Here is a 49,205-nt window from a genome sequence, read left to right as displayed (position 1 = left end):
GCTGCGCGCGCGGGTAACGAGCGGGGGCGCACGCAGCCGCTGTATCGCTTGCAGGGGATCAAGGCCCTGGCCGCCACGACCTGGTGCCTGCTGGTGTTCGCCTGCGCGTTCGTGATCCCGCTGCTGCAGCTGCTGGCCTGGTTCTGGCAGCGCGGCCGGCACGACCTGGACGAGCGTTACCTGGGCCTGGTGCTGCACACACTGACACTCGGCGGGACGGCTGCGTTGGTCACGGTCAGCGTGGCGCTGTGCCTGGCCTTCGCCCGGCGCCAGGCGCCCACCTCGATGATCCGCAGCGGGGTGGGGCTGGCCAACCTGGGCTATGCCTTGCCGGGCTCGGTGCTGGCCGTGTCGCTGATGCTCGCCTTCAGCTACCTCGACAACCGCCTGGTCATCCCGCTGTCGCAGTGGCTGGGCGGCGCTGGCAAACCGCTGCTGCTGGGCAGCCTGTGGGCCTTGCTGCTGGCCTACCTGGTGCGTTTCATGGCGGTCGCCTACGGCCCGCTGGAAAGCACGCTGGCGCGTATCCGGCCATCGTTGCCCGAGGCGTCGCGCAGCCTGGGGGTCGGCGGCGCAGGGCTGTTCATCAGGGTCTACCTGCCGTTGCTGGTGCCCGGCACCCTGAGCGCGGCGTTGCTGGTGTTCGTCGACGTGATCAAGGAAATGCCGGCAACGCTGCTGATGCGCCCGTTCGGTTGGGACACCCTGGCGGTGCGGGTTTTCGAGATGACCAGTGAAGGTGAATGGGCGCGTGCCTCGCTCCCGGCGCTGACGCTGGTGCTGGTCGGCCTCGTGCCGGTGATCGGCTTGATCCGACGGTCCGCACGGGCGCCAGGGGCAACCCGCTAAGGGTGCCAGCCTGCCCCCATGCGGCTACAATGCGCGGCATTCGCAGCGGCGCGTCCTACAAAAGTGGCTAACGATTCAACGTCACCACGCGCCGTTGCCTCGCCACGCCCGCAAGGAGAAACCCATGGGACAGCGTACACCCCTGTATGACCTGCACTTGGCCCTCGGCGCCAAGATGGTCGACTTCGGTGGCTGGGACATGCCCCTGCACTACGGTTCGCAAGTGGAGGAGCACCATCAGGTTCGCAGTGATTGCGGTGTGTTCGACGTCTCGCACATGACCGTGGTCGATGTCGACGGTGTCGATGCCATGGCCTGCCTGCAGCACCTGATGGCCAACGACGTTGCGCGCCTGGAAGCGCCCGGCAATGCCCTGTACAGCCCCATGCTCAATGAGCAGGGCGCTGTGATCGACGACCTCATCATCTACCGCACTGCCGGCGGCTACCGTCTGGTGGCCAATGCCGCCACCCGCGAAAAGGTCATCGCCTGGCTCAACCGGCACAGCGGAACCTTCGACGTGCAGATCCAGCCACGTCCGGAGCTGGCCATCCTGGCGATTCAGGGGCCACATGCCCGCGACAAGGTCGCCGAATTGCTGAGCACCGCGCGCGCCAACCTGATCCGGCAATTGCGTCCGTTCCAGGGCGTGGCCGATGGCGACTGGTTCATCGCGCGCACCGGCTACACCGGCGAAGACGGGCTCGAGCTGATGTTGCCAGCCGCCCAGGCCCCCGGCTTCTTCTACGATCTGGTCGGCGCGGGCATCGCCCCCAGCGGCCTGGGCGCTCGCGACACGCTGCGCCTGGAAGCCGGCATGAACCTCTATGGCCAGGACATCGACGAGACGCACACGCCGCTTACCTCCAACCTTGACGCCAGCATTGCCTGGGAGCCGGCCAGCCGCGACTTCATCGGCCGCGCCGGGCTGCTGGCGGAAATCGACCGGGGCGTGCAGGAAAAACTCGTCGGTCTGGTGCTCGAAGAGCGCGGCGTACTGCGCGCGCATCAGGTGGTTCGTGTCGCAGGGGTTGGCGAAGGGGAGATCACCAGTGGTAGTTTCTCCCCTACGTTGAGCAAGTCCATTGCCCTGGCTCGGCTGCCCATCGCCACCGGCGAGCGTGCCGAGGTCGAAATCCGCGGCAAGTGGTACCCGGTACGCGTGGTCAAGCCGACCTTCGTGCGCCATGGCAAGATCCTGATCTGAACACAACCACGGCGGACCCACCGCCGAGCCTAATCGAGGAACACACACGATGAGCAATATCCCTGCTGATTTACGTTTTGCCGAAAGTCACGAGTGGGCACGTCTGGAGGCCGATGGCACGGTCACCGTGGGTATCAGTGACCACGCTCAGGAAGCGCTGGGGGATGTGGTGTTCGTGGAGCTGGCCGAGGTAGGCAAAGTGTTCGCGGCGGGCGATGCGGCAGGTGTGGTCGAATCGGTGAAGGCGGCTTCGGATATCTACTCGCCGGTTGCCGGGGAAGTCATTGCGGTCAACGAAACGCTGGCCGACAGCCCTGAGCAGCTCAACGAAACCCCTTACGAGGCCTGGATCTTCAAGCTCAAGCCGAGCGGTAGCGTGGATCTCGGCACGCTGCTCGATGCCGAGGGCTACAAGGCGGCAATCGGGGAATAAGACAGGCCGCGTTCTTTTTTCTGAACAGGCTATTGTCCTATACCCCGGCAGCCGCTTAGCATTCGTTTGAGATTTCAAACGCCCGATGCTCCGCATTGGGCGTTTTTTCCACAATCAACAATCCGGGAAGTCGACATGCAGCTCAAAGACGCTCAGTTGTTCCGTCAGCAGGCCTTCATCAATGGTCAGTGGCTGGATGCGGACAATGGCCAGACCCTCAACGTGACCAACCCGGCGACCGGTGAAGTCATCGGCACCGTGCCGAAGATGGGCACCGCCGAAACCCGCCGCGCCATCGAGGCCGCCGACAAGGCGCTGCCCGCCTGGCGTGCACTGACGGCCAAAGAGCGTTCCAACAAGCTGCGTCGCTGGTTCGAACTGATGATCGAGAACCAGGACGACCTGGCTCGCCTGATGACCACCGAGCAAGGCAAGCCGCTGGCCGAAGCCAAAGGCGAAATCGCCTACGCCGCTTCGTTCATCGAATGGTTCGCCGAAGAAGCCAAGCGCGTCTACGGCGACACCATTCCGGGCCACCAGCCCGACAAGCGCCTGATCGTCATCAAGCAGCCGATCGGCGTTACTGCGGCCATCACCCCGTGGAACTTCCCGGCCGCGATGATCACCCGTAAAGCCGGTCCGGCCCTGGCCGCCGGTTGCACCATGGTGCTCAAGCCTGCCTCGCAAACCCCGTTCTCGGCGTTGGCGCTGGTTGAACTGGCCACCCGTGCCGGCATCCCTGAGGGTGTGCTGAGCGTGGTCACCGGCAGTGCGGGCGAAGTCGGCGGCGAGCTGACCAGCAACAGCCTGGTGCGCAAGCTGTCCTTCACCGGCTCGACCGAAATCGGTCGTCAGCTGATGCAGGAATGCGCCAAGGACATCAAGAAGGTTTCCCTGGAGCTGGGCGGCAACGCGCCGTTCATCGTGTTCGACGACGCCGACCTGGATAAGGCCGTCGAAGGCGCGATCATCTCCAAGTACCGCAACAATGGTCAGACCTGCGTCTGCGCCAACCGTATCTACGTGCAGGATGGCGTCTACGACGCCTTCGCCGAGAAGCTCAAGGTTGCCGTGGGCAAGCTGAAGATCGGCAACGGTCTGGAAGAAGGCACCACCACCGGCCCGTTGATCGACCACAAAGCCGTGGCCAAGGTCCAGGAACACATCGAAGATGCGGTCTCCAAGGGCGCCAAGGTGCTGTCGGGCGGCAAGCTGATCGAAGGCAACTTCTTCGAGCCGACCATTCTGGTCGACGTGCCGAAAACAGCAGCCGTGGCCAAGGAAGAAACCTTCGGCCCACTGGCGCCGCTGTTCCGCTTCAAAGACGAAGCCGAAGTCATCGCCATGTCCAACGACACCGAGTTCGGTCTGGCCTCGTACTTCTACGCCCGTGACATGAGCCGTGTGTTCCGTGTCGCCGAGGCGCTGGAATACGGCATGGTGGGTATCAACACCGGTCTGATTTCCAACGAAGTGGCGCCGTTCGGCGGCATCAAGGCCTCGGGCCTGGGCCGCGAAGGCTCCAAGTACGGCATCGAGGACTACCTCGAAATCAAGTACCTGTGCCTCAGCATCTGATGCACTGAAAGCATTACCTCTGCCAGCGGGGCGCGAGAGCGACGCCTCGCTGGCTTTTTTGACCGTGCAGTACCTGGTGGCCAGGGCGCATGCGACAGTCGATCAACGAATACTGTTCGCCGCTGCCTGAGCCTCCCCCGATACGCGCCCCCTGAATTGGGCGCCAAAGAGGGCATTATGAGCAAGACCAACGAATCCTTGATGCAACGTCGTGTCGCCGCCGTCCCACGTGGCGTTGGCCAGATTCACCCGATCTTCGTGGAAAGCGCGAAGAACGCTACCGTGATCGACGTTGAAGGCCGCGAACTGATCGACTTCGCTGGCGGCATCGCCGTACTCAACACCGGCCACCTGCACCCTAAAGTTGTTGCCGCCGTTCAGGAACAGCTGACCAAGGTCAGTCACACCTGCTTCCAGGTCCTGGCCTACGAGCCCTACGTGGAAGTGTGCGAGAAGATCAACGCGCTGGTTCCGGGTGACTTCGCCAAGAAGACCCTGCTGGTTTCCACCGGCTCCGAAGCCGTCGAAAACGCCGTGAAGATCGCCCGTGCCGCCACTGGCCGCGCTGGCGTGATTGCCTTCACCGGCGCCTACCACGGTCGCACCATGATGACCCTGGGCCTGACCGGCAAAGTCGTGCCGTACTCCGCAGGCATGGGCCTGATGCCAGGCGGCGTGTTCCGCGCGCTGTTCCCCAACGAGCTGCACGGCGTGAGCGTCGATGAAGCCATCGCGTCGGTCGAGCGCATCTTCAAGAACGATGCCGAGCCTAAAGACATCGCTGCCATCATCCTGGAGCCGGTCCAAGGCGAAGGCGGCTTCCTGCCAGCGCCTGTCGAGCTGATGAAGCGCCTGCGCGCGCTGTGCGACCAGCACGGCATCCTGCTGATCGCTGACGAAGTGCAGACCGGCGCTGGCCGTACCGGCACCTTCTTCGCCATGGAACAGATGGGCGTCGCGCCTGACCTGACCACCTTCGCCAAATCCATCGCCGGCGGCTTCCCGCTGGCCGGTGTGTGCGGCAAGGCCGAGTACATGGACGCCATCGCCCCAGGTGGCCTGGGCGGCACCTACGCCGGCTCGCCAATCGCCTGTGCCGCGGCCCTGGCCGTGATCGAAGTGTTCGAGGAAGAGAAGTTGCTGGAGCGCAGCAAGGCTGTGGGCGAGCACCTGACCACTGCCCTGCGCGCCATGCAGCAGAAGCACCCGATCATCGGTGATGTCCGTGGTCTGGGTTCGATGATCGCCGTGGAAGTGTTCGAGAAAGGCACTCACACGCCGAACGCTGCTGCGGTCGCCCAAGTGGTCGCCAAGGCGCGTGACAAGGGCCTGATCCTGCTGTCGTGCGGCACCTACGGCAACGTCCTGCGGATCCTGGTTCCGCTGACCGCCGAAGATGCGCTGCTGGACAAAGGCCTGGCCATCATCGAAGAGTGCTTCGCTGAACTCGCCTGAACCCGGTAACGCGTAACGAACGAAAACCCGCCTCGGCGGGTTTTTGTTTGGGCGCACTGTGGGTGAGCAAGCCGCACGCGGCGCTTCGAACGCGGCTGGCGATCTGGCTGTAGCCATGGCAAATGGGCTGGGATGATAACTGTCTGAGCCGCTGACGGGGCGGGGCGCTAGCCCTGCACGATCTGGTTCTTGCCCTGACGCTTTGCCTGATACATCGCCTCGTCGGCGCGGGCGAACAAGGTGTCCAGCACCTCATCACTCTCGACCCGGCCAGTGAGCCCCTGGCTGACGGTCACCCGATACATCTTCTGGCCATGGTTGAAGCTCAGGCGCTGGATTTCCCGTTGCAGACGCTCGGCGATCTGTTCGGCGACCTCGGCAGTGCAGCCAGGAAACACGGCCGCAAACTCTTCGCCACCAATGCGCCCGAACAGGTCCCCGCGGCGCAGCGCGTTCTTGCCGCTGTCGGCGATGCGTTGCAGCACCTGGTCGCCTTCCTGGTGCCCGTAGCTGTCGTTGATCTGCTTGAAGTCGTCGATGTCGAGCAGCAGGAATGACAGCGGTGTGTCATCGGCGCAGGCCTCTTCAAAGGCCTGGTGAGCACACTCGAAGAAGTGCCGGCGGTTGCTGCTCTGGGTCAGCACATCGATGGTTGCCAAACGCTGCAGCTCGCTTTCGAGCTGCTTCTTCTCGGTGATGTCTTCGGCAATGCCGACGATGATGACCCGCTGATCGCCTTCGCTCGGTTGCTTGAGGAAGCACTTGTCGCTGAGCCAGCGCACCTCGCCTGCGGCGTTGATGATGCGGTACTCGCGGTCTTCCACGGCGCCGGTCAGCAACACGTCGCCCAGGCTGCGTTCGGCGTAGGCCAGGTCATCGGGGTAGACGGCGTCGCGCCACTCGCTGAAGTCCGCCATGACCAGGGCTGGCGAACGACCGAAGATGCGTTCGTAAGCCGGGCTCACATAGAGCACCCGACGGGTCTCCCAGTCGAACGCCCAGAGTGCGGCATTGACGCTTTCGAGCAGTGTGCTGAACAGTTGATCGCGCTCGCTCAGCCGGGCAACTTCGGCTTGGGCATGGAGCAAGGCGAGCAGGGTTTGGGCAGTGTCTGGCGAGGAGGTATCGAACGGCGGCGAGTCGGAATTCTTGGTCATCGGTACGGATCGTCGGGTTGCGATGAGCGTGCGGCGCAACCCGGCCCGCCACTGAAGCGATGTGAATATGTGAGTAATTTGCTTGGAATTAGTTCAAGTATGCAAAGAACGTTCGCCTGTTAAAAAAAGCGGCCGGCGCTTCCCTGCAAGCAGCCATGAAAGCGTTGTGCCTTTATACTGCCGCTTCATTCAATTTGGTCTGACTCACCCGTTATGTCTGTTTCTGCTCGCGACGCCTTGCGCATGGCTGCGCTGTATGTGGTGCTCTCGATTCTCTGGCTGGTCGTGGCCGGGCGGGTGCTGGAGCACCTGTTCGATGATCCGGTGGCCATGGCCATGGGTCGCCAACTGAGTGCGCTGGTCTGGGTCCTGGCAAGCGCTGTGCTGATCTTCGTCACCCGGGCCCGGTTGCTCGGTTTCATCGGGGTGGGCACGCGCCGGCGCCAGCAGGACCGCGAGCGTCTGCGCATGGCCGAGGCGGTCTTCGACACCACCCTGGAAGGGGTGCTGGTCACCGATCGCCATGGCCTGATCGTGCACGTCAACCGGGCCTTCATGCGCATCACCGGTTATCGGCAGGACGAAGTGCTCGGCCAGCGGCCCAGCAAGTTCAAGTCTGGCCATCACGGGCCGGATTTCTATCGGCAGATCTACACCTCGCTGTCGCAGACCGGCGAGTGGAGCGGCGAAATCTGGAACCGGCGCAAGCGCGGCGAAATCTATCCGCAGTGGCAGACCATCCGCGCCATCCAGGATGACCAGGGCGAGGTCAGCCACTATGTGGCGGTGTTCAGTGACATCAGCGCCATCAAGCACTCCGAGCAGGAACTGGCCTACCTGGCCCACCACGATCCGCTCACCGGGCTGCCCAATCGCCTGCTGTTCAATGACCGTGTCGAACAGGCGCTGAGCACCGCGCAATCTCACAAGCGCGGTTGCGCACTGCTGTTGATGGACCTCGATCATTTCCAGAGTATCAACGACGGCCTGGGGCATACCCTCGGCGATCAGTTGCTCAAGCGCGTCGCTGAACGCCTGAGCCACTGGCTGGGTGCCGGGGTGACCCTGGCGCGCCTGGGCGGCGATGAGTTCGGCGTGTTGCTCGAACGCTGCCCGCACGTCGGCGAGGCTGCCAGCCTGGCCCGAGACGTCATCGAGCACATGAAGGAGCCCTTCACCTTCGAAGGCCACCGCCTGTTCATCAGTGTCAGCATCGGCATCAGCCTGTTCCCCAACGACGCGCAGACCGGCGAGCAATTGCTGCGCAATGCCGATTCGGCGCTGTTCAAGGCCAAGGCCAATGGCCGTGCCGACTACGCGCTGTATACCGAAGAGCTCACGGCGCATGCCCAGCACCGGGTGGAAACGGCGGGCGAGCTGCGCAGGGCGCTTGAGCAGAATGAACTGCGCGTGTACTTCCAGCCGGTGCACGACCTGGCCAGCGGCATGATGGTGGGGGTGGAAACCCTGGTCCGCTGGGAGCATCCCGAGCGCGGCCTGGTGCCGCCGGGCGAGTTCATTCCCATTGCCGAACGCACGGGCCTGATCGGTGAAATCGACCTCTGGGTGCTGCGCCAGGCCTGCAGTCAGATGATGCGCTGGCAGGCTGAAGGCCGCGCGCTGGCGTTCGTGGCGGTGAACATCTCCAGCCGACTGTTCAGCCAGCGCGGCCTGTACCTGGACGTCGCCCAGGTGCTGGCCGAGACCGGCATGGACCCGGCCTTGCTTGAAGTGGAAGTCACGGAAAGCGCGGTGATGGACGACCCGGAAGTCTCGCTCGAGCAACTGCACCGGTTGCGCGAGCTGGGCCTGCGCCTGGCGATCGATGATTTCGGCACCGGCTATTCCTCGCTGCTACGGCTCAAGCGGCTGCCGGTGCAGAAGCTGAAAATCGACCAGGGCTTCGTCGCCGGGTTGCCGGATGACGACGATGACATCGCCATCGTTCGCGTGATCATCGCCCTGGCCCGCAGCATGGGCATGCAGGTGCACGCCGAGGGTATCGAGCAGGCCGAGCAAGCTCGGTTCCTGCTGGAGCAAGGCTGCCAGCTGGGCCAGGGCTACTGGTTCGGGCGGCCGGTGCCGGCTGACGCGTTGGCGTGGGGGTGACCGGAGCGCCGGACCGGCCGCTCCGACACCGACCACGCTTTTCTACACTTCGGCAGCCCAACGCACCCCCTGTAGGAGTGGCCGGTCCGGCGCTCCGGTTAGCCGCGATGGGCTGCGCAGCAGCCCCAAGGCTGCAGCCTCCATTTACCTGCTATTGCGCGGCGCCTGGATCGGGCCGGCTTTGCCGGCCATCGCGACTGAAGTCGCTCCTACATCGACCGCGCTTTTCTACACTTCGGCAGCCCAACGCACCCCCTGTGGAGCGGCCCACCTCAGCGCTTGTTCAGCCCCCTCGCCAGGCGATCTCCACCCAGCTGGATCACCGCCACCAATACCACCAGCATGGCGATCACGGTGAGCATGATCTGGCTGTCGAAGCGCTGGTACCCATACCGATAGGCGATGTCGCCCAGCCCCCCGGCGCCAATCGCTCCGGCCATGGCCGAGGAGTTGATCAGCGTCACCAGGGTGATGGTGAAGCCGCCGACGATCCCTGGCAGCGCTTCAGGCAGCAGCACATGCCAGACGATGTGCCAGCGCCGGCAGCCCATGGCCTGCGCCGCCTCCACCAGCCCGTGATCGACCTCGCGCAAGCTGACCTCGGCAATGCGCGCAAAGAACGGTGTGGCAGCGATGGTCAGCGGCACCACGGCCGCCCACACCCCGTAGGTGGTGCCCACCACCAGGCGCGTGAAGGGGATCAGCGCCACCATCAGGATGAGGAACGGTATCGAGCGGAACAGGTTGACGAAGGCGCCCAGCACCCGGTTGAGCAACGGCGCGGCAAAGATCCCGCCCTTGTCACTGGTGACCAGCAGCACGGCCATCGGCACGCCCAGCAGCAACGCGATCAGCGAGGACACACCGACCATCAGCAGGGTGTCGAGCAAGCCTTGCAGCAAGCGATCAAACCACATGGCCAAGCACCTCCACCTGTTCGGCCCAGCGGCCGGCGCGTTCCAGCAGTTGCGCGGTATCGTGTGGCGCGCCTTGCACCGAAAGGATCAACTGCCCCAGCGCGTGCTCGCCGATGGTCTCTACACCGCCCTGCAGCAGCCGTACGCGTCCGCCGAGGTCGGCGAACAGCTCCGACAGCGCCGGTTCACCCAGCACCGTGAGCTTGAGCACCACGGCGCTGTTGCGGCTGATCGGGCTGGCCCGCAGTGTGGCTTGCAGTGCGTCCGGCAGCCGGGCCTGCAACGGTGCCAGCAGGGTCCGGGTCACCGCATGGCGTGGCGTGCCGAACACCCGCCAGACCTCGCCCTGTTCCACGATCTCACCCCGCTCGAGCACCACCACCCGGTGGCAGATATCCCGGATCACTGCCATCTCGTGGGTGATCAGCACCACGGTCAGGCCCAGGCGTCGATTGATGTCGCGCAGCAGTTCGAGGATCGATGCCGTGGTCTCCGGGTCCAGCGCCGAGGTGGCTTCGTCGCACAGCAAGACCTGCGGATCATGCACCAGTGCGCGCGCAATGCCGACCCGCTGCTTCTGCCCGCCCGACAACTGCGCCGGGTACACAGGGTGCTTATCCTCGAGGCCGACCAGTGCGAGCAACTCGCGCACCTTGCGCTGGCGCTCGGCCTTGGCCACGCCGGCGACCTTCAGCGGCAGCTCGACGTTCTGCCAGACGGTCTTGGCGGACATCAGGTTGAAGTGCTGGAAGATCATGCCGATGCGTCGGCGCAGCGCAACCAGCTGGTCTTCATCGAACGGCGCGATGTCGACCTGATCGATGAGCACCCGGCCGTGGCTGGGTTGCTCCAGGCGGTTGATGGTGCGCAGCAGCGACGACTTGCCGGCGCCGCTGCGGCCGATGATGCCGAAGATCTCGCCGCGGCGGATGCTCAGGTCGATGCCGTGCAGCGCCGGGTGTGCCTGGCCGGGGTAGGTCTTGCCCAGGCCGAGGAAATGGATATGCGCGGGGCGGTCGCCTGGGTGCGTGGCCGGCTCGTCGGCCCGCGCAGGAGAAGGAGGTACGAGGGGCGCCTTGAGCGCCGTGGCCTTGCTCATGTCAGCCCTCCCAACCGGCTTGGTACAGGCTGCCGTGGGCCTTGTTCAGCGCGGCGCGCACGGCAGGCGAGTGCTGGTAGATGTCGACGAACCTGGCCAGGCGCGGGTCATCCCTGGTTTGCGGGCGGATGACGAACTGGATCACGTACTCCTTGTTCTCCAGCCCATCGAACAGCAGCGCCGAGGTGGCATCGAAGCTGTTGGCCAGGCGGATGTACGCCGGGTAGCCCTGCACCAGGTCCGCGTCGTCGTAGGCGCGCACCAGTTGCACGGCCTCGACCTGGAGGATTTTCAGCTTTTTCGGGTTGGCGATGATGTCGTCTTCGCTGGCCTTGTAGCCGACGCCCGGCTTGAGAGTGATCAGGCCCGCCCTGGCCAGCAGTTGCAGGCCGCGACCGCTGTTGATCGGGTCGTTGGCAATGGCCACGGTTGCGCCTTCGGGCAGCGCATCGAAGGTGCGGTAGTGCTTGGAGTACAGGCCGACGTTGTTGATGATCCCCGGCGCATAAGGCGTCAGGTCGAAGCCGGCGGCGGCCTTGGCGTTTTCCAGGAACGGCACGTGCTGGAAGTAGTTCACGTCGATGTCGCCGCTGTTGAGGCTGACGTTGGGCGCGATCCAGTCACTGAACTCGATCAGTTTCACTTCAAGGCCCTGCTTGTGCGCCTCTTCAACGGCGGCTTCCAGCGGGATGGCGAAGGCGGCCGTGGTGCCGACCTTCAAGGGTTCTGCACCCAGCGCGTTGGTGGACAGGCCGAGGGCCAGGGCAATGGCCGCGACGGGCCGGATCAGTTTTTCACGCATGGCGCAGGACTCCAGTCGGGGCAGGGGTGTGGCGATAGGCCGAGCCGGGATGGTCGGCGGGCAAGTGCGGGTGCTCGGTGTCGAACAGCTTTTCGCGCAACGTGCCCTCGGCGTAGGCGGTCTTGTAGCGCCCGCGCTGCTGCAGTTGCGGGACGACCAGGTCGATGAAGTCCTCGTAGCTTTCCGGGGTGACCGTGCGGGTCAGGTTGAAACCGTCCAGGCCGGTGTCGTCGATCCAGGCGATCAGTTGCTCGGCAACCTGCTCGGGGTCACCGACCACTGTGACGTAGCGCCCGCCCAGCGCGTGCTGCTGCAACAGGCGACGCCGGGTCCAGGCGTTGTCCTGCAGCTGGCGCGTGGCGGACTGGATCGCATTGCCAGGGCCGGCTGCGATGGGCTGGTCCAGTTCATAGGCAGCGAAGTCGATGCCGGTGGAGGCGGCAAAATGCGCCACGCCCGCTTCCGGGCTGGCATGGCGCAAGTACTCGGCGTGCTTGGCCTGGGCCTGCTGCTCGGTGGCTGCGACGACCACGGTGATGCCGATGAACACCTTCACCGCCTGTGGGTCACGCCCGGCAGCCTGGGCAGCGGCGCGAATGTTGTCGACCTGGGCGCGCACGGCGCTCTTGTCCTGGCCGCCGATGAACACGCACTCGGCATGGCTGCCAGCGAACGCCAGGCCGCGTGAAGACGTGCCGGCCTGGTACAGCACCGGCGTGCGCTGCGGCGAGGGCTCGCACAGGTGATAGCCGTGCACTGTGTAGAACTCGCCTTGATGGTGCACCTTGCGCACCTTGGCGGGGTCGGCATACACCCGCTGCTCCCGGTCGTTGACCACTGCGTCGTCCGCCCAGCTGCCTTCGAGCAGCTTGTACAGCACCTGCAGGTATTCATCGGCCTGGTCATAGCGCCGGTCGTGCGCCGGCTGCTGCGTCAGGCCCATGGCCTGGGCGGCACTGTCGAGGTAGCCGGTGACGATGTTCCAGCCGACCCGACCGTTGCTCAGGTGGTCGAGGGTCGAAAGTCTGCGGGCGAACAGGTACGGCGGCTCGTAGGTGAGGTTGGCGGTGAGGCCGAAGCCCAGGTGGCGGGTCACGGCGGCCATGGCCGAGACCAGCAGCAGCGGGTCGTTGACAGGCAGCTGGATCGCTTCCTTGAGCGGCACGTCCACCGAACGGCCGTAGACGTCGTAGGTGCCGACGATGTCCGCGATGAACAGCCCGTCGAACAATCCGCGCTCCAGCAGGCGAGCGAGGTCGGTCCAGTAGGCGAGGGTCTTGTACTGGGTCGAGGTGTCCCGAGGATGTGTCCACAGGCCGTGGTTGATGTGGCCGATGCAGTTCATGTTGAAGGCGTTGAGCAGGATGTGCCTGGCCATCAGATCGTCCCCCGGCGCGGCGGCAGCTCGTCGTTGAGGTAGTAGTTGCCGATGGCGTGGTATTTCCAGCGCACCGGGTCATGCAGGGTGTGCACGCGGGCGTTGCGCCAGTGGCGGTCGAGGTTGTGCTCGGCCAGGGTGGCCTGGCTGCCGGCCAGCTCGAACAGCGTGGTGCCAGCGGCCAGGGAGATTTCAGTGCTCAGGGCACGGGCTTCGGCAACGGCGATGGAGGCGGCTGCGACGGTTTCGGCCGTGCTCTGCACCTGGGCGCGGTCGAGGGCTTCGCCGGCCCGTTCCAGCAGTGCTTCGGCAGCGTGCAGACGAATCGCCAGGTGGCCGATGCTTTTCAAGGTCAGGGGGTCGTCGCTGGCCTTGTCGACCTGGGAATCGATCCAGGGACGGCTGCGCGTGCGGATGAACTGCCGAGCGTCCTCGAAGGCGGCGCGGGCGATGCCGGTATCGATGGCCGCATGAAGAATCTGCGCCAGCGGGCCGACGGGGGTCGGCCGCTCGAAGGCGCTCTGGAATGGCACCACGTCGTCGGCGTCGATGTAGACGTGCTCGAACTGCACCGAGCCGCTGCCGGTGGTGCGCTGGCCAAAGCCGCTCCAGTCGTCGATCACCTGCAGGCCCAAGCTGTCGGCCGGGACGAAGGCCAGTTGCTGCTGGCCTTGCTCATCGATCACCGAGGTAGGAATACGTTGGGCATACAGCGCGCCGGTGGCGTAGAACTTGCGGCCATCGATGCGGTAGCCGGCGCCGTCGCGGGTGAGGCGGGTGGTACGGTCATGGGCGGTCTTGGTGCCCAGCTCGGCCAGGGCGTTGCCGAAGCGCCGACCGGCCAGGACCTCGGCATACAGGCGCTGTTGCTGCGCTTGGGTGCCGTTGATACGCAGCACCTCCAGGGCATAGAAATGGTTCTGCGGGATCTGCCCGAGCGAGGCATCGGCCTGGGCGATGCGGGCAATGACCTGCGCCAGGGTGACGTTGGACACGCCTGCACCGCCAAAGGCCTTGGGCACGCTGATGGCCCACAGGCCGGAGCGGCTGAACTGCGCCAGCTCGGCATGCGGCAGGCGGCGTTCGCGATCGCGCTCGGCGCTGCCGGTGTGCAGCTGCTGGGCGATGTGTTCAGCGACGTCCAAGGCCTGGCGGTCGCTGGTGATGATCGATGTGGTCATGGTGTTTCTCCAGCGGCTTGGACGCTGCCTATGAATGTGGATTGCGATGAAGCCCATTGCATGCAGGCCTGGGGTGGCCTTTGCGGCTGACTGGAGCGGCGAAGCGGTCGCGCCCTCACTCAACCCGTGCTGTGCGCGACAGCGCGACGCCGTGTGGCAGACGCCTGCCGGGTGTCGTGCTGAGGCATCGGCGAAGCGCTGCGAGCGAGGTTTTGAAAACGGCCCTGATCGCCACCAACGCCACAGCCACGTCCCTCAAATCCAGGAATGTCGGGCAGGTAGTGCGCCGTTCAGGTAATAGGCGCCCACCGCGTGGTACTTCCAGCGCACGGGGTCATGCAGGGTGTGCACCCGGGCATTGCGCCAGTGCCGGTCGAGGTTGAACTCGGCCAGGGTCGCGCGGCTGCCGGCCAGCTCGAACAGCTTCTCGCTGGCCTGCAGGGCGATCTCGGTGGTCAGCACCTTGGCCTCTGCCACGGCAATCGAGGCCCGCGCTGCGGCGGTGGCATCGATGGGGGCACGGTTGACCTCATCGAGCACCCGCGCAGCCTTGCGCAGCAGCGCCTGGGCGGCGTGCAGCTCCAGCTTCAGGCGACCGACGTCGGCGATCACGTAAGGGTCGTCGCTGGCGCGCTGCACATTGGCGTCGATCCACGGTCGGGATTTCTCACGCACGAAGGTGATGGCCTCGTCGATGGCCGCTTCGGCGATACCGGCATCGATGGCGGCCTGAATCAGCTGCGAGGCGGCGCCCTGGATGTTCGGCACCTCGCGCTGGCGACCGGTGTCGATGACCCGTTCGGCGTCCACCGGCACCTCATCCAGCAACACCGTGCCGCTGGCCGTGGTGCGCTGGCCGAAGCCTGACCAGTCATCGACGATGCGCAACCCAGGGCTGCCACGGCGCACAAACGCGAGGCGCGTATGGCCCTGTTCATCCAGCGCCTTCACCGCGACCCAATGGGCGAACAAGGCGCCGGTGGAATAGAACTTTTCACCGCTCAGGCGATAGCTCTCGCCCTGCCGGGTAATGCGCGCCTTGAGCGTAAGGGTGTCCTTGGTGCCGCGCTCTGGGCCGGCGTTACCGATGCGCGCACCGTCCAGCACGCTGCGGAACACCAGTGCCTGCTGGGCGGGCGTGGCGGTCAGGCGAAGCAGTTGAAGGATGCCGAACTGGTTCTGTGGAATCTGCCCCAAGGCAGGGTCAGCCGCGCTGATCACCCGAAACACTTCGGCAATCGCGGCGAAGGAAACGTCCGGACCGCCGTACTGTTTCGGCACGCTGATGCTACCCAGACCGCTGGCCGTGAAGTGCTCGATTTCAGCCCAGGGCAGAGCGCGTTGGCGGTCGCGAGAAGCGGCCTGTACGCGAGCCACCGCAGCGAGCTCGTGCGCTGCCTGCACGGCCTCGGCATCATCTCGCAGTACCTTGGCCGGCAGCAGCGGCGGGGAAACGTCATGTTCCACGTGGAACGAAGTGCTTGCTTGGCTGGACATCAGTGCCGCTCCGTAGCTGCACGCGATGCCCCGGCGGTGTGCGCAGGGAAGACCGGAACCATGGCGTACCTCACAAATTGGATAAGTCGCTTCGAGTGAAGACGACAAACGTTTGCTGGTCCGGTGGTCCGGTCCATATACCTTAATGTGTTGTTAAATGTTTATGAAATAGCTTTTTTGAATATGAATAGAAGCCGGCGCTCAGGCTCGCCGGCGCGTTATTCCGAAGCCGCCGTACCCAGAAACTTGCGCAGAAACTGCCGGGTCCGTTCTTCTTTCGGGTTGGCGAACAGCGCTTTTGCCTCACCCTGTTCGACGATCACGCCCTTGTCGAAAAAGACCACGCGGTTCGCGACATCGCGAGCAAAGCTCATTTCATGCGTCACGATGATCAAGGTGCGCTGCTCCTCGGCAAGGCTGCGAATGGTGGCCAATACCTCACCTACCAGTTCGGGGTCCAGCGCCGAAGTGGGCTCGTCGAACAGCATCACCTGCGGCTCCATCGCCAGCGCCCGGGCTATCGCCACACGTTGTTGCTGCCCCCCTGACAACCGGCGCGGGTAGGCACTTTCCTTACCCGCCAGGCCGACCTTGGCCAACAGCGCCTGGCCCAACTTCAGCGCCTGCTCGCGGGGCATCTTCTTCACCACCAACGGCCCCTCGATGACGTTTTCCAGGGCCGTGCGGTGTGGGAACAGGTTGAAGTTCTGGAACACGAAACCGGCCTGCTGGCGCAACTGACGAATCGCAGCCTGTTGCTTGTTCAGCGGGCGGTCGGCATCGATGCTGATCGAACCGATGCGCACCTTGCCCGCGTCTGGGGTTTCCAGCAGGTTCAGGCAGCGCAGGAAGGTGGTTTTGCCCGAGCCGCTTGGCCCGATGATGGCAACCACTTCGCCAGCGTTGACGTGCAGGTCGATGCCTTCGAGCACCGTCTGGCCGTTGAAACGCTTGGTCAGGCCTTCGACGACGATCATGCTCATGGCTCCAGGTCATGGCGGTTGGCCCGTGCTTCAAGGCGGTTCTGCAGGTGTGCCAGAAGGCTGGCCAGGACCCAGTAGATCAGCGCAGCGGCCAGGTACATCGTGAACACCTCGAAGGTGCGGGCGGTGATGAGTTGGGCCTGGCGAAACAGCTCCGGGACCTGAATGGTGGCCGCCAGGGCGGTGTCCTTGACCAGTGAGATGAAGCTGTTGCCCAGCGGCGGCAGGGCGGTGCGCATGGCCTGCGGCAGGATCGCCCGGCGCAGCGCCTGGGCGCGCGTCATGCCGATGCTGGCGCAGGCTTCCCATTGGCCCTTGTCGATCGAACCGATGGCCGCGCGCAGGATTTCACAGGCATAGGCCGCCATGTTCAGCGAGAAACCGATCAGCGCGGCGGGCACCGGGTCCAGCTCGATGCCGACCTGGGGCAGGCCGTAGTAGATCAAGAACAGCTGCACCAGCAGGGGCGTGCCGCGAAAGAACGACACGTACAGGCGCGCCAGCCAGCTGACCGGCCACAGCCGCGACAGGCGCATCAGTGCCAGCGCAAAACCCAGGATCAGTCCGAAGAACATCCCGCCCACACTGAGGATGACCGTGAAGTACGCGCCCTTGAGCAGGAACGGCAGCGAGTCGAGGGCCAGTTGCAGGCTGCTCTCGATCATTGCGTGACGTCAGCCCCGAAGTATTTCTGTGACAACGCGGTCAAGGTGCCGTCGGCCTTCAGTGCAGCCAGCGCCTTGTTCACGGCTTCGAGCAATTCAGGCTCGCCCTTGCGGATGGCAATGCCCGATTCCAGTCGCGAGAACGCTTCGCCGGCCAGGGCGGTGTCGGGCGCTTTGCGGGTGTATTCCAGCGCGGCCAGGCGATCGATCAGAATGGCGTCGATACGGCCGACTTTCAGGTCCTGAAATTTCACTGGATCGTCGTTGTAGGTGCGCACATCTGCGGTGGGCACTTCCTTGCGCAACCACTGTTCATAGTTGGTGCCCAGACCGACCCCGACCTTTTTCCCGCCCAGGTCAGCAGCGTGGTTGATGGCAAGCTTGTCGAGGTTCTTCTTCAGCACCAGCGCCTGGATGCCGGAAATGGTGTACGGCGTGGAGAAGTCATACTTGTTCCTGCGCTCGTCCGAAATGGTCACCTGATTGACCACCACGTCCAGTCGCCTGGAGTCCAGCGCGGCAAGAATGCCGTCCCAGGGCGTAGGTTGCAGCTTGACCTTCACGCCGAGCTGCTTGGCCAGGGCTTCGGACAGCTCCACCTCGAAGCCGCTCAGCTTGCCGCTCTCGTCGGCGAAGCTGAACGGCGGGTAGGTGCCTTCGAGCCCGACCTTGAGCTCGCCTTTTTCCTGAAGGGTCTTGAGCTGGTCGCCTGCCCAGGCCTGGCCGAGCAAGCCAGCGCCCAGCAGCAGGGCGAGCGAAGCGGTAAGAAACGGTTTGGCGAGTCTGATCATGGGAAGCCCTGCGTGATGGAGGTGAGTATGGCGGGCGACGATACAGCGCTGGGTACGAAAGCCGGAAAAACGCAATGGGTCTTTGCTTATGCCCGAACGAGGCCTGTCCAATCGCCAATGCTGCTTAGCGTAGGCCAGGAAACGCTGCCCCGTGCGTTCGCCAGGTGCTGGCTGAGCCTGTTGGCGATGAAGGTCAGGCTGGGCGCCCCCGGTTAAGCCTTCGCGCCAGGCGCCGCCACCTGTTTTCCAGAGACCGGCTGAACGGGTCGCTCGGCTGTTCAGGCAGAGCCTGATGGCGCATCGCCCACAGGCGCGCACATCAGCGCTTCTGTGACGGTGCAGGATTGCCGTAGAGTAAATGCCAGCATTCGCCCTTTCCCCCGATCCGACCTGTGGCAGGAGACCCCCGTGAGCCAACACCCTTCGACCAGCCAGTGGCAGCTGCCGGCCATCGTCAGTGGCCTGCGCGGCGCCCGCGAGCAATGGCGTACCCAGAACGGCCGCAGCAGCGGCGAGAAAGGCGGGCGTGAGCTGCCCTCGCGTGAAGCCATTGGCGAGGTGTTCGCGCTGCTCTGTGGCGCGCTGTTCCCCATGCGTCTTGGGCCGGTCGACTTGCGTGAAGAAAGCGAAGACTTCTACGTCGGCCACACCCTCGATACCGCGCTGACGGCGCTGCTGACCCAGGCGCGCCTGGAACTGCGCTACGCCGCGCGGCATGAAAATGCCGACGTCGCCACCACCGATGCCCATGCACTGGCGCTGATTCAGGCATTCGCCGCCGAGCTGCCGCACTTGCGTGTGCTGCTCGACACCGACGTACTGGCGGCCTACCACGGTGATCCGGCGGCGCGCAGCGTCGACGAGGTGCTGCTGTGCTACCCGGGCATTCTGGCGATCATCCATCACCGCCTGGCCCACCACCTGTACCGTGCCGGGCTGCCATTACTGGCACGCATCGGTTCGGAGCTGGCGCACTCGGCTACCGGCATCGACATTCACCCAGGTGCGCAGATCGGCTCGGGCTTCTTCATCGACCACGGCACGGGTGTGGTGATCGGCGAGACGGCCATCATCGGCGAACGGGTGCGCATCTATCAGGCCGTGACCCTGGGCGCCAAGCGCTTCACGGCCGATGAGTCGGGCACCTTGCACAAGGGCCAACCGCGCCACCCGATCGTCGAAGACGACGTGGTGATCTATGCCGGCGCCACGATCCTGGGGCGCATCACCATCGGCCAGGGTTCGATCATCGGCGGCAACGTCTGGCTGACCCGCAGCGTGCCGCCTGAGAGCAACATCACCCAGGCCAACCTGCAGCTCGACTGCGACAGCACCCGCTAAGCCGCTTCAGCCCACTGCAGGCCCTGTGTGACGGGGTCTGCAGGGGCGCTCATGCAGCACGGAACTTGCCCGACAACGCACCTCTCTGAAGCACACATCAAGCCGCGAATCCGCCATGCCGTTCGGCCCGGCTGGTTCGCAATGACCTGCGATCCATGTTTAACTTGAACGTGTGTTCAATATAAAAACGCTGGTCTGTTGCTGGTGTTCAACGGGAGGATTGCCTTTGCTGAACCTGTCTACTACGAACGTTCCAAGCCCTTGCGTGGTGCACCTGTGATGAGTGCATCAGTGCCTGATTCCGCGCCTGAAAAAGCCCGCATGAACCCGCCGGTGTTCTACTTTGCGGCAAGCGTCATTCTGCTGTTCGGCCTGACGGTCATCAGCTTTCCGGAGGCTGCCGGCAACTGGTTGCTGGCAGCGCAGAACTGGGCGGCCAATACGGTCGGCTGGTACTACATGCTGGCCATGACGCTGTATCTGGTCTTCGTGGTGGTCACCGCCTTGTCGGGCTACGGCAAGATCAAGCTCGGTGCCGACCACGACGAACCCGAATTCAGCTACCTGTCCTGGGCGGGCATGCTGTTTGCCGCCGGCATCAGCATCACCCTGTTCTTCTTCTGTGTCTCCGAACCGCTGACCCACATGCTGATGCCGCCGCAAGGCGAGGGCGGCACGGTGGAAGCCGGGCGCCAGGCGATGCAGATCCTGTTCCTGCACTGGGGTTTTCATGGCTGGGGCGTATTCGCCTTCGTCGGCATGGCCCTGGCGTATTTCGCCTACCGGCACAACCTGCCACTGGCCTTGCGCTCGGCGTTGTACCCGCTGATCGGCAAGCGCATCAACGGCCCCATCGGTTATGCGGTGGATGGCTTCGGCATCATCGCCACGGTGTTCGGCCTGGGCGCCGACATGGGCTTTGGCGTCCTGCACCTGAACTCCGGGCTCGACTACCTGTTCGGCATCAGCCATAGCCAGTGGGTGCAGGTGGCGTTGATCGTGCTGATGATGGGCGCCGCCGTGGCCGTGGCCGTGGCGGGTGTGGAGAAGGGCGTGCGGGTGATGTCGGACATCAACCTGTTCCTGGCCTGCGCGTTGCTGCTGTTCGTACTGTTCGCCGGCCCCACCCAGCACCTGTTCAATACCCTGATCCAGAACGTCGGTGATTACCTCGGTGCCTTGCCAAGCAAGAGCTTCGACGTTTATGCCTATGGCGAGAACCGCGACTGGCTGGGCGGCTGGACGGTGTTCTACTGGGCCTGGTGGATTGCCTGGTCGCCGTTCGTGGGGCTGTTCATCGCGCGCATTTCCCGTGGCCGTACCATCCGCGAGTTCGTCTTCGGCGTGCTGCTGATCCCGCTCGGTTTCACCCTGGCGTGGATGTCGATCTTCGGCAACAGCGCGCTGGACCAGGTGATCAACCACGGCATGACAGCCCTGGGCCAGTCGGCCCTGGACAACCCGTCGATGAGCCTCTATCTGCTGCTGGAAACCTACCCCTGGAGCAAGACGGTGATCGCCGTCACGGTGTTCATCAGCTTCGTGTTCTTCGTCACCTCGGCCGACTCCGGCACCGTGGTGCTCTCGACCCTGTCCGCCAAGGGCGGCGATGCCGACGAAGACGGCCCGAACTGGCTGCGCATCTTCTGGGGCGCGATGACCGCGCTGGTGACCATCAGCCTGCTGTTCGCCGGCAGCATCGACTCGCTGAAATCGGCGGTGGTGCTGACCTCGCTGCCGTTCTCGCTGATCCTGCTGTGCATGATGTGGGGGCTGCACAAGGCCTTCCACCTCGAATCGCAGCGGCGTATCGCGCAGTTGCATTCGCTGGCACCGTTTGCCCAGTCCCGCCGCGGTCGCGGCGGCTGGCGCCAGCGCTTGAGCCAGGTGGTGCACTTCCCGTCGCGCGATGAGGTGTACCGCTTCATGGATGACGTGGTGCGCCCGGCGATCGAGGAGGTGACCGAGGTATTCGAGCAGAAAGGCCTGGTGCTGATCACCCAGGACGACCCGGCGCATGACAATGTCAGCCTCAAGGTGGGCCATGGCGAGGAACAGCCGTTCATCTATCAGGTGCAGATGCGCGGTTACTTCACCCCGTCCTTCGCCCTGGGCGGCATTGGCTCGCAAGAGCTGAAGAACCGCCGTTACTACCGCGCCGAGGTGCACTTGTCCGAAGGCAGCCAGGACTACGACCTGGTCGGCTACAGCAAGGAGCAGATCATCAACGACATCCTCGACCAGTACGAACGGCACATGCAGTTCCTGCACATGGTGCGCTAGCGTGCCGCCCAGGCCCGTCACCCGACGGCCTGGGCACCTCCCTGCGCCGGCTCAGAACGGCGCATCCCCCAGAATCGTCGCGCGGTGCATCACCCGGCGCTGCGGCCGGTAGTCATCGACCGCATAGTGCTGGGTGACGCGGTTATCCCAGAAGGCCACGTCGTTGGCCTGCCAGCGCCAGCGGATGCTGAACTCGGGACGGGTGGCGTGGGCGAACAGCAGCTTCAGCAGCGCTTCGCTTTCATAGGCTTGCAGCTCGTTGATGCGCGTAGTGAACCCTTCATTGACGAACAACGCCTTGCGCCCGCTGACCGGGTGCGTGCGCACCACCGGATGGGACAGCGGCGGGTAGTCGCGGCGGGTCGCCTCCCAGCGCGCCAGGTCCTCGGCGGTGCTGCCGAAGCGCTCCAGCGGAAACGAGTGAGTGAAGTCGTGGGTCGCCGTCAGGCCTTCGAGCATCGCCCGTAGCGGCGCCGACAACGCCTCGAACGCGGCGATGCCGCTGGCCCACAGCGTGTCGCCGCCATAGGCCGGCACCTGTTTGGCGGTGAGCACGGCGCCGAGCGCGGGGGTGGGCAGGAAGGTCACGTCGGTGTGCCAGATGGCGTTGTCGCGCACATCGGTGACGGCGGTGTCGAGGATCAGCACCTGCGGGACGTCGGCGACTTTCGGATAGATGGGATGAACGTGCAGATCACCGAACTGCGCGGCGAAGCGTGCTTGCTCGGTGGGCGTCAGCGGCTGATCACGGAAGAACAGCACCTGATGGTTCAACAGCGCCTGCTCGATGGCCTCACGCTGGGTAGCGCCGAGGGGCTGGGCCAGGTCGATGCCGCTGATGTGCGCGCCCAGGGCCGGTGCCAGGGGGGTGATGGTCAGGCTCATGAAAGTCTCCAGGGTCGGTGGTGGACGGTGATTCAGCGCAGGTTGCCGTGCCAGGGCACCAGCCGCCGTTGCAGGGCCCGCAGGCCCATTTCCAAGGCAAACGCGATCGCCGCGATCAGCACGATGCCCAGCACCACCACATCGGTGACCAGGAACTGCGCGGCCGACTGCACCATGAAGCCCAGCCCGCGGGTGGCGGCGATCAGCTCGGCAGCCACCAGCGTCGACCAGCCGACACCCAGGCCAATGCGAATGCCGGTCAGAATGTCGGGCAGGGCGCTGGGCAGAATCACGTGGCGGATCAGTTGCCCGCGCGTGGCGCCCAGCGACTGCGCGGCCCGGAGCCGGACCGGATCGACACTGCGCACGCCCGTGGCGGTGGCAATGGCGATGGGGGCGAAGATGGCGAGGTAGATCAGCAATACCTTGGACAGCTCGCCGATGCCGCACCAGATGACGATCAATGGCAGGTAGGCCAGGGGTGGAATGGGCCGGTAGAACTCGATCAACGGGTCGAGAATGCCTCGTGCCACACGGTTGTGACCGATGGCCAGGCCCACCGGGATCGCCGTCAGCGTGGCCAGCAGCAAGGCCACGCCGATGCGCCCGAGGCTCGCGCCCAGGTGCTGCCACAGGCTGGCCTCCATGTAGCCTTGGCCGAGCACCTGTCGGGCTGCGCTCAGCACTTCACCCGGGGAGGGCAGGAACAGCGGTTCCACCCAGCCCGCCGCGGTCACTAGCCACCAGGCCAGCAGCAGGCTGGCCAGGGTCAGGACACTGATCCAGCGGGTGGGCAGGGCGCGGCGCGAGCGCAGCGCCGGGGTCGATCGGGTCGCGAGATGGCTGCGCAGCGGCAGGTCGAGGCTGTTCATGCAGGCTCCTGTTGCCGGGTGGCCAGGCGTTGTTCGAATACCCGCGCCAGGACGTGTTCGCGGGTGGCAATGAAGGCCGGGTCGGACTTGATCGCGCGGGCCGGCTCGCCGGCCGCGTAGCGCTGGCCGAAGTCCAGTTGCAGGCGCTCGACGATGCGCCCGGGTTCAGGCGCCAGCAGCAGCAGATCGGTGGCCAGGAACACCGCTTCCTCGATGTCGTGGGTGATCAGGAAGATCGGCTTTGCGCTGCGCTGCCAGATCTGCAGCAACAGCTCCTGGACCTGCTCACGGGTGAAGGCGTCCAACGCACCGAACGGTTCGTCCATCAGCAGCAGCCGAGGGTCTGCGGCCAATGCGCGGGCCAGGCCGACGCGCTGTTGCTGCCCGCCCGACAACTGCCAGATACGCCGTTCGGCGAACCCAGCCAGATCGACCAACGCCAGCATCTCCCGCGCCTTGGCCTCGCGCTCGGCGCGCGGCACGCCGGCCAGCGCCAGGCCGAAGGCCACGTTGCCGAGCACATCTTGCCAGGGCAGCAGGCCGTGGGCCTGAAACACCACCCCGCGTTCGGCGCCCGGCCCCGTGATCGGCACGTCATCCAGGGTGATGCGCCCTGCACTGGGGGCGACGAAACCGGCGATCAGGTTCAGCAGCGAGGTCTTGCCGCTGCCTGACGGGCCAAGGGCGACCAACAACTGGCGCGGCCCCAGGCTCAGGTTGATGTCGGCCAGCACCGGCGTGCCGGCTTGTGAGTAGCGGGCGCTGACGTGCGCCAGTTCAAGCAAGGCCATGGTCGGCTCCGGTCGGTGGGTGGATCAGCGCGGCAGGAACCGGGCGCTGACGTAGGGCGAGTAATCCGGTAGTACTGCGGCCACCTTGCCCTGCTCCTTGAGGAAGGTGGCGGTGTCGGTCAGCGCTTGCGTGGTCGGTGCGCCCAGGGCCGTGGCCTGATCGGCGGCCAGCGGATAGACGTTGCCTTCGAGCAGCACGGGGATGTCCGCCGGCTTGGCGCCGGACAGCCGCGCCACCTTGCTGATGTTGTCGGGCTTGGCCAGCCAGGCCTTGGGGTCCTGGCGGTAGTCGGCATAGGCGTCGAGGGTGACTTTGGCGAACGCCTTGACCACCTCGGGGTGTTTGGCCGCGAAGTCCTTGCGCACGATCCACGCGTCGAAGGTCGGCGCGCCCTGGCTGGCCAGCTCACCCGAGGTGATCAGCACCTTGCCGTTTTCCTTGGCCACACCCAGGGCCGGGTCCCAGACGTAGGTGGCATCGATGTCACCGCGTTTCCATGCGGCAATGATGGCGGGCGGGGCCAGGTTGAGAATCTGCACCTTGGCCGGGTCGATGCCCCAGTGCTTCAGCGCCGCGAGCAGGCTGTAGTGGCCGGTGGACACGAACGGCACCGCGATTTTCTTGCCGATCAGCGCCTGCGGTGTGTCGATGCCGCTGCGTGCCACCAGGGCTTCGCCGGCGCCGATCTGAGTGGCAATGAGAAATGTCTCGATCGGCAGCTTGCGGGTGGCGGCGGCGGCCAGTGGGCTGGAGCCCAGGTAGCCAATCTGTACGTCGCCGGAGGCCACGGCGGTGATCACATCGGCGCCGTTATCGAACTTGCGCCAGTCGATGCTGGCGTGGCTGGCCTTTTCATAAGCGCCGTCGGCCTGGGCAGCCTTGGCCGGGTCGACGGTGGTCTGGTACGCCACGGTCAGGTCAGCCGCCTGCACCATCCAGCTGGCACTGGCCAAGGCAAGGGTGGCGAACAGGCGCAGTGGGCTAAAGGCGATCATGGGGTGTTCCTCATCAAGCAGGCGGGGGTGGAATGCTGATGAGGCTAAATGATCTAAGAAACTAAAAATAAATAACTTTTAGTCATTAGCTTAGGCGTGAAGTGTGTGTGAGACGGGACGGTGAGGGGACCTTTACCCGGGCCTGCAAGCGCCCGTTTCACATCTGCAGACGTCCCCGTGGTGGAAATTTTCTGGCATATAAAAAAGCTTGCTTAGTGCTGAATCGTCAAAGCGTTCCGACGTTATTCCAGAAAAATCTTACCCATTGTTCAAACAATCATTCTGGTTTTATCTGATTGTCATTATTCTGTAGTGCAATCGGCGTATTAGACCAAAGTCGCGAAACGATCTGTGACGATTGACTTCGCAGTCACGCTTTGGCGCTAATCGCCAACCGACGTGAGTCCGGCAGCAGACCGAGCCACTGAGAAGCACAAAAATTAGAACGTAGAGGAGCATTTCATGTACAAGTCCAGCCTGGCCATGGCCGTCGCCCTGGGGGTTTTCGCCCAACACGCAGCAGCTGCCGGTTTCGTTGAAGACAGCAAACTGTCTCTCAGCTCGCGCACCATGTATTTCGACAACAACAACCGTGAAGCTCACGGCGCCGTCCGTCCGGACCAGCGTGAGTCGGGTCAGGGCTTCAAGCTCGACTACATCTCGGGCTTCACCCAGGGCACCGTGGGTTTCGGCGTTGACGCCCAAGCGCTGTGGGGTATTCACCTCGATGGCGGCCGCGGCTACCACAAAGGTGGCTTCTTCCCGGACGATGGCGACGGTTCGGCCGATCAGTGGGCTCGCATCGGCGGCAACGCCAAGGCGCGTTTCTCCAAGACCGAAGCGCATTTCGGTAGCGCGCTGGCACCGAACCTGCCGATCCTCGTGTCGAACGACGGTCGTCTGCTGCCACAGACCTTCGAGGGTGCAACCATCCAGTCGAAGGAAATCGACAACCTGACCATCAACGCCGGTCAGCTGACCCACGCCATGGGCCGTGCGTCGAGCAACCACACCGGTCTGTCGGTCAACGGTGGTACCGAGGAAAGCAACAAGTTCCGCTACGGTGGTCTGGACTACAAGCTGACCAAAGACCTCACCCTGCAGTACTACTACTCGAACCTGGAAGACTTCTACAAACAGCACTTCCTGGGCGCGACCCACCTGTATCAGATCGACAAGGATCAGTCGTTCAAGACCGACCTGCGCTGGTTCAACAGCAGCAACGATGGCAAGAACGGTCAGGCCGGCTACCGCTTCAACAACAACGGCGGCTATGCCAGCACCCCGGGCCAGGTCGACAACAAGACCTGGTCGGCGATCTTCACCTACACCCTGGGCGGCAACTCGTTCCTGTTGGGCCACCAGCGCGTCAACGACGACGGCGGCTTTGTCTGGCTGAACCAGGGCAGCCTGGTCGGCGAAGGTGCGGGCGGCTCGAGCTTCTACCTGTTCACCGACAGCATGATCAACCAGTTCGCCAAGGCGGGTGAAAACACCACCTTCGGTCAATACGCCTACGACTTCGCCGGCTTGGGCGTTCCGGGCCTGAAGGCCTCGGTTTCGTACCTCAAGGGTGAAGACGGCAAGAACGCCAACGGCAACGGCACCTTCAGCGAGTGGGAGCGCGATGCGCGGATCGACTACGTGATCCAGCAAGGCCCGCTCAAAGGCCTGGGCACCAGCCTGCGTCATGGCGTGTACCGTGGCGCTGGCACCAGCTCGCTGGCTGACCAGGACCAGACACGTCTGATCTTCAACTACACCTACAACTTCCTGTAAGGCGTAGCTGAACCGAAAAGCCCTGCGTCATGCGCACTGCAGTTCACTTAAGCAACTGGGGCCGCTCCGCGGCCCATCGCGGCTAAAGCCGCTCCTACACCACCGCGATTACAGATATTACGCGGTCGGGTAGGAGCGGCTTCAGCCGCGATGGGCCGCAGAGCGGCCCCAACTGGTCTAACTGAGAGGCGCTACGCGTGATGCAGGGTTTTTTACGGGCCAAATTTTATATTTCTAAAAGCTATAAATAAATCATCATTGATTCTTTTTTATTTTATTCAGGTTCAGGCACAGTGAGTTCCATCTGGTAGAGATCAGCACAGGAACTGTACCCATGAGCCTAAAACTCGGCGACATCGCCCCCGATTTCGAGCAGGACTCCACCCTTGGCCCGCTGCGCTTTCACGAGTGGCTGGGCGACAGTTGGGGTGTGCTGTTTTCTCACCCGGCAGACTTCACCCCCGTCTGCACCACCGAACTGGGCCTGACCGCCAAGCTCAAGGATGAATTCGCCCAACGCGGGGTGAAGGCCATCGCCCTCTCGGTCGATCCGGCCGACTCCCATCACCGCTGGATCGATGACATCAACGAGACCCAGCACACGGTGGTGAATTTTCCGATCATCGCCGATGCCGACCGCAAGGTCTCCGATCTGTACGACCTGATCCACCCCAATGCCAGCGACACCCTGACGGTGCGCTCACTGTTCATCATCGATCCGCACAAGAAGGTGCGCCTGACCATCACCTACCCGGCCAGTACAGGGCGCAACTTCAACGAGATCCTGCGGGTGATCGATTCGTTGCAGCTTACCGACAGCCACAAGGTGGCCACACCGGGTAACTGGCAGCAGGGCGATGAGGTGGTGATCGTGCCGTCGTTGAAGGACGAAGACGAAATCAAGCGCCGTTTCCCCAAGGGTTACCGCGCCGTGAAGCCCTACCTGCGCCTGACCCCGCAGCCGGATCGCTGACCGAATCATCGTTGTACCTCGCATAGCCACACAGGGATTTCGGGCCGTTTCGACGGCCCTTTTTTTTGCCTGTCTGTCGGCCGTGCTGCGCCATGAGCGGACAAGCTCTCATAGTTCATAAAAGAATAACTAAATGAATAAATATGATTTCTAGATATATAAGGTAGCTGATAACGTTCTTCTCACCAGCACCCAAGGACACGTTGCCATGTTAGTTGTCGCCATCGGCGGAAGCCCCAGTACCCGTTCACGCTCCGGCCTGCTGCTCGATCATTCGCGCCAGTGGCTGCAGGAGCGTGGGGTGGAAGTGGTGACGTTCCAGGTGCGTGACTTCGCCGCCGAGGACCTGCTCCACGCGCGCTTCGACAGCCCGCAGGTCAAGCACTTCCAGGATGTCGTCGCCGAGGCTGACGGCGTGATCGTGGCAACGCCGGTGTACAAGGCCTCGTTCGCGGGCGGCCTGAAAACCCTGCTCGACCTGCTACCCGAACGCGCGCTGGAGCATCGCATCGTCTTGCCCATCGCCACCGGCGGCAGCATCGCGCACATGCTGGCCGTGGACTACGCGCTCAAGCCGGTGCTGTCGGCGCTCAAGGCGCAAGAGACCCTGCACGGGATCTTCGCCGATGACCGCCAGATCAGTTATCCACAGGGCGGCACGCCCGCCACCCTGGACACCGCGCTGCAAGCGCGTCTGCTCGACTCACTGGAAACGTTCCACCAAGCCCTGGCGCGCCGCCCTCGACCCGTGGCCCCAGGCGTACTCAATGAACGGCTGATCAGCGCTCGCTGGAGCATCTGAACAACCCTGCACCGATTTTCACCTTACTCGCCCGCCAACGGGCAAGCAGGTGCCACCCGAACCCTCATTCGTACAGGAGAGCGCTATGCGCACCGTCTTCTTGCGTCGTGGTCTGGTCGCCCTGTTTGTGGCGGCTGTGTCCTTCGGCGTCATCACCCAAGCCCAGGCCGATACCCTGCGCATCGGCTATCAGAAATACGGCACCCTGGTGCTGCTCAAGGCCAAGGGCACGCTGGAAAAGCGTCTGGCCGAGCAAGGCATCGACGTGAAGTGGACCGAGTTCCCCGGCGGGCCGCAGTTGCTCGAAGGCCTGAACGTGGGCTCCATCGATTTCGGTGTCACCGGCGAAACCCCGCCGGTCTTCGCCCAGGCCGCCGGGGCAGACCTGCTCTATGTGGCCTACGAGCCGCCTGCGCCGCAGAGCGAAGCGATCCTGGTGGCAAAAGACTCGCCCATTCAGTCGGTCAAAGACCTCAAGGGCAAGAAAGTCGCGCTGAACAAGGGCTCCAACGTGCATTACCTGTTGGTGCGCGCCCTGCAAGACGCCGGCCTGAAGTACAGCGATATCCAGCCGGTGTACCTGCCGCCGTCCGATGCCCGTGCCGCCTTCGAGCGCGGCAGTGTCGATGCCTGGGTGATCTGGGACCCGTACCAGGCCGCAGCCGAACAGCAGTTGCAGGCACGTACCCTGCGTGACGGCCAGGGCCTGGTGGACAACCACCAGTTCTACCTCGCCACCCGCAGCTACGCCGCCCAGCATCCGGCGGTGATCAGCGCTCTGGTCGAAGAGGTGAACCACGTCGGCCAATGGGCCAAGGCCAACCCTCAGGAAGTCACTGATCAGGTCGCCCCCCTGCTGGGCCTGCCTGCCGACATCACCCTGACCTCGATGAAGCGCCAGGGCTTCGGGGCCCAGCCGCTGACGCCGGAGGTGGTGGTCGCGCAGCAGAAGATTGCCGACGCCTTCCAGGCCCTGAAGCTGATTCCCAAGCCCTTGCTCATCAAGGACGTGATCTGGACCCCACCTGCCAAGGTCGCCACCGCGCCTTGATCGACCCCGCCCTGTCGGCCGCGCGCGGCAGGGCCCCTCTTGAGGAGACCGCTCCAATGAGCCTGAACATTTTCTGGTTCCTGCCCACCCACGGTGATGGCAAGTACCTGGGCACCTCCGAAGGCGCTCGCGCCGTCGACCATGGTTATCTGCAGCAGGTGGCGCAGGCCGCCGATCGCCTGGGGTTTGGCGGCGTGCTGATTCCCACCGGGCGTTCCTGCGAAGACTCCTGGCTGGTGGCCGCGTCGCTGATCCCGGTCACCCAGCACCTGAAGTTCCTGGTTGCGCTGCGCCCCGGGATCATTTCCCCGACGGTGGCTGCGCGCCAGGCGGCAACCCTCGACCGGCTGTCCAACGGCCGCGCCCTGTTCAACCTGGTGACCGGCGGTGACCCGGACGAGCTGGCCGGCGATGGCCTGCACCTGAACCATGAGGAGCGTTATGAGGCTTCGGTCGAGTTCACCCGCATCTGGCGCAAGGTGCTGGAAGGCGAAACGGTGGACTACGACGGCAAGCACATCCAGGTCAAAGGCGCCAAGTTGCTCTATCCGCCGATCCAGCAACCGCGACCACCGCTGTACTTTGGTGGCTCATCGGAGGCCGCGCAGGACCTGGCCGCCGAGCAGGTCGAGCTGTACCTGACCTGGGGCGAGCCGCCGGCTGCAGTGGCGGAAAAGATCGCCCAGGTGCGTGAGAAGGCGGCCGCGCAAGGCCGGGAAGTGCGCTTTGGCATTCGCCTGCACGTGATCGTGCGCGAAACCAATGCCGAAGCCTGGGCCGCAGCGGATCGCCTGATTTCCCATCTGGACGACGACACCATCGCCCGTGCCCAGGCCTCGTTGGCTCGTTTCGATTCGGTCGGCCAGCAGCGCATGGCCGCACTGCACGGCGGCAATCGCGACCGTCTGGAGGTCAGCCCCAACCTGTGGGCGGGCGTCGGCCTGGTACGCGGCGGTGCCGGCACTGCGCTGGTCGGCGATGGCCCGACCGTGGCGGCACGGGTCAAGGAGTATGCCGAGCTGGGCATCGATACCTTCATCTTCTCGGGCTATCCACACCTCGAAGAGTCGTACCGGGTCGCTGAGCTGCTGTTCCCGCACCTGGACGTGCAGCGGCCGGAACAGCCCAAGGCCGCCGGCTATGTGAGCCCGTTTGGCGAGATGGTGGCCAACGACATCCTGCCCAAAGCCGTGTCGCAGAGCTGAGGAGCGGATCATGAGCCATGCCTCTTCCAACACCCTCGGCCAGCGCCTGGCACCCTGGGCCTTGCCCGTCCTGCTGCTGGTGCTGTGGCAGCTGGCGGTGAGTGCCGGCTGGTTGTCGACGCGCATTCTGCCCGCGCCCAGCGCCGTGATCAGCGCCGGCGTCGAGCTGGTGCGCAGCGGCGAGATCTGGACCCACCTGGCCATCAGTGGCTGGCGCGCCGGGCTGGGCTTCGTCATCGGCGGCAGTATCGGCCTGGTCCTGGGCTTCATCACCGGGTTGTCGAACTGGGGCGAGCGCCTGCTCGACAGCTCGGTGCAGATGATCCGCAACGTGCCGCACCTGGCGCTGATTCCGCTGGTGATCCTGTGGTTCGGCATCGACGAGTCAGCGAAGATTTTCCTGGTGGCGCTGGGCACCCTGTTCCCGATCTACCTGAACACCTACCACGGCATCCGCAACGTCGATCCGGCACTGGTGGAAATGGCGCGCAGCTATGGGCTGTCGGGCTTTGCGCTGTTTCGCCAGGTGATTCTGCCCGGCGCCTTGCCGTCGATTCTGGTGGGCGTGCGTTTCGCCCTGGGCTTCATGTGGCTGACCTTGATCGTGGCGGAAACCATCTCGGCCAATGCCGGCATCGGTTATCTGGCGATGAACGCCCGTGAATTCCTGCAAACCGATGTGGTGGTGCTGGCCATCGTGCTCTACGCGGTGCTCGGCAAGCTCGCCGACCTGGCCGCGCGCGGCCTGGAGCGTGCCTGGCTGCGCTGGCACCCGGCTTACCAAGTGAAGAAGGAGGGCGCATGACCGTGCTCGAGTCCCAATCGCCGCACCTGCTGCGCGGCATTCCGCTGACGGTGGAGCACCTGCGCAAGACCTTTGGCCAGCGAGACGTGCTGCAAGGCATCGACCTGCAGATTCCAGCCGGGCAGTTCGTGGCCATCGTCGGGCGCAGCGGCTGTGGCAAGAGCACCTTGCTGCGCCTGCTGGCCGGCCTCGACCAACCCTCGGCGGGCCAACTGCTGGCGGGCGCTGCACCGCTGGCCCAGGCTCGCGAAGAAACCCGATTGATGTTCCAGGACGCGCGCCTGCTGCCCTGGAAGAAGGTGATCGACAACGTCGGCCTGGGCCTGTCCGGGGATTGGCGGGCGCAAGCCCTGCATGCCCTGCAGGCGGTTGGCCTGGAAGAACGTGCCAATGAATGGCCAGCCGCCCTGTCGGGCGGCCAGAAACAACGTGTGGCCCTGGCCCGTGCACTGATCCACAAGCCGCGCCTGCTGCTGCTCGATGAGCCGCTGGGCGCGCTGGATGCCCTGACCCGCATCGAGATGCAGCAACTGATCGAACGACTCTGGGGCGAACACGGCTTCACCGTGCTGCTGGTCACCCACGATGTGCACGAGGCCGTCGCGGTGGCCGACCGGGTGATCCTCATCGAAGACGGCGAAGTCGGCCTGGACCTGCAGGTCGATCTGACCCGCCCCAGGCTGCATGGCTCGCCGCTTCTGGCCGAGCTGGAAAGCCAGGTGCTCAACCGCGTCATGGCCATACCGGGTGCCGAACCCGCCGCAGAACCTGTTGCACCCCTGCCCACGCAATTGCGCTGGGCGCTCTGAACCCACCTGCTGTTCTTATCGACTCAAAGGAATCTCGACATGACCATCAAAGCGATCAACGTCCGTAACCAGTTCAAAGGCACCGTGAAAGAAATCCTCGAAGGCCCGGTACTGTCGGAAATCGACGTGCAGACGGCCTCCGGCGTCGTCACCTCGGTGATCACCACCCGCTCGGTCCGCGAGCTGGAATTGCATGTGGGGAGTGAGGTGATTGCGTTCGTGAAATCGACCGAGGTGTCGATCGCGAAGTTGTAAACACTGGCCGCGCCGGGCTGGCCAACGGCCACGGCGCGGAGTTTGTCTCGATGTCAGCGCTTTGCCAGATAGGCCGGCAGGTACAACCCCAGGTACGCCTCGAACACCCGCATCCCTTCCTCAGCCATGCGTGGCGTAATGCTGTCGTGCAGCTGCACCGACCGCGCATACACCCTGTCGCTCAGCGCCATGGCCAGGGCAAACACATCCACATCCTCAGGCAGGGCCGGCAGGTGAAAGTGCTGGTCGAACAGCGCGCGCATCAGGCTGTCCAGCTCCAGGTCGTGCTGGCGGTCGGCGCGGGTGACTTCGTTCAGCCCGTGCTGGGCCAGGATCAGCTGGCGCGCCGCGGCATCCTCGCGGTAGATGGCCTGGGTGCGCTGCTCGACCAGCCGCGCCAGGTCGTGCCAGGTGCGCAGCGTGCTGCTGTCGACGGGGGCTTGCAGGGCGGCGCGAAAAGCGTGATGGATGTCGGCGGTCAATGCTTCGAGCAGGGCCGGCACGCTGGCGAAGAAGTGGTACACCGAAGACGGCGGGATCTGCGCCCGTTCGGCCACGCTGTAGATCGACAGCCCGGCCACGCCGTGCTCAGGCAGCAGGGCGCGGGCCGCAGCGAGAATCGCCTCGATCCGCGCCTGGCTGCTGGCGCGAGGCCGGCGCGGGCCGGGCGTGCGGCTCATCAGGTGCTGATGGCCAGGATGCTGGCCTGGTAGGCCCCGACGAACAGGTCGAAATCACCCACTTCTTCCTGCTCCAGGCGGGTCTGCGCCACCAGCGATTCACGTGCCTGCGCTTCGAACGCCTGCTGTTGCTCATTGCTCAGCGGCGCGCTACGCAGCGTTTCGGCATGGGCCAGGCTCTGGCGCATGGAGAAGGCGGCAAAGCCTTCCTGGTTCTGCTGCATGCTCGCCAGCACCCGCGCCGACGGCGTCAACGACGGATCCTCGACCCTGGCGCGTTGCTGGTCCAGGGCATTGCCATGGGCCTCGCCGCCATGGGCCAGATCCAGCAGATCAGCGAAGGGGGCAATGCGGTCGAGCAGGTCGGTGGCCCAATCGCTCAGGCTGATCGCCCGGCCACTGCGGCTGAGTTCCAGGCCTGGGCGGCGTCCTTCCTTGACCACGGCCAGGAAGTTGCTGGTGCATTCGCCACACTCGGCGTTGTCGAGCTGTGGGCTGTCGTCCAGCGCGCAGAGCAGCAGGAAGGCATCGAGAAAGCGCGATTGCGCAAGATCGATGCCCACCGGCAGGAACGGATTGATGTCCAGGCAACGCACTTCGACGTACTGCACGCCCCGGGCGACCAGGGCCTGGATCGGCCGCTCGCCGGTATAGGTGACGCGTTTGGGGCGGATGTTGGAGTAGTACTCGTTTTCGATCTGCAGCACGTTGGTGTTGAGCTGCACCCACTCGCCGTCCTTGTGCGTGCCCACCTCGACATACGCCGGATACGGCGTGGCCACCGCGCGGCGCAGGCTGTCGGTGTAGCTGGCCAGGTCGTTGTAGCAGGGCGTGAGGCCGGCTTGCGCGTTGCTCTGGTAGCCCAGATCGCTCATGCGCAGGCTGGTGGCGTAGGGCAGGTACAGGGTATTGGCGTCGAACTGCTCCAGCTGATGCGCACGGCCGCGCAGGAAACCCGCATCCAGCGCAGGCGAGGCGCCGAACAGGTACATCAGCAGCCAGCTGTAGCGGCGGAAATTGCGGATCAGGCCGATGTACATCTTCGACTGGAAGTCGCGCTCGCTGTCCTGGCTGCCTTCGGCGTCACGCAGCAATGGCCACAGGGCTTCGGGCAGGGAAAAATTGTAATGGATGCCGGCGATGCACTGCATGGTGCGGCCATAGCGCAGCGCCAGGCCCTTGCGGTACACGTGCTTGAGCTTGCCGATGTTCGAGGTGCCGTACTCGGCGATGGGAATGTCTTCCTCGGCCGGCAGCGGGCAGGGCATCGAGGGGCTCCACAGGTACTCGTCGCCGAGCCCGGTGTAGACGAAACGGTGAATCTCTTCGAGGTTCTCCAGCACCTTGGCCGGGTCGGCCAGGGCAGGGGTGATGAACTCGAGCAGGGATTCGGAATAGTCGGTGGTGATCTGCTCGTTGGTCAGCGCCGATCCCAGGGTATGCGGATGCGGCGTCTGGGCCAGGCGACCTTCGGCGGTCACGCGAAGGCATTCACGTTCAATGCCGTGCAGGCACTGCGCGAGCAGAGGAAGATTGGCGCCGAGCAGGCTCAGGCGGCGGTTGAGGAGGTCACTCAAGTTGGATTCCTTCACGCGTCAGTCGGCCCAATATGGGGGTAGGAATGACGGTCTACAAGGGTAGGAAAAAAGGAACTGGCGTTGTCGCCTGTTTTCCGCGGGTCCGGCAGTGCCTGCGCACCCTGGAAAAGTACCGCAGATACCCGTTGGTGAGCTAGCAGGGGGAGAAGGTTCCGTGGGTGTTGCCGACGTGCCAGTCGCCTGTGGACACGTCGGCGTCGAGGCTTACTTCTTCTTCAGCTGCTTGGCGTTGGCGAACAGCGAGGCCATGGCGTTGTTGGCCGGCGCGGCGGTGCTGGTTTCACGTGGGCGAGGCGCCTGCTGCGGGCGATTGCCGCCTTGGCCACGACCGCCATTGCGCTGGCCTTCGACCTTCTCGCCAGGGGTGTCGCTCATGCGCATCGACAGGCCCACCCGCTTGCGCGGGATGTCTACTTCCATGACTTTCACTTTGACCACGTCCCCCGCCTTCACGGCCTCACGCGGGTCTTTGACGAACTTCTCCGACAGGGCAGAAATGTGCACCAGGCCGTCCTGGTGCACGCCGATGTCGACGAAAGCGCCGAAGTTGGTGACGTTGGTTACCACGCCTTCTAGGATCATGCCGGGCTCCAGGTCCTTGAGGTCTTCCACGCCATCCTGGAACGAGGCGGTCTTGAACTCGGGGCGCGGGTCACGGCCGGGCTTGTCCAGCTCTTGCAGGATGTCGGTGACGGTGGGCAGGCCGAAGGTTTCGTCGGTGAAGCGTTTGGGGTCCAGGCGCTTGAGGAAGGCGCTGTCGCCGATCAGCGAGCGGATGTCGCGATCGGTGTTGGCGGCGATGCGCTGCACCAGCGGGTAGGCCTCGGGGTGCACGGCGGAAGCATCGAGTGGGTTGTCGCCGCTCATCACGCGCAGGAAGCCGGCCGCCTGTTCGAAGGTTTTCTCGCCCAGGCGGCTGACTTTCTTCAATGCCGCGCGGGTGGCGAACGGGCCGTTGGCGTCGCGGTGGGCGACGATGTTCTGCGCCAGCGTGGCATTGAGGCCGGAAATCCGCGTCAGCAGCGCCACCGACGCGGTATTGACGTCGACGCCCACGGCGTTCACACAGTCTTCCACCACCGCATCCAGGCCGCGCGCCAGCTTCACCTGGGACACGTCGTGCTGGTACTGGCCGACACCAATCGATTTCGGGTCGATCTTCACCAGCTCGGCGAGCGGATCCTGCAGGCGGCGGGCGATCGACACGGCGCCGCGGATCGACACGTCCAGGTCGGGGAACTCGCGGGCGGCCAGCTCCGAGGCCGAGTACACCGAAGCGCCGGCTTCCGAGACCATGACCTTGGTCATTTTCAGTGCCGGGTAGAGCTTGATCAGGTCAGCGGCCAGCTTGTCGGTTTCACGGCTGGCGGTGCCGTTGCCGATGGCCAGCAGCTCCACCGAGTGCTTGGCGCACAGGGCGGCCAGCACGGCGATGGTGCGGTCCCAGTCGTTGCGCGGCACGTGCGGGTAGACTGTGGCGGTGTCGAGCACCTTGCCGGTGGCATCGACCACCGCGACCTTGCAGCCGGTGCGCAGGCCCGGGTCCAGACCCAGGGTCGTGCGCGGGCCGGCGGGTGCTGCCAGCAGCAGGTCGTGCAGGTTGTGCGCGAAGACGTTGATCGCCTCGCTTTCCGCCGCTTCGCGCAGCTCGCCGAGCAGGTCGGTTTCCAGGTGGGTGTAGAGCTTGACCTTCCAGGTCCAGCGCACCACTTCGCCCAGCCACTTGTCGGCGGCGCGGCCCTGATTGGTGATGCCGAAACGCTCGGCGATCATGCCTTCGCACGGGTGCAGGGTGCCGGGCAGCTCCTCGCCGACCTTGAGGCTGGCGCTGAGGATGCCCTCGTTGCGGCCGCGGAAAATCGCCAGGGCGCGGTGCGACGGGGCGCCCTTGAGCTTTTCGTCATGCTCGAAGTAGTCGCGGAACTTGGCGCCTTCGTTTTCCTTGCCGGAGATTACCCGGGCACTCAGGGTGGCGTTGTCCTTGAGGTAGCCGCGCAGGTTGCTGAGCAGGCTGGCGTCTTCGGCGAAGCGCTCCATGAGGATGTACTTGGCGCCTTCGAGCACCGCCTTGGTGTCGGCGAAGCCCTTCTCGGCATCGATGAACCGTGCCGCTTCAGTCTCCGGCGTCAGGTTCGGATCATTGAACAGTGCGTCGGCCAGTTCGCCGAGGCCGGCTTCCAGGGCGATCTGGCCCTTGGTGCGGCGTTTCTGCTTGTACGGCAGGTAGAGGTCTTCGAGGCGGGTCTTGGTGTCGGCCAGGTTGATGTCGCGGGTCAGCTCCGGGGTCAGCTTGCCCTGTTCCTGGATGCTCGCCAGGATGCTGGCGCGGCGCTCGTCGAGTTCGCGCAGGTAACGCAGGCGCTCGTCGAGGTGGCGCAACTGGGTGTCGTCCAGGCTACCAGTGACTTCTTTGCGGTAACGGGCGATGAAAGGCACCGTCGAGCCTTCGTCCAACAAGGCCACGGCCGCCTCGACCTGCTGTGGGCGAACGCCCAGTTCCTCGGCGATACGGCTGTTGATGCTGTCCATGAAAACCACCTGACAAAATTGTGAGTACTGAAGACCGCATGAGGCGCCCGCAACGGGCTGCCGCGATGGAAAGCCGCGCATTATACCCATCGCGCCCAGCGTGCGGTGATAGCTCCAGGCCAGCCCTGAGGACCGGGAAGTGGCACCCCGGGAAAAATCTGTTAACAATGCACAGGGCACGCGGCTCAGCGGCTACGCCATAATGCGTGCCGACATCAGAGGAGCTATTCATGAGCAGCACTGCAAACAACGTTGAAGGCGAGAAGATTCTCATCGTCGATGACGATCCCGGGCTGAGCAGCCTGCTCGAGCGTTTCTTCACCAGCAAAGGCTATCGCGCCCGTGCGGTGCCCAATGCCGAGCACATGGACCGCCTGCTGGCGCGTGAAGTCTTCAACCTCGTGGTGCTCGACCTGATGCTGCCCGGCGAAGACGGCCTGTCTGCCTGCCGCCGGCTACGTGCCGCGAACAACCGGATCCCGATCATCATGCTCACCGCCAAGGGCGATGAGCTGAGCCGCATCAAGGGCCTGGAGCTGGGCGCCGATGACTACCTGGCCAAACCCTTCAACCCCGATGAACTGGTCGCCCGCGTCAAGGCCGTGCTGCGCCGCCAGTCGCCGAGCGTGCCGGGCGCGCCAGGCAGCGAAGACGAAACCGTCACCTTTGGCGACTACGAGCTGTCCCTGGCCACCCGCGAGCTCAAGCGTGGCGAGGAAGTCCACATGCTCACCACCGGCGAGTTCGCCGTGCTTAAAGCACTGGTCATGCACGCCCGCGAGCCGCTGACCCGAGACAAGCTGATGAGCCTGGCCCGTGGCCGCGAGTGGGACGCGCTGGAGCGCTCCATCGACGTGCAGATTTCCCGCCTGCGCCGCATGATCGAGCCCGACCCTTCCAAACCGCGCTATATCCAGACGGTCTGGGGCGTGGGTTATGTCTTCGTGCCGGATGGCAACGCCAGTAAATGAAGTGCCGTTTGCAGGGCGCCGCTGAGGCTGCAGGGCGATCCTTCGGGGTCGCCCTGCTTGCGTCTGTAACGCTCGCGCAGTTCCGTCCTGCCCTTGCCACACAGTAGTCATGCCATGAAAACCCCCCTCTGGTTCCCGCAAAGCTTCTTCTCCCGCACCTTGTGGCTGGTGCTGATCGTCGTGCTGTTCTCCAAGGCGCTGACCCTGGTGTACCTGCTGATGAACGAAGACGTGCTGGTCGATCGCCAGTACAGCCACGGCGTGGCCCTGACCCTGCGTGCGTACTGGGCAGCTGACGAAGAGAACCGCGAGCAGATCGCCGAAGCTGCAGGGCTGATCCGGGTCACCGGCTCCGGGGTGCCAGAGGGTGAACAGCATTGGCCCTACAGCGAGATCTACCAGCGCCAGATGCAGGCCGAGCTCGGCGAGGACACCGAGGTGCGCTTGCGTATCCACGCCCCGCCGGCGCTGTGGGTCAATGCGCCGAGCCTGGGGCCGGGCTGGTTGAAGGTGCCGTTGTACCCGCATCCGTTGCGCGGCCAGAAAATCTGGAACGTGCTGGGCTGGTTCCTGGCCATTGGCCTGCTGTCCACCGCTTCGGCCTGGATTTTCGTGCGCCAGCTCAACCAGCCGCTCAAGCGCCTGGTGTTCGCCGCTCGGCAGCTGGGCCAGGGGCGCAGCGTGCGGCTGCCGATCAGCGATACCCCCAGCGAAATGGCCGAGGTGTACCGCTCCTTCAACCAGATGGCCGAAGACGTCGAACAGGCTGGCCGCGAGCGAGAACTCATGCTGGCCGGGGTTTCCCACGACTTGCGCACGCCGCTGACGCGGTTGCGGCTGTCGTTGTCATTGATGGGCTCGGAAAACGACCTGACCGATGACATGGTCCGCGACATCGAAGACATGGATGCCATTCTCGATCAGTTCCTGGCGTTCATCCGCGATGGCCGCGACGAGCCGGTGGAAGATATCGACCTCACGGCGCTGATCGGTGAAGTGGTAGCGCCCTACAACCAGCCGCAAGAGCGTGTGCGTTTGTGCCTCGAGCCGATCCCGCCGTTTCCGCTGCGCCGGATATCGATCAAGCGAATGCTCGACAACCTGATCGGCAACGCCCTGCACCATGCCGGGGAGGGGGTGGAAGTGGCGGCCTATGTGTCGGGGGACCACAGCGCGCCTTATGTGGTACTGAGCGTGCTGGATCGAGGGGTAGGGATCGACGAGTCTGAGCTGCAGAGCATCTTCAACCCGTTCATTCGCGGTGACCGGGCCCGCGGCGGCAAGGGCACCGGTCTGGGCCTTGCGATCGTCAAGCGGATTGCCGCCCAACATGGCGGCAATGTCGAGCTGCGTAACCGTTCGGGTGGAGGGATAGAGGCCCGCGTCAGGCTGCCACTGGGCTTGATGCTGCCGCGCAATGCGGTCTGATCGGCGCGGTATGAAACGTCTGCGCTGAGTCGGCCTTGGAGAGTCGGGCCAAGCCGGTAGGGCCACGTTGGTCGGCCCACGTTGGTCGGGCCACGCCGGTCGACCCACGCAGGCCAGTGCTCTCGATGTACAGCCCCTTCACGTCAGGCCCGATGCACACGTACAGTGCACCGGGCCTGACTGCGTTCAGCCCTTGCCCTTGGTCCGCGTCTGGTTAGGGCCGCCGTGCTTTTCCAGGTGTTCGATGATCATGCCTGCCACGTCCTTGCTGGTAGTGACTTCGATCCCTTCCAGGCCCGGCGAGGAGTTCACCTCCATGACCAGGGGGCCGTGGTTGGAGCGCAGGATATCCACGCCCGCCACGCTCAAGCCCATGACCTTGGCCGCACGGATGGCCGTCATGCGTTCTTCGGGGGTGATCTTGATCAGGCTGGCAACGCCGCCGCGGTGCAGGTTGGAGCGGAACTCGCCGGGCTTGGCCTGGCGCTTCATCGAGGCAATGACCTTGTCGCCCACTACGAAACAGCGGATATCGGCGCCCCCGGCCTCCTTGATGTATTCCTGGACCATGATGTTCTGCTTCAGGCCCATGAACGCCTCGATCACCGATTCTGCGGCCTTGGCGGTTTCACACAGCACCACGCCGATCCCCTGGGTGCCTTCGAGCACCTTGATCACCAGGGGGGCGCCGCTGACCATGTCGATGAGGTCGGGGATGTCGTCAGGCGAGTGCGCAAACCCTGTGACCGGCAGACCGATACCGCGTCGCGACAGCAGCTGCAGCGAGCGCAGCTTGTCGCGCGAGCGTGCGATCGCCACCGATTCGTTCAGTGGGTACACACCCATCATCTCGAACTGGCGCAGCACCGCGCAGCCGTAGAACGTCACCGAGGCACCGATGCGTGGAATGACCGCGTCGAAACCCTCCAGCGGCTTGCCGCGGTAATGGATCTGCGGTTTGTGACTGGCAATGTTCATGTACGCCCGAAGCGTATCGATGACGACCATCTCATGGCCACGCTGGGTGCCAGCCTCGACCAGGCGGCGGGTGGAATACAAACGCGGATTACGCGAAAGCACGGCGATCTTCATGCGGCACCTGTTGCGGGAAAAATGATTGCCGGATAGGCCGGTTTGTCCTGTACGTATTTCAATCCTGGGTTCACTACCAGTTGACCGTGAACAAGTGCTTTCGAGCCAATCAAAAGTCGATAGCGCATGCGTTTTCTACAGGCCAGGGTGAACTCGACTTCCCAGACCCGATCACCCAGTGCCAGCGGCGTTCGGATCACGTAGCGGGTTTGCGCGTGCCCATTGGAGCTTCTGACCCGTTTGATCGAGACCAGAGGTGCTTCGCCGGGGTGATGGCGCAGCTGCTGGAGGCTGCCCAGGTGAGCGATGAAACGCACCCAGGGCTGGCCGTCGCGCTCGAACAGTTCGATGTCGGTGGCATGCAGGCTGGAGGTGCTGGCGCCGGTGTCGATCTTGGCCCGCAGCCCGGCAACACCCAGGCCTGGCAAGGCGACCCACTCGCGCAGGCCGATCACACTCAGATGGTCAAATGTCTTCACTAAACGCACCCTGCGGATAAGGTGGTGCACTGTAAGCACCGCACGGATTTTTTGCATCCGCAAGTGAAGGTAGTACAGTTCCTTGAACGAAAGAATTCGAGGGAAACAGATGGCAGGCAAGGCGGAAGATGACGACAAGGTTCGCCTCGACAAGTGGCTCTGGGCGGCCCGGTTCTACAAGACGCGTGCCTTGGCCAAGGCGGCCATCGAGAGCGGCAAGGTGCACTGTCGTGGTGAACGCTGCAAACCTGGCAAGGAGCCGCGGCTCGGCGACCAGTTCGTGCTGCGCATGGGGTTTGACGAGAAGACCGTGTTGGTCAAGGCGCTGTCCAGCGTGCGCCGCGGCGCGCCTGAAGCGCAAACCCTGTACGAGGAAACCGAAGAGAGCATTCGTCAGCGCGAGAAAGCGGCCGAGTTGCGCAAGGCAGGCGCCTTGGGCATGACCACCGACGGTCGACCGAACAAGAAACAGCGCCGGCAGATCCATCATCTGCACGGCAGTTTCGACTGATACCTGTGACGAACCTGCGCGGTGCAGGGCTCGGTTGCAGTGGGCGGCGCTCTGCCGCCCCGGTCAGACGGTCAGGCGCGACGCACCACACTCATGCGGTTGATCAGCGGCAGCTTGTGCAGGATGCGGAACAGCGGCGCCGTCCAGCGTACCAGTGCCGCGCTGGCCTTGGCCGCCAACGGGGTGTAGCAGCTCCAGCCCAGCGCGAGCACTGCCATCAGCAGGCCACCGATGTAGTCATCCTGGCCCCAGTGGGCGCCGGCCACCAGGCGCGGCAGCATGAACACCAGGGCCAGGGCCCAGATCGCGACATGGTGCAAGGCGCGGCGCGCGAACAGGCTCATGAACAGCGCCCAGATCAGCAGCACAGACGCGTGGTCACCCGGGAAACTCTTGCTCGAGCGGTCCTTGAGCTCCCAGGATTTTTCCAGGTTGGGGTAGTAGTCACTCAGGTGCACAGCGCTGTCGAAATTCATCGATGGGCTGGAATGCTGCCAGCCCATGGCATCGACCCACTTGGAAAACACGGCGCGAATCACCACTAAGAGAAGCAGCGCGACCAGAAAGCCGAAAAACGCTTCACGCACCTGGAAGGCCCTGAACACCCAGTCGCCCCGGATCAGCAGCGCCAGCATGATCAGCCCGACGACGATGTCGAAGGGGCGCAGGCTGCCCGCGGTCCAGATCAGCCGCCATGTGGTGTTTTCTGCCAGGGGGGCATTGAGGGCGTGGAACAGCCACTCGTCGAAAGTCAGGCACAGCATCTGGCCAATGGGCCATAACCAGAAACACAGTAGTGCAATGGGCAGAAGGGTGCAGACTGCCAAGGGGCCCCAACGCCACTCGGCTTGGAACAGGGGTTGATTGTCCATAAAATACCTTTGTCAGCAGCAAAAATGAGAGCGTTCAGACAGCGCTCGGCAGCGGGATATTCATCCTTTTCACATTATTTTGACATTATTTTCAGATAACAGAACCTATGAGCGACTTGCCCGACACCGATTTCACCCAACGTTTCATCTTCGACGACCGCGATATCCGCGGCGAGTGGGTGTCGCTGGATCACAGCTATGCCCAGGTCCTGTCCCGCCATGCCTACCCGGCCCCGGTCGCGACCTTGCTTGGCGAACTGATGGCGGCCACAGCGTTGCTGGTCGGCGCGTTGAAGTTCGACGGCCTGCTGATTCTGCAGGCGCGCTCGCAGGGCCCCATTCCTCTATTGATGGTGGAGTGCTCGGGTGAGCGTGAGATTCGCGGCGTGGCTCGCTATGAAGCCGATCAGATCAACGCTGACGCCACCCTGGCCGAGCTGATGCCCGATGGCCACCTGACGCTCACCATCGATCCGATCAAGGGCCAGCGCTACCAGGGCACCGTCGACCTCGACGGCGTCGACATCGCCCAGTGCTTCACAAACTATTTCATTCAATCGCAGCAGCTGAACACGCGCTTCTGGCTCGACGTCAGCGAAGGCAAGGCGCGTGGCCTGCTGCTGCAACAGCTGCCGGTCGACCGTGAGCCGGACGAAGACGAACGTGAGGAGAGCTGGCAGCATGTGCTGGCACTGGCCAGCACGTTGAAAGCCGAGGAGTGGGTCGAGAGCAACGAGACCTTGCTGCACCGTCTGTTCCACGAAGACGCGGTGCGCCTGTTCGACGGCCAGTCGCTGCGCTTTCACTGCAGCTGTTCGCGTGAGCGTTCCGGCAATGCTCTGGCCAGCCTCGGCGAAGCCGATGCCAAGGCGCTGGTCGAAGAATGTGGTGGGCAAGTGGAAGTGGATTGCCAGTTCTGCAATGAGCGATATGCCTTCGATGCCAGCGATATCGAGCAGTTGTTCAGCGGTGGCGGCACGGAGACGCCTTCAGAAACTCGCCACTGAAACGTTTAAGCTCGCGATAATCTCCTGTCGAATTGCGCTAAACCCCTGTTCTGACAGGAGGGGCCTACTTTTTTTGGGCGTTTCTGGCATAATCCCGCCACTTTTTTCCACTGTAGTAGTTTTTTACAGACAACTACAAAAACGTTCGGAGCACTCGGCCTCGGGCCGGATGAGGAACTCGCATGACGCAAGCCAATAACACCGTGCACACCGACCTGAGCGTCGATGAACTGGTAAAAGAAGCGCTGTCCCGCGGTGAAGGCGTGCTGGCCGATACAGGTGCGCTGGTTGTGGAAACCGGCCACCGCACAGGCCGTTCGCCGGCTGATCGTTTCATCGTCGAAGAATCCACTACTCAGGACGCCATCGCCTGGGGCCCGATCAACCGCAAGTTCCCAGCCGACAAGTTCGACGCGCTGTGGGATCGCGTGCAGGCCTTCAACGATGCCCAGGATCACTTCGTTTCCTACGTTCACGTAGGGGCCGCCGCCGAGCACTACCTGGCGGTCAAGATGACCACCCAGACCGCCTGGCAGAACCTGTTTGGCCGTTGCCTGTTCATCAATCCCGAGCAGTACAACCCAGCGGGCCGCGACGAGTGGCAAGTGCTCAACGTGGCCAACTTCGAGTGCGTGCCAGAGCGTGACGGCACCAACTCCGACGGCTGCGTGATCATCAACTTCGCGCAGAAGAAAGTCCTCATCGCAGGCATGCGTTATGCCGGCGAAATGAAGAAAGCCATGTTCTCGGTGCAGAACTTCCTGCTGCCGGCTGCCGACGTGCTGCCCATGCACTGCGCGGCCAACATTGGCGAAGAGGGCGACGTGACCCTGTTCTTCGGCCTGTCGGGCACTGGCAAGACCACCCTGTCGGCTGACGAAAGCCGCTACCTGATCGGCGACGACGAGCACGGCTGGGGCGAGGGCGTGGTGTTCAACATGGAAGGTGGTTGCTATGCCAAGTGCATCGACCTTTCCGAGAAGAACGAGCCGGTCATCTGGAAAGCCATCAAGCATGGCGCTGTGCTGGAAAACGTCATCATCGATGACGCCAAGCACGCCGACTACACCGATGTCAGCCTGACCCAGAACAGCCGCGCGGCCTACCCGCTGGAGCACGTTGCCAAGCGTTCGGAAGCGAACCTGGGCGGCGAACCCAATGCCGTGATCTTCCTGACCTGCGACCTGACCGGTGTACTGCCGCCGGTGTCGATCCTCAACAACGAACAGGCGGCCTACCACTTCCTGTCCGGTTACACCGCGCTGGTCGGTTCCACCGAAATGGGCTCGGGCGGCGGCATCAAGTCGACCTTCTCCACCTGCTTTGGCGCACCGTTCTTCCCGCGTCCGGCTGGCGAATACGCTGAGCTGCTGATCAAGCGCATCAATGGTTTCGGCTCGAAGGTCTACCTGGTCAACACCGGCTGGACCGGCGGTGGCTACGGCGTTGGCAAGCGCTTCAACATCCCGACCACGCGTGCGGTGATTGCTGCGATCCAGAGCGGTGCGCTGGTGGGTGCTGAAACCGAGCATGTTGGCGTGATCAACCTGGACGTGCCAAAAGCTGTGCCGGGCGTCGAGACTCAACTGCTCAACCCGCGCAACACCTGGGCTGACCAGGCGGCCTACGATGAAGCCGCCAAGGGTCTGGCCAAGCTGTTCGTCGAGAACTTCAAGAAGTTCGAGGTTTCCGACGCCATCGTTGCGGCAGGTCCTCAGCTGTAACGCCTCGCCGTCGATGATAAGAAGCCGCCCTCCAGGGCGGCTTTTTTGTGGTCGCCTGGCGCGCGAGCGAGCGAAGGCAACGATGCACCGATAATATTTTTGGTTATTAATAAATAGCCACTTATTCCTTTAAGTATCTAAACGCATCCTTATACTCTCCCGAAACGAACACGATTCTTCAGGGAGTTTCTCCATGCGCAACCAAACGATCCGCTACCTGATCGTGCCGGGCTGGCAAGGGTCGCCAGACAATCACTGGCAGAGCCACTGGCAGCGCACGTTGCCCAACAGTGCCCGGGTCGAGCAGCATGACTGGCTCGCCCCGCAACGGCTCGACTGGGTCGCAGCGCTGGAGCACGCCATCCTTGCAGCGCCTGGCCCTGTCATCCTCGTGGCCCATAGCCTGGGCTGCATCACCGTGGCGCACTGGGCGGCCCAGGCCGACACCGCGTTGCTCGAGCGCGTGCAGGGTGCCTTGCTGGTGGCGCCGGCGGATGTGGAACGGGCTGGCTGCTCGCCAGCGTTGCACAACTTCGCGTCGATTCCGATGCAGCGGCTGCCGTTCGCCAGCCACGTAGTGAGTTCCGATAACGACCCCGCCGTCAGTACCACGCGCGCCGTGCAACTGGCCCAGGCCTGGGGCGCTGAGGTGGCACTGCTGCCGGGCGCCGGGCACATCAACGTCAAGTCCGGGCATGAGCGCTGGGAGCAAGGTTTCGCCTTGCTCTACCGGCTGCAAGGGCAGGCCGAACAGCGCCTGCTGCGGCGCGCCTGATCCACCGGCATCAACGCAGCCGCCGAACAGGGCGGTCTGCTGGGAGTCCCCGATGAGCCTGCATCACCCCCTCGGTCAGCCGCTGCTGACCTTCCCCGAGCTGGACAAAAGCCCGCTGAGCATCCGCGCCAAGGCACTGGTGTTCGTCGATCCGCGCTCTCAGCGCCTGCGTCAGCAACTGGAACGCCTGGCGCCGCAACCGCTGCCGGTATTGATTCGTGGCGAGACCGGGACTGGCAAGGAGTTGCTGGCGCGCCAAGTGCATCGCGCCAGCGACCGCGGCGGCCTGTTCGTGTCGGTCAACTGCGCGGCCATCAGCCCCACTTACGCCGACGCCGAACTGTTCGGCTACAGCCCTGGCAGCCTGGGCGGCACGGCCAGTGGCCGCGCGGGTTGGTTCGGCTCGGCGAACGGCGGCACCTTGTACCTGGACGAAATCGCCGACCTGCCCCTGACCATCCAGGCCAAGCTGCTCGCGGCGTTGGAAAATCGTGAGGTGACGCGGGTTGGCGCGCAGCAGCCACACCCCGTGGACGTACGCCTGGTGGCCGCCTCCAGCATCGACCTGGCCGGCGCTGTGCGTGCCGGTCGATTCAACGACGGTTTGCACCGCTATCTACGCGAGGGCGAGCTGGTATTGCCCGCGTTGCGCGAGCGCGTGGGCGACATCCTGCCGTTGGCTGAATACTTCGTGGGCATCTACAGCGTTCGGCTCGAGCGCGCCGTGCCCCTGCTCAGCGAGGCGGCGCAGCTGGCGCTCCAGGCCCACAGCTGGCCTGGCAACACGCGGGAGCTGGAGAACGTCATTCATTTTGCGCTGCTCGTGAGCGGCAGTGATGAGGTGCAGGTCGAGGACCTTGGGCTACCCACACTCGATCCGATCCAGCAACTGGCGGCCCACGCAGCGCAGATTGCTCAGAGCCGTGAGCCGCAGACCCTGAATCGGCTCAGGCAAACCCTGAGCGAGGCGCTGTCGGCACTGGGCTTATCAGCATCATGAACCTGCCGTCGCGGGCGGTCCCGCCAATGGTTATAACGGTGTTCTTTTTTGGCATAAAAAGCATGATGAAAGAGATTGTTAAGGCATAAAGAATCCCGGTATCGTCCGCATCACGCCGGCTGGACTGCCCGCCGGCACCCGAACCTCGCCATCGCCGATGGTCATCGAACTCGAACAAGGAACACCATGAAAAAGACGTTGCTGACCACCGCCCTGGCCGCTGCGCTGTCGCTCTCGGGTTTTGCCAATGCCGCTGAAAAACTGATCGTCGCCGCAACCCCGGTGCCTCATGCCGAAATCCTCGAACTGATCAAACCGACCCTGGCCAAGGAAGGGGTGGACCTCGAGATCAAGGTGTTCACCGACTACGTGCAGCCCAACGTGCAGGTCGACCAGAAGCGTCTGGACGCCAACTACTTCCAGACCCTGCCGTACCTGAAGAGCTTCAACGAAGGCAAGGGCACCCATCTGGAAACCGTGATCGGTGTTCATGTCGAACCCTTCGGCGGCTACTCGAAGAAGGTCAAGAGCCTGGACGAGCTGAAAGACGGCGCCACCGTTGCCATTCCCAATGAGGGCAGCAACAGCGGCCGCGCGCTGTTGCTGCTGCAGAAAGCTGGCTTGATCACCCTGAAAGATCCGACCAACGCCCTGGCCACGCCCAAGGACATTGCCGAGAACAAGAAACACCTGAAATTCCGCGAGCTGGAATCGGCCATGCTGCCGCGCGTGCTCGATCAGGTCGACCTGGACATGATCAACACCAACTACGCGCTTGAGGCGGGCCTGAACCCGGCGAAGGACGCGCTGGTGATCGAAGGCAGCGACTCGCCTTACGTGAACTTCCTGGTCGCCCGCCCGGACAACAAGGACAGCGAGGCCGTGCAGAAACTGGCCAAGGCGCTGACCAGCCCGGAAGTGAAAGCCTTCATCGAGAAGAAATACCAGGGTGCAGTGCTGCCGGCGTTCTGATCGGCGCAGCCCAGCATCTCCAAGAAACCGGCGCCTGCGCCGGTTTTTTTTGCAGGCTTTTCCACGAAGGTTGGCCTGATAGTGGGGCACCACTGTCGCGCGCAGGGCACAGTTCACAGCGTGCCTCAGTGCGACCGGCCCGGCGCCGCGCTCAGCTGCGATGTGCCGCCCGGCAGCCATTACTGCGCAGCTTTCGGCACCTCTGAGCCTGTGCTCGGCAATAGCCGCAACGTGCTGCGCGCCGGAATCACCGCCATCTGCGCGCGGACATAAATGCCCTGGATGTAACCCTGCGCCTGATCGGCGTAGTGGCGGTCGAACGGCACCCCACTCTGGCCGACCGGGTTGCTGCTCAAGGCTTGGCCGGCATCGGCGAAGTCGATGATGCGTCGGGTCGACGGCCCATAGGTCACCGGCCATGGCGCCGGGCCGATCCTGGCGGAAAGGTTGTTCGGCACTTCGTGGGTGCCCGGCGCAGGGTAGGGGCCGACGTTGAGCAGCCAGTCCAGCGGCTTGCGCACGCCCAGCGGGTGGGCGTGGGTCAGGGTGTGGGCCTTGCCCCACTGCCAGCGGGCCGGGTCGGCGCCGAGGGTGTCGCGCAGGTGCGTGAGGCTGCGCT

The 49,205-nt window shown here is 64.1% G+C and carries 45 protein-coding genes; 24 read left to right on the top strand and 21 right to left on the bottom strand.

Annotated features, from left to right (window positions below; translation table 11 throughout):
* The 5 genes from RT028_RS06990 to gabT form a co-directional block, all read left to right on the top strand.
* Positions 1-849, top strand: an 849-nt coding sequence (locus tag RT028_RS06990) for an ABC transporter permease (RefSeq protein ID WP_312933896.1), incomplete at its 5' end; no start/stop codon positions are given.
* Positions 850-973: 124 nt separating this feature from the next.
* Positions 974-2,056, top strand: a complete 1,083-nt coding sequence (gene gcvT / locus RT028_RS06985; protein WP_312933894.1) for a glycine cleavage system aminomethyltransferase GcvT — start codon at positions 974-976, stop codon at positions 2,054-2,056.
* Between the two features lie 49 nt (positions 2,057-2,105).
* Complete coding sequence (gene gcvH, locus RT028_RS06980; RefSeq protein WP_312933892.1) at positions 2,106-2,489, top strand: glycine cleavage system protein GcvH; 384 nt, start codon at positions 2,106-2,108, stop codon at positions 2,487-2,489.
* A gap of 135 nt (positions 2,490-2,624) precedes the next feature.
* Positions 2,625-4,067, top strand: coding sequence for an NADP-dependent succinate-semialdehyde dehydrogenase (gene gabD / locus RT028_RS06975; RefSeq protein ID WP_312933890.1), 1,443 nt, complete (start codon positions 2,625-2,627; stop codon positions 4,065-4,067).
* A gap of 177 nt (positions 4,068-4,244) precedes the next feature.
* Complete coding sequence (gabT, locus tag RT028_RS06970) at positions 4,245-5,522, top strand: 4-aminobutyrate--2-oxoglutarate transaminase (RefSeq protein ID WP_312933888.1); 1,278 nt, start codon at positions 4,245-4,247, stop codon at positions 5,520-5,522.
* A gap of 167 nt (positions 5,523-5,689) precedes the next feature.
* Here gabT and RT028_RS06965 read toward each other — a convergent pair whose 3' ends face one another.
* Positions 5,690-6,679: a diguanylate cyclase gene (locus tag RT028_RS06965; protein WP_312933887.1), complete on the bottom strand. Its 990-nt coding sequence runs from the start codon at positions 6,677-6,679 to the stop codon at positions 5,690-5,692.
* Between the two features lie 213 nt (positions 6,680-6,892).
* Here RT028_RS06965 and dibA point away from each other — a divergent pair, with 213 nt between their 5' ends.
* A complete protein-coding gene (dibA, locus tag RT028_RS06960; RefSeq protein WP_312933885.1) occupies positions 6,893-8,788 on the top strand; it encodes a phosphodiesterase DibA in 1,896 nt (631 codons plus the stop codon).
* Positions 8,789-9,060: 272 nt separating this feature from the next.
* Here dibA and RT028_RS06955 read toward each other — a convergent pair whose 3' ends face one another.
* The 9 genes from RT028_RS06955 to tcyJ all read right to left on the bottom strand — a co-directional run bounded on the left by RT028_RS06955 (position 9,061) and on the right by tcyJ (position 18,101).
* Positions 9,061-9,705 (bottom strand): methionine ABC transporter permease, encoded by a 645-nt coding sequence (locus RT028_RS06955; RefSeq protein WP_312933883.1) that lies wholly within the window; start codon positions 9,703-9,705, stop codon positions 9,061-9,063.
* Positions 9,695-10,804, bottom strand: a complete 1,110-nt coding sequence (locus RT028_RS06950) for a methionine ABC transporter ATP-binding protein (protein ID WP_312933881.1) — start codon at positions 10,802-10,804, stop codon at positions 9,695-9,697. Before RT028_RS06950 ends, RT028_RS06955 begins: the two co-directional genes overlap by 11 nt.
* 1 nt (position 10,805) lies before the next feature.
* On the bottom strand, positions 10,806-11,606 hold the full coding sequence (locus RT028_RS06945) for a MetQ/NlpA family ABC transporter substrate-binding protein (RefSeq protein ID WP_312933879.1): 801 nt from the start codon (positions 11,604-11,606) through the stop codon (positions 10,806-10,808).
* On the bottom strand, positions 11,599-12,984 hold the full coding sequence (locus RT028_RS06940) for an LLM class flavin-dependent oxidoreductase (RefSeq protein ID WP_312933871.1): 1,386 nt from the start codon (positions 12,982-12,984) through the stop codon (positions 11,599-11,601). The genes RT028_RS06945 and RT028_RS06940 overlap by 8 nt, the downstream gene beginning before the upstream one ends.
* Positions 12,984-14,165, bottom strand: a complete 1,182-nt coding sequence (locus tag RT028_RS06935; RefSeq protein WP_312933869.1) for an SfnB family sulfur acquisition oxidoreductase — start codon at positions 14,163-14,165, stop codon at positions 12,984-12,986. Before RT028_RS06935 ends, RT028_RS06940 begins: the two co-directional genes overlap by 1 nt.
* Before the next feature lie 255 nt (positions 14,166-14,420).
* Positions 14,421-15,662 (bottom strand): SfnB family sulfur acquisition oxidoreductase, encoded by a 1,242-nt coding sequence (locus RT028_RS06930; RefSeq protein WP_312933867.1) that lies wholly within the window; start codon positions 15,660-15,662, stop codon positions 14,421-14,423.
* 218 nt (positions 15,663-15,880) lie between these two features.
* Positions 15,881-16,639 (bottom strand): L-cystine ABC transporter ATP-binding protein TcyN, encoded by a 759-nt coding sequence (tcyN, locus tag RT028_RS06925; RefSeq protein ID WP_312933900.1) that lies wholly within the window; start codon positions 16,637-16,639, stop codon positions 15,881-15,883.
* A 2-nt stretch (positions 16,640-16,641) separates the two neighbouring features.
* Positions 16,642-17,310 (bottom strand): cystine ABC transporter permease, encoded by a 669-nt coding sequence (gene tcyL, locus RT028_RS06920; RefSeq protein ID WP_312933865.1) that lies wholly within the window; start codon positions 17,308-17,310, stop codon positions 16,642-16,644.
* Positions 17,307-18,101, bottom strand: a complete 795-nt coding sequence (gene tcyJ, locus RT028_RS06915) for a cystine ABC transporter substrate-binding protein (RefSeq protein WP_312933863.1) — start codon at positions 18,099-18,101, stop codon at positions 17,307-17,309. Before tcyJ ends, tcyL begins: the two co-directional genes overlap by 4 nt.
* A 408-nt stretch (positions 18,102-18,509) precedes the next feature.
* Between tcyJ and epsC the strand changes: the two genes are divergently transcribed.
* Both epsC and betT read left to right on the top strand, forming a co-directional pair.
* Positions 18,510-19,442, top strand: coding sequence for a serine O-acetyltransferase EpsC (epsC, locus tag RT028_RS06910; protein WP_312933861.1), 933 nt, complete (start codon positions 18,510-18,512; stop codon positions 19,440-19,442).
* Between the two features lie 279 nt (positions 19,443-19,721).
* A complete protein-coding gene (betT, locus tag RT028_RS06905; protein WP_312933859.1) occupies positions 19,722-21,725 on the top strand; it encodes a choline transporter BetT in 2,004 nt (667 codons plus the stop codon).
* Positions 21,726-21,776: 51 nt separating this feature from the next.
* Here betT and tauD read toward each other — a convergent pair whose 3' ends face one another.
* The 4 genes from tauD to tauA are packed head-to-tail and all read right to left on the bottom strand — an operon-like array spanning position 21,777 to position 25,269.
* Complete coding sequence (tauD, locus tag RT028_RS06900) at positions 21,777-22,610, bottom strand: taurine dioxygenase (protein ID WP_312933857.1); 834 nt, start codon at positions 22,608-22,610, stop codon at positions 21,777-21,779.
* A 32-nt stretch (positions 22,611-22,642) separates the two neighbouring features.
* Positions 22,643-23,482, bottom strand: a complete 840-nt coding sequence (gene tauC, locus RT028_RS06895; protein ID WP_312933855.1) for a taurine ABC transporter permease TauC — start codon at positions 23,480-23,482, stop codon at positions 22,643-22,645.
* Positions 23,479-24,273, bottom strand: coding sequence for a taurine ABC transporter ATP-binding subunit (gene tauB / locus RT028_RS06890; protein ID WP_312933853.1), 795 nt, complete (start codon positions 24,271-24,273; stop codon positions 23,479-23,481). The genes tauC and tauB overlap by 4 nt, the downstream gene beginning before the upstream one ends.
* A 24-nt stretch (positions 24,274-24,297) precedes the next feature.
* Positions 24,298-25,269, bottom strand: a complete 972-nt coding sequence (gene tauA, locus RT028_RS06885; protein WP_312933851.1) for a taurine ABC transporter substrate-binding protein — start codon at positions 25,267-25,269, stop codon at positions 24,298-24,300.
* Positions 25,270-25,731: 462 nt separating this feature from the next.
* Here tauA and RT028_RS06880 point away from each other — a divergent pair, with 462 nt between their 5' ends.
* The 8 genes from RT028_RS06880 (at position 25,732) to RT028_RS06845 (ending at position 32,948) form a co-directional block, all read left to right on the top strand.
* Positions 25,732-27,048, top strand: a complete 1,317-nt coding sequence (locus RT028_RS06880; protein WP_312933849.1) for an OprD family porin — start codon at positions 25,732-25,734, stop codon at positions 27,046-27,048.
* A gap of 334 nt (positions 27,049-27,382) precedes the next feature.
* Complete coding sequence (locus RT028_RS06875) at positions 27,383-28,021, top strand: peroxiredoxin (protein ID WP_312933847.1); 639 nt, start codon at positions 27,383-27,385, stop codon at positions 28,019-28,021.
* A gap of 208 nt (positions 28,022-28,229) precedes the next feature.
* Positions 28,230-28,823 (top strand): NADPH-dependent FMN reductase, encoded by a 594-nt coding sequence (ssuE, locus tag RT028_RS06870; RefSeq protein WP_312933845.1) that lies wholly within the window; start codon positions 28,230-28,232, stop codon positions 28,821-28,823.
* An 85-nt stretch (positions 28,824-28,908) separates the two neighbouring features.
* Positions 28,909-29,874, top strand: a complete 966-nt coding sequence (locus RT028_RS06865; RefSeq protein WP_312933843.1) for a sulfonate ABC transporter substrate-binding protein — start codon at positions 28,909-28,911, stop codon at positions 29,872-29,874.
* A gap of 56 nt (positions 29,875-29,930) precedes the next feature.
* Positions 29,931-31,079, top strand: coding sequence for an FMNH2-dependent alkanesulfonate monooxygenase (gene ssuD, locus RT028_RS06860; RefSeq protein ID WP_312933841.1), 1,149 nt, complete (start codon positions 29,931-29,933; stop codon positions 31,077-31,079).
* A 10-nt stretch (positions 31,080-31,089) separates the two neighbouring features.
* Entirely contained in the window at positions 31,090-31,884 is a 795-nt protein-coding gene (gene ssuC / locus RT028_RS06855; protein ID WP_312933839.1) for an aliphatic sulfonate ABC transporter permease SsuC, read from the top strand.
* Complete coding sequence (gene ssuB / locus RT028_RS06850; protein WP_312933838.1) at positions 31,881-32,693, top strand: aliphatic sulfonates ABC transporter ATP-binding protein; 813 nt, start codon at positions 31,881-31,883, stop codon at positions 32,691-32,693. Before ssuC ends, ssuB begins: the two co-directional genes overlap by 4 nt.
* Positions 32,694-32,732: 39 nt before the next feature.
* Positions 32,733-32,948 carry a molybdopterin-binding protein gene (locus RT028_RS06845; protein WP_312933836.1) on the top strand — a complete coding sequence of 72 codons (216 nt, stop codon included), beginning with the start codon at positions 32,733-32,735 and terminating at the stop codon, positions 32,946-32,948.
* 53 nt (positions 32,949-33,001) lie between these two features.
* Here RT028_RS06845 and RT028_RS06840 read toward each other — a convergent pair whose 3' ends face one another.
* The 3 genes from RT028_RS06840 to RT028_RS06830 form a co-directional block, all read right to left on the bottom strand.
* The gene (locus RT028_RS06840) at positions 33,002-33,628 is read right to left on the bottom strand and encodes a TetR/AcrR family transcriptional regulator (RefSeq protein ID WP_312933834.1); all 627 of its coding nucleotides are present in this window, start codon (positions 33,626-33,628) and stop codon (positions 33,002-33,004) included.
* Positions 33,628-35,220: a glutamate--cysteine ligase gene (gene gshA / locus RT028_RS06835; RefSeq protein WP_312933832.1), complete on the bottom strand. Its 1,593-nt coding sequence runs from the start codon at positions 35,218-35,220 to the stop codon at positions 33,628-33,630. Before gshA ends, RT028_RS06840 begins: the two co-directional genes overlap by 1 nt.
* A gap of 210 nt (positions 35,221-35,430) precedes the next feature.
* Positions 35,431-37,755: a Tex family protein gene (locus tag RT028_RS06830; protein ID WP_312933830.1), complete on the bottom strand. Its 2,325-nt coding sequence runs from the start codon at positions 37,753-37,755 to the stop codon at positions 35,431-35,433.
* A 230-nt stretch (positions 37,756-37,985) separates the two neighbouring features.
* On the opposite strand from RT028_RS06830, the gene ompR reads away from it, so the two are divergent.
* Positions 37,986-38,726: a two-component system response regulator OmpR gene (ompR, locus tag RT028_RS06825; protein ID WP_312933828.1), complete on the top strand. Its 741-nt coding sequence runs from the start codon at positions 37,986-37,988 to the stop codon at positions 38,724-38,726.
* A gap of 114 nt (positions 38,727-38,840) precedes the next feature.
* Positions 38,841-40,154 (top strand): ATP-binding protein, encoded by a 1,314-nt coding sequence (locus RT028_RS06820; protein WP_312933818.1) that lies wholly within the window; start codon positions 38,841-38,843, stop codon positions 40,152-40,154.
* Between the two features lie 186 nt (positions 40,155-40,340).
* Here RT028_RS06820 and rimK read toward each other — a convergent pair whose 3' ends face one another.
* Both rimK and RT028_RS06810 read right to left on the bottom strand, forming a co-directional pair.
* A complete protein-coding gene (rimK, locus tag RT028_RS06815; RefSeq protein ID WP_312933812.1) occupies positions 40,341-41,246 on the bottom strand; it encodes a 30S ribosomal protein S6--L-glutamate ligase in 906 nt (301 codons plus the stop codon).
* Positions 41,243-41,725: an ATP-dependent zinc protease gene (locus RT028_RS06810; protein ID WP_312933898.1), complete on the bottom strand. Its 483-nt coding sequence runs from the start codon at positions 41,723-41,725 to the stop codon at positions 41,243-41,245. The genes rimK and RT028_RS06810 overlap by 4 nt, the downstream gene beginning before the upstream one ends.
* Positions 41,726-41,834: 109 nt before the next feature.
* Between RT028_RS06810 and RT028_RS06805 the strand changes: the two genes are divergently transcribed.
* Positions 41,835-42,236, top strand: coding sequence for an RNA-binding S4 domain-containing protein (locus RT028_RS06805; RefSeq protein ID WP_312933810.1), 402 nt, complete (start codon positions 41,835-41,837; stop codon positions 42,234-42,236).
* Positions 42,237-42,307: 71 nt separating this feature from the next.
* Here RT028_RS06805 and RT028_RS06800 read toward each other — a convergent pair whose 3' ends face one another.
* Positions 42,308-43,108: a phosphatase PAP2 family protein gene (locus tag RT028_RS06800; RefSeq protein WP_312933808.1), complete on the bottom strand. Its 801-nt coding sequence runs from the start codon at positions 43,106-43,108 to the stop codon at positions 42,308-42,310.
* Between the two features lie 107 nt (positions 43,109-43,215).
* Here RT028_RS06800 and hslO point away from each other — a divergent pair, with 107 nt between their 5' ends.
* From hslO to RT028_RS06775, 5 genes are all read left to right on the top strand, one after another.
* Complete coding sequence (gene hslO, locus RT028_RS06795) at positions 43,216-44,115, top strand: Hsp33 family molecular chaperone HslO (RefSeq protein ID WP_312933806.1); 900 nt, start codon at positions 43,216-43,218, stop codon at positions 44,113-44,115.
* Between the two features lie 182 nt (positions 44,116-44,297).
* Positions 44,298-45,839, top strand: coding sequence for a phosphoenolpyruvate carboxykinase (locus tag RT028_RS06790; protein WP_312933804.1), 1,542 nt, complete (start codon positions 44,298-44,300; stop codon positions 45,837-45,839).
* Positions 45,840-46,032: 193 nt separating this feature from the next.
* The gene (locus RT028_RS06785) at positions 46,033-46,614 is read left to right on the top strand and encodes an alpha/beta hydrolase (protein WP_312933802.1); all 582 of its coding nucleotides are present in this window, start codon (positions 46,033-46,035) and stop codon (positions 46,612-46,614) included.
* Positions 46,615-46,666: 52 nt separating this feature from the next.
* Positions 46,667-47,614 (top strand): sigma-54-dependent transcriptional regulator, encoded by a 948-nt coding sequence (locus RT028_RS06780; RefSeq protein WP_312933801.1) that lies wholly within the window; start codon positions 46,667-46,669, stop codon positions 47,612-47,614.
* 186 nt (positions 47,615-47,800) lie between these two features.
* The gene (locus tag RT028_RS06775; protein ID WP_312933799.1) at positions 47,801-48,586 is read left to right on the top strand and encodes a MetQ/NlpA family ABC transporter substrate-binding protein; all 786 of its coding nucleotides are present in this window, start codon (positions 47,801-47,803) and stop codon (positions 48,584-48,586) included.
* A 179-nt stretch (positions 48,587-48,765) separates the two neighbouring features.
* On the opposite strand, the gene RT028_RS06770 is transcribed toward RT028_RS06775, so the two are convergent.
* A partial coding sequence (locus RT028_RS06770; RefSeq protein WP_312933797.1) for a penicillin acylase family protein occupies positions 48,766-49,205 on the bottom strand: 440 nt, incomplete at its 5' end.

Source organism: Pseudomonas sp. (assembly GCF_032058845.1).
Lineage (GTDB): Bacteria > Pseudomonadota > Gammaproteobacteria > Pseudomonadales > Pseudomonadaceae > Aquipseudomonas.
The sequence above is the reverse complement of the archived record's forward strand: the minus strand, read 5'-3'. Positions and strand labels throughout refer to the sequence as shown.

What these genes read in the sequence shown, in the direction of transcription:
- tauD (WP_312933857.1), bottom strand. Translation starts at nt 22,610, where the DNA reads ATGAGCCTGACCATCACCCCCCTGGCACCGGCCCTGGGCGCGCACATC.
- RT028_RS06775 (WP_312933799.1), top strand. Translation starts at nt 47,801, where the DNA reads ATGAAAAAGACGTTGCTGACCACCGCCCTGGCCGCTGCGCTGTCGCTC.
- tcyJ (WP_312933863.1), bottom strand. Translation starts at nt 18,101, where the DNA reads ATGATCAGACTCGCCAAACCGTTTCTTACCGCTTCGCTCGCCCTGCTG.
- RT028_RS06865 (WP_312933843.1), top strand. Translation starts at nt 28,909, where the DNA reads ATGCGCACCGTCTTCTTGCGTCGTGGTCTGGTCGCCCTGTTTGTGGCG.
- ssuC (WP_312933839.1), top strand. Translation starts at nt 31,090, where the DNA reads ATGAGCCATGCCTCTTCCAACACCCTCGGCCAGCGCCTGGCACCCTGG.
- RT028_RS06820 (WP_312933818.1), top strand. Translation starts at nt 38,841, where the DNA reads ATGAAAACCCCCCTCTGGTTCCCGCAAAGCTTCTTCTCCCGCACCTTG.
- betT (WP_312933859.1), top strand. Translation starts at nt 19,722, where the DNA reads ATGAGTGCATCAGTGCCTGATTCCGCGCCTGAAAAAGCCCGCATGAAC.
- gcvT (WP_312933894.1), top strand. Translation starts at nt 974, where the DNA reads ATGGGACAGCGTACACCCCTGTATGACCTGCACTTGGCCCTCGGCGCC.
- gcvH (WP_312933892.1), top strand. Translation starts at nt 2,106, where the DNA reads ATGAGCAATATCCCTGCTGATTTACGTTTTGCCGAAAGTCACGAGTGG.
- tauC (WP_312933855.1), bottom strand. Translation starts at nt 23,482, where the DNA reads ATGAACAGCCTCGACCTGCCGCTGCGCAGCCATCTCGCGACCCGATCG.
- RT028_RS06805 (WP_312933810.1), top strand. Translation starts at nt 41,835, where the DNA reads ATGGCAGGCAAGGCGGAAGATGACGACAAGGTTCGCCTCGACAAGTGG.
- RT028_RS06830 (WP_312933830.1), bottom strand. Translation starts at nt 37,755, where the DNA reads ATGGACAGCATCAACAGCCGTATCGCCGAGGAACTGGGCGTTCGCCCA.
- RT028_RS06945 (WP_312933879.1), bottom strand. Translation starts at nt 11,606, where the DNA reads ATGCGTGAAAAACTGATCCGGCCCGTCGCGGCCATTGCCCTGGCCCTC.
- tauB (WP_312933853.1), bottom strand. Translation starts at nt 24,273, where the DNA reads ATGGCCTTGCTTGAACTGGCGCACGTCAGCGCCCGCTACTCACAAGCC.
- hslO (WP_312933806.1), top strand. Translation starts at nt 43,216, where the DNA reads ATGAGCGACTTGCCCGACACCGATTTCACCCAACGTTTCATCTTCGAC.
- tcyL (WP_312933865.1), bottom strand. Translation starts at nt 17,310, where the DNA reads ATGATCGAGAGCAGCCTGCAACTGGCCCTCGACTCGCTGCCGTTCCTG.
- tauA (WP_312933851.1), bottom strand. Translation starts at nt 25,269, where the DNA reads ATGATCGCCTTTAGCCCACTGCGCCTGTTCGCCACCCTTGCCTTGGCC.
- RT028_RS06785 (WP_312933802.1), top strand. Translation starts at nt 46,033, where the DNA reads ATGCGCAACCAAACGATCCGCTACCTGATCGTGCCGGGCTGGCAAGGG.
- RT028_RS06950 (WP_312933881.1), bottom strand. Translation starts at nt 10,804, where the DNA reads ATGAGCAAGGCCACGGCGCTCAAGGCGCCCCTCGTACCTCCTTCTCCT.
- rimK (WP_312933812.1), bottom strand. Translation starts at nt 41,246, where the DNA reads ATGAAGATCGCCGTGCTTTCGCGTAATCCGCGTTTGTATTCCACCCGC.
- RT028_RS06875 (WP_312933847.1), top strand. Translation starts at nt 27,383, where the DNA reads ATGAGCCTAAAACTCGGCGACATCGCCCCCGATTTCGAGCAGGACTCC.
- ssuB (WP_312933838.1), top strand. Translation starts at nt 31,881, where the DNA reads ATGACCGTGCTCGAGTCCCAATCGCCGCACCTGCTGCGCGGCATTCCG.
- RT028_RS06955 (WP_312933883.1), bottom strand. Translation starts at nt 9,705, where the DNA reads ATGTGGTTTGATCGCTTGCTGCAAGGCTTGCTCGACACCCTGCTGATG.
- RT028_RS06780 (WP_312933801.1), top strand. Translation starts at nt 46,667, where the DNA reads ATGAGCCTGCATCACCCCCTCGGTCAGCCGCTGCTGACCTTCCCCGAG.
- ssuD (WP_312933841.1), top strand. Translation starts at nt 29,931, where the DNA reads ATGAGCCTGAACATTTTCTGGTTCCTGCCCACCCACGGTGATGGCAAG.
- RT028_RS06790 (WP_312933804.1), top strand. Translation starts at nt 44,298, where the DNA reads ATGACGCAAGCCAATAACACCGTGCACACCGACCTGAGCGTCGATGAA.
- RT028_RS06800 (WP_312933808.1), bottom strand. Translation starts at nt 43,108, where the DNA reads ATGGACAATCAACCCCTGTTCCAAGCCGAGTGGCGTTGGGGCCCCTTG.
- RT028_RS06965 (WP_312933887.1), bottom strand. Translation starts at nt 6,679, where the DNA reads ATGACCAAGAATTCCGACTCGCCGCCGTTCGATACCTCCTCGCCAGAC.
- gabT (WP_312933888.1), top strand. Translation starts at nt 4,245, where the DNA reads ATGAGCAAGACCAACGAATCCTTGATGCAACGTCGTGTCGCCGCCGTC.
- RT028_RS06845 (WP_312933836.1), top strand. Translation starts at nt 32,733, where the DNA reads ATGACCATCAAAGCGATCAACGTCCGTAACCAGTTCAAAGGCACCGTG.
- RT028_RS06840 (WP_312933834.1), bottom strand. Translation starts at nt 33,628, where the DNA reads ATGAGCCGCACGCCCGGCCCGCGCCGGCCTCGCGCCAGCAGCCAGGCG.
- RT028_RS06935 (WP_312933869.1), bottom strand. Translation starts at nt 14,165, where the DNA reads ATGACCACATCGATCATCACCAGCGACCGCCAGGCCTTGGACGTCGCT.
- RT028_RS06930 (WP_312933867.1), bottom strand. Translation starts at nt 15,662, where the DNA reads ATGTCCAGCCAAGCAAGCACTTCGTTCCACGTGGAACATGACGTTTCC.
- dibA (WP_312933885.1), top strand. Translation starts at nt 6,893, where the DNA reads ATGTCTGTTTCTGCTCGCGACGCCTTGCGCATGGCTGCGCTGTATGTG.
- RT028_RS06880 (WP_312933849.1), top strand. Translation starts at nt 25,732, where the DNA reads ATGTACAAGTCCAGCCTGGCCATGGCCGTCGCCCTGGGGGTTTTCGCC.
- tcyN (WP_312933900.1), bottom strand. Translation starts at nt 16,639, where the DNA reads ATGATCGTCGTCGAAGGCCTGACCAAGCGTTTCAACGGCCAGACGGTG.
- RT028_RS06940 (WP_312933871.1), bottom strand. Translation starts at nt 12,984, where the DNA reads ATGGCCAGGCACATCCTGCTCAACGCCTTCAACATGAACTGCATCGGC.
- ssuE (WP_312933845.1), top strand. Translation starts at nt 28,230, where the DNA reads ATGTTAGTTGTCGCCATCGGCGGAAGCCCCAGTACCCGTTCACGCTCC.
- ompR (WP_312933828.1), top strand. Translation starts at nt 37,986, where the DNA reads ATGAGCAGCACTGCAAACAACGTTGAAGGCGAGAAGATTCTCATCGTC.
- gabD (WP_312933890.1), top strand. Translation starts at nt 2,625, where the DNA reads ATGCAGCTCAAAGACGCTCAGTTGTTCCGTCAGCAGGCCTTCATCAAT.